The 56,094-nt window shown below is 68.4% G+C and carries 60 protein-coding genes and 2 tRNA genes (2 of these 62 cut by a window edge); 20 read left to right on the forward strand and 42 right to left on the reverse strand.

Translation table 11 applies throughout. The annotated features are described in order from the left end of the window. Positions 1–119, reverse strand: partial view of a DUF8185 domain-containing protein gene (locus tag KZC52_RS02835; protein ID WP_247622552.1) — the 5' end (the start) only. It extends 553 nt beyond the left edge of the window; 119 of the gene's 672 nt are visible here — the first part of the coding sequence; it begins with the start codon at positions 117–119; its stop codon lies off the left edge, out of view. Between the two features lie 49 nt (positions 120–168). Between KZC52_RS02835 and KZC52_RS02840 the strand changes: the two genes are divergently transcribed. Beyond that, on the forward strand, positions 169–1,056 hold the full coding sequence (locus tag KZC52_RS02840; protein WP_247622553.1) for an acyl-CoA thioesterase: 888 nt from the start codon (positions 169–171) through the stop codon (positions 1,054–1,056). Between the two features lie 24 nt (positions 1,057–1,080). Here the strand turns inward: KZC52_RS02840 and KZC52_RS02845 are convergent, their stop codons facing one another. From KZC52_RS02845 to KZC52_RS02860, 4 genes are all read right to left on the reverse strand, one after another. Continuing rightward, on the reverse strand, positions 1,081–1,575 hold the full coding sequence (locus KZC52_RS02845; RefSeq protein WP_247622554.1) for an acyl-CoA thioesterase: 495 nt from the start codon (positions 1,573–1,575) through the stop codon (positions 1,081–1,083). 6 nt (positions 1,576–1,581) lie between these two features. Continuing rightward, entirely contained in the window at positions 1,582–3,261 is a 1,680-nt protein-coding gene (gene ettA, locus KZC52_RS02850; protein ID WP_247622555.1) for an energy-dependent translational throttle protein EttA, read from the reverse strand. 61 nt (positions 3,262–3,322) lie between these two features. Beyond that, positions 3,323–3,814 (reverse strand): DUF6993 domain-containing protein, encoded by a 492-nt coding sequence (locus tag KZC52_RS02855; protein WP_247622556.1) that lies wholly within the window; start codon positions 3,812–3,814, stop codon positions 3,323–3,325. A gap of 72 nt (positions 3,815–3,886) precedes the next feature. Continuing rightward, entirely contained in the window at positions 3,887–4,399 is a 513-nt protein-coding gene (locus tag KZC52_RS02860; protein ID WP_247622557.1) for a single-stranded DNA-binding protein, read from the reverse strand. 191 nt (positions 4,400–4,590) lie between these two features. Here KZC52_RS02860 and KZC52_RS02865 point away from each other — a divergent pair, with 191 nt between their 5' ends. After that, entirely contained in the window at positions 4,591–4,863 is a 273-nt protein-coding gene (locus KZC52_RS02865; protein ID WP_247622558.1) for a hypothetical protein, read from the forward strand. Positions 4,864–4,879: 16 nt separating this feature from the next. On the opposite strand, the gene KZC52_RS02870 is transcribed toward KZC52_RS02865, so the two are convergent. After that, positions 4,880–4,951: transfer RNA gene (locus KZC52_RS02870), tRNA-Arg, on the reverse strand. A gap of 60 nt (positions 4,952–5,011) precedes the next feature. On the opposite strand from KZC52_RS02870, the gene orn reads away from it, so the two are divergent. From orn to KZC52_RS02900, 6 genes are all read left to right on the forward strand, one after another. Then, on the forward strand, positions 5,012–5,638 hold the full coding sequence (gene orn / locus KZC52_RS02875; RefSeq protein WP_247622559.1) for an oligoribonuclease: 627 nt from the start codon (positions 5,012–5,014) through the stop codon (positions 5,636–5,638). Between the two features lie 36 nt (positions 5,639–5,674). Continuing rightward, positions 5,675–5,750 (forward strand) — tRNA-His (locus KZC52_RS02880). A 79-nt stretch (positions 5,751–5,829) separates the two neighbouring features. Next, complete coding sequence (locus tag KZC52_RS02885) at positions 5,830–6,468, forward strand: LysE family transporter (RefSeq protein ID WP_247622560.1); 639 nt, start codon at positions 5,830–5,832, stop codon at positions 6,466–6,468. Positions 6,469–6,495: 27 nt separating this feature from the next. Next, on the forward strand, positions 6,496–6,843 hold the full coding sequence (locus KZC52_RS02890) for a metallopeptidase family protein (protein WP_247622561.1): 348 nt from the start codon (positions 6,496–6,498) through the stop codon (positions 6,841–6,843). After that, entirely contained in the window at positions 6,840–7,136 is a 297-nt protein-coding gene (clpS, locus tag KZC52_RS02895) for an ATP-dependent Clp protease adapter ClpS (RefSeq protein WP_247622562.1), read from the forward strand. Before KZC52_RS02890 ends, clpS begins: the two co-directional genes overlap by 4 nt. Continuing rightward, positions 7,133–7,618, forward strand: coding sequence for a DUF2017 family protein (locus KZC52_RS02900; protein ID WP_247622563.1), 486 nt, complete (start codon positions 7,133–7,135; stop codon positions 7,616–7,618). Before clpS ends, KZC52_RS02900 begins: the two co-directional genes overlap by 4 nt. A gap of 12 nt (positions 7,619–7,630) precedes the next feature. On the opposite strand, the gene KZC52_RS02905 is transcribed toward KZC52_RS02900, so the two are convergent. From KZC52_RS02905 to gatC, 6 genes are read right to left on the reverse strand one after another with little or no spacing between them, the layout of a single operon-like run. Beyond that, entirely contained in the window at positions 7,631–8,212 is a 582-nt protein-coding gene (locus KZC52_RS02905; RefSeq protein WP_247622564.1) for a nucleoside/nucleotide kinase family protein, read from the reverse strand. Then, positions 8,196–8,513, reverse strand: a complete 318-nt coding sequence (locus KZC52_RS02910) for a hypothetical protein (RefSeq protein WP_247622565.1) — start codon at positions 8,511–8,513, stop codon at positions 8,196–8,198. The genes KZC52_RS02905 and KZC52_RS02910 overlap by 17 nt, the downstream gene beginning before the upstream one ends. A gap of 37 nt (positions 8,514–8,550) precedes the next feature. Beyond that, positions 8,551–9,807: a DNA polymerase IV gene (gene dinB, locus KZC52_RS02915; protein WP_247622566.1), complete on the reverse strand. Its 1,257-nt coding sequence runs from the start codon at positions 9,805–9,807 to the stop codon at positions 8,551–8,553. 50 nt (positions 9,808–9,857) lie between these two features. Beyond that, the gene (gene gatB / locus KZC52_RS02920; protein WP_247622567.1) at positions 9,858–11,372 is read right to left on the reverse strand and encodes an Asp-tRNA(Asn)/Glu-tRNA(Gln) amidotransferase subunit GatB; all 1,515 of its coding nucleotides are present in this window, start codon (positions 11,370–11,372) and stop codon (positions 9,858–9,860) included. After that, positions 11,372–12,889 (reverse strand): Asp-tRNA(Asn)/Glu-tRNA(Gln) amidotransferase subunit GatA, encoded by a 1,518-nt coding sequence (gatA, locus tag KZC52_RS02925; RefSeq protein WP_247622568.1) that lies wholly within the window; start codon positions 12,887–12,889, stop codon positions 11,372–11,374. Before gatA ends, gatB begins: the two co-directional genes overlap by 1 nt. Continuing rightward, positions 12,886–13,185, reverse strand: a complete 300-nt coding sequence (gene gatC / locus KZC52_RS02930; RefSeq protein WP_029259178.1) for an Asp-tRNA(Asn)/Glu-tRNA(Gln) amidotransferase subunit GatC — start codon at positions 13,183–13,185, stop codon at positions 12,886–12,888. Before gatC ends, gatA begins: the two co-directional genes overlap by 4 nt. Before the next feature lie 62 nt (positions 13,186–13,247). On the opposite strand from gatC, the gene KZC52_RS02935 reads away from it, so the two are divergent. Both KZC52_RS02935 and KZC52_RS02940 read left to right on the forward strand, forming a co-directional pair. Next, positions 13,248–14,960 (forward strand): long-chain-fatty-acid--CoA ligase, encoded by a 1,713-nt coding sequence (locus KZC52_RS02935; RefSeq protein WP_247622569.1) that lies wholly within the window; start codon positions 13,248–13,250, stop codon positions 14,958–14,960. Between the two features lie 48 nt (positions 14,961–15,008). Further along, positions 15,009–16,856 carry a DEAD/DEAH box helicase gene (locus KZC52_RS02940; RefSeq protein WP_372491552.1) on the forward strand — a complete coding sequence of 616 codons (1,848 nt, stop codon included), beginning with the start codon at positions 15,009–15,011 and terminating at the stop codon, positions 16,854–16,856. A gap of 15 nt (positions 16,857–16,871) precedes the next feature. Here the strand turns inward: KZC52_RS02940 and KZC52_RS02945 are convergent, their stop codons facing one another. Genes KZC52_RS02945 through KZC52_RS02960 form a run of 4 tightly spaced genes read right to left on the reverse strand, consistent with a single transcriptional unit; the run spans position 16,872 to position 21,996 of the window. Then, on the reverse strand, positions 16,872–17,342 hold the full coding sequence (locus KZC52_RS02945) for a hypothetical protein (protein WP_247622570.1): 471 nt from the start codon (positions 17,340–17,342) through the stop codon (positions 16,872–16,874). Beyond that, positions 17,339–19,672: an NAD-dependent DNA ligase LigA gene (gene ligA / locus KZC52_RS02950; RefSeq protein WP_247622571.1), complete on the reverse strand. Its 2,334-nt coding sequence runs from the start codon at positions 19,670–19,672 to the stop codon at positions 17,339–17,341. Before ligA ends, KZC52_RS02945 begins: the two co-directional genes overlap by 4 nt. 44 nt (positions 19,673–19,716) lie before the next feature. Beyond that, positions 19,717–20,814 carry a tRNA 2-thiouridine(34) synthase MnmA gene (gene mnmA / locus KZC52_RS02955; protein WP_281731222.1) on the reverse strand — a complete coding sequence of 366 codons (1,098 nt, stop codon included), beginning with the start codon at positions 20,812–20,814 and terminating at the stop codon, positions 19,717–19,719. Positions 20,815–20,823: 9 nt separating this feature from the next. After that, positions 20,824–21,996, reverse strand: a complete 1,173-nt coding sequence (locus KZC52_RS02960; protein WP_247622572.1) for a cysteine desulfurase family protein — start codon at positions 21,994–21,996, stop codon at positions 20,824–20,826. A 92-nt stretch (positions 21,997–22,088) separates the two neighbouring features. Here KZC52_RS02960 and glgX point away from each other — a divergent pair, with 92 nt between their 5' ends. The 3 genes from glgX to glgB all read left to right on the forward strand — a co-directional run bounded on the left by glgX (position 22,089) and on the right by glgB (position 28,500). Continuing rightward, positions 22,089–24,161 (forward strand): glycogen debranching protein GlgX, encoded by a 2,073-nt coding sequence (gene glgX / locus KZC52_RS02965; RefSeq protein ID WP_247622573.1) that lies wholly within the window; start codon positions 22,089–22,091, stop codon positions 24,159–24,161. A 158-nt stretch (positions 24,162–24,319) separates the two neighbouring features. Next, positions 24,320–26,299 (forward strand): alpha-1,4-glucan--maltose-1-phosphate maltosyltransferase, encoded by a 1,980-nt coding sequence (locus KZC52_RS02970; protein ID WP_372491553.1) that lies wholly within the window; start codon positions 24,320–24,322, stop codon positions 26,297–26,299. Then, a complete protein-coding gene (gene glgB / locus KZC52_RS02975; protein ID WP_247622575.1) occupies positions 26,296–28,500 on the forward strand; it encodes a 1,4-alpha-glucan branching protein GlgB in 2,205 nt (734 codons plus the stop codon). The genes KZC52_RS02970 and glgB overlap by 4 nt, the downstream gene beginning before the upstream one ends. A 24-nt stretch (positions 28,501–28,524) precedes the next feature. On the opposite strand, the gene KZC52_RS02980 is transcribed toward glgB, so the two are convergent. Both KZC52_RS02980 and KZC52_RS02985 read right to left on the reverse strand, forming a co-directional pair. Further along, positions 28,525–29,469, reverse strand: a complete 945-nt coding sequence (locus KZC52_RS02980; RefSeq protein ID WP_247622576.1) for a tetratricopeptide repeat protein — start codon at positions 29,467–29,469, stop codon at positions 28,525–28,527. Continuing rightward, the gene (locus tag KZC52_RS02985) at positions 29,466–31,451 is read right to left on the reverse strand and encodes a DUF8094 domain-containing protein (protein ID WP_247622577.1); all 1,986 of its coding nucleotides are present in this window, start codon (positions 31,449–31,451) and stop codon (positions 29,466–29,468) included. The genes KZC52_RS02980 and KZC52_RS02985 overlap by 4 nt, the downstream gene beginning before the upstream one ends. A 179-nt stretch (positions 31,452–31,630) precedes the next feature. Between KZC52_RS02985 and KZC52_RS02990 the strand changes: the two genes are divergently transcribed. Further along, positions 31,631–32,686, forward strand: coding sequence for an AI-2E family transporter (locus KZC52_RS02990; RefSeq protein WP_247622578.1), 1,056 nt, complete (start codon positions 31,631–31,633; stop codon positions 32,684–32,686). A gap of 6 nt (positions 32,687–32,692) precedes the next feature. On the opposite strand, the gene KZC52_RS02995 is transcribed toward KZC52_RS02990, so the two are convergent. The 9 genes from KZC52_RS02995 to rpsB all read right to left on the reverse strand — a co-directional run bounded on the left by KZC52_RS02995 (position 32,693) and on the right by rpsB (position 39,411). Next, positions 32,693–33,409, reverse strand: a complete 717-nt coding sequence (locus KZC52_RS02995; RefSeq protein ID WP_247624696.1) for an alpha/beta hydrolase — start codon at positions 33,407–33,409, stop codon at positions 32,693–32,695. A gap of 2 nt (positions 33,410–33,411) precedes the next feature. Then, a complete protein-coding gene (locus tag KZC52_RS03000) occupies positions 33,412–33,699 on the reverse strand; it encodes an Rv1322 family protein (RefSeq protein WP_247622579.1) in 288 nt (95 codons plus the stop codon). Positions 33,700–33,708: 9 nt separating this feature from the next. Then, complete coding sequence (locus KZC52_RS03005; protein ID WP_247622580.1) at positions 33,709–34,284, reverse strand: aggregation-promoting factor C-terminal-like domain-containing protein; 576 nt, start codon at positions 34,282–34,284, stop codon at positions 33,709–33,711. Between the two features lie 158 nt (positions 34,285–34,442). After that, the gene (locus KZC52_RS03010) at positions 34,443–35,015 is read right to left on the reverse strand and encodes a DivIVA domain-containing protein (protein WP_247622581.1); all 573 of its coding nucleotides are present in this window, start codon (positions 35,013–35,015) and stop codon (positions 34,443–34,445) included. Continuing rightward, positions 35,012–36,151, reverse strand: a complete 1,140-nt coding sequence (locus KZC52_RS03015) for a phosphatidate cytidylyltransferase (RefSeq protein ID WP_247622582.1) — start codon at positions 36,149–36,151, stop codon at positions 35,012–35,014. The genes KZC52_RS03010 and KZC52_RS03015 overlap by 4 nt, the downstream gene beginning before the upstream one ends. A gap of 6 nt (positions 36,152–36,157) precedes the next feature. Next, positions 36,158–36,712 (reverse strand): ribosome recycling factor, encoded by a 555-nt coding sequence (gene frr, locus KZC52_RS03020; RefSeq protein ID WP_247622583.1) that lies wholly within the window; start codon positions 36,710–36,712, stop codon positions 36,158–36,160. Between the two features lie 68 nt (positions 36,713–36,780). After that, complete coding sequence (gene pyrH, locus KZC52_RS03025) at positions 36,781–37,497, reverse strand: UMP kinase (RefSeq protein WP_247622584.1); 717 nt, start codon at positions 37,495–37,497, stop codon at positions 36,781–36,783. Between the two features lie 91 nt (positions 37,498–37,588). Next, entirely contained in the window at positions 37,589–38,416 is an 828-nt protein-coding gene (gene tsf / locus KZC52_RS03030) for a translation elongation factor Ts (protein ID WP_247622585.1), read from the reverse strand. Between the two features lie 44 nt (positions 38,417–38,460). Further along, positions 38,461–39,411 carry a 30S ribosomal protein S2 gene (rpsB, locus tag KZC52_RS03035; protein ID WP_247622586.1) on the reverse strand — a complete coding sequence of 317 codons (951 nt, stop codon included), beginning with the start codon at positions 39,409–39,411 and terminating at the stop codon, positions 38,461–38,463. A gap of 300 nt (positions 39,412–39,711) precedes the next feature. Between rpsB and KZC52_RS03040 the strand changes: the two genes are divergently transcribed. Continuing rightward, positions 39,712–40,257, forward strand: a complete 546-nt coding sequence (locus tag KZC52_RS03040) for a murein hydrolase activator EnvC family protein (protein WP_247622587.1) — start codon at positions 39,712–39,714, stop codon at positions 40,255–40,257. A gap of 7 nt (positions 40,258–40,264) precedes the next feature. Here KZC52_RS03040 and KZC52_RS03045 read toward each other — a convergent pair whose 3' ends face one another. The 9 genes from KZC52_RS03045 to KZC52_RS03085 form a co-directional block, all read right to left on the reverse strand. Further along, on the reverse strand, positions 40,265–41,170 hold the full coding sequence (locus KZC52_RS03045) for a tyrosine recombinase XerC (protein WP_247622588.1): 906 nt from the start codon (positions 41,168–41,170) through the stop codon (positions 40,265–40,267). A 58-nt stretch (positions 41,171–41,228) separates the two neighbouring features. Next, entirely contained in the window at positions 41,229–42,419 is a 1,191-nt protein-coding gene (gene dprA, locus KZC52_RS03050; RefSeq protein WP_247622589.1) for a DNA-processing protein DprA, read from the reverse strand. Continuing rightward, positions 42,416–43,945: a YifB family Mg chelatase-like AAA ATPase gene (locus KZC52_RS03055; RefSeq protein ID WP_247622590.1), complete on the reverse strand. Its 1,530-nt coding sequence runs from the start codon at positions 43,943–43,945 to the stop codon at positions 42,416–42,418. Before KZC52_RS03055 ends, dprA begins: the two co-directional genes overlap by 4 nt. Beyond that, on the reverse strand, positions 43,942–44,304 hold the full coding sequence (locus KZC52_RS03060) for a YraN family protein (RefSeq protein WP_247622591.1): 363 nt from the start codon (positions 44,302–44,304) through the stop codon (positions 43,942–43,944). Before KZC52_RS03060 ends, KZC52_RS03055 begins: the two co-directional genes overlap by 4 nt. Before the next feature lie 116 nt (positions 44,305–44,420). After that, positions 44,421–44,747: a DUF2469 family protein gene (locus KZC52_RS03065; RefSeq protein ID WP_247622592.1), complete on the reverse strand. Its 327-nt coding sequence runs from the start codon at positions 44,745–44,747 to the stop codon at positions 44,421–44,423. A 53-nt stretch (positions 44,748–44,800) separates the two neighbouring features. Next, on the reverse strand, positions 44,801–45,460 hold the full coding sequence (gene rnhB / locus KZC52_RS03070) for a ribonuclease HII (protein WP_247622593.1): 660 nt from the start codon (positions 45,458–45,460) through the stop codon (positions 44,801–44,803). Continuing rightward, positions 45,457–46,191 carry a signal peptidase I gene (lepB, locus tag KZC52_RS03075; RefSeq protein WP_247622594.1) on the reverse strand — a complete coding sequence of 245 codons (735 nt, stop codon included), beginning with the start codon at positions 46,189–46,191 and terminating at the stop codon, positions 45,457–45,459. Before lepB ends, rnhB begins: the two co-directional genes overlap by 4 nt. A gap of 117 nt (positions 46,192–46,308) precedes the next feature. Further along, positions 46,309–46,656 carry a 50S ribosomal protein L19 gene (gene rplS / locus KZC52_RS03080; RefSeq protein WP_247622595.1) on the reverse strand — a complete coding sequence of 116 codons (348 nt, stop codon included), beginning with the start codon at positions 46,654–46,656 and terminating at the stop codon, positions 46,309–46,311. 167 nt (positions 46,657–46,823) lie between these two features. Continuing rightward, on the reverse strand, positions 46,824–47,312 hold the full coding sequence (locus KZC52_RS03085) for an MFS transporter permease (protein WP_247622596.1): 489 nt from the start codon (positions 47,310–47,312) through the stop codon (positions 46,824–46,826). A 113-nt stretch (positions 47,313–47,425) separates the two neighbouring features. Here KZC52_RS03085 and map point away from each other — a divergent pair, with 113 nt between their 5' ends. Then, positions 47,426–48,208, forward strand: coding sequence for a type I methionyl aminopeptidase (map, locus tag KZC52_RS03090; RefSeq protein WP_247622597.1), 783 nt, complete (start codon positions 47,426–47,428; stop codon positions 48,206–48,208). A 12-nt stretch (positions 48,209–48,220) separates the two neighbouring features. On the opposite strand, the gene KZC52_RS03095 is transcribed toward map, so the two are convergent. The 5 genes from KZC52_RS03095 to rpsP are packed head-to-tail and all read right to left on the reverse strand — an operon-like array spanning position 48,221 to position 51,011. Beyond that, positions 48,221–48,961, reverse strand: coding sequence for a class I SAM-dependent methyltransferase (locus KZC52_RS03095; protein ID WP_247622598.1), 741 nt, complete (start codon positions 48,959–48,961; stop codon positions 48,221–48,223). A 44-nt stretch (positions 48,962–49,005) separates the two neighbouring features. Then, on the reverse strand, positions 49,006–49,701 hold the full coding sequence (gene trmD / locus KZC52_RS03100) for a tRNA (guanosine(37)-N1)-methyltransferase TrmD (RefSeq protein WP_247622599.1): 696 nt from the start codon (positions 49,699–49,701) through the stop codon (positions 49,006–49,008). Between the two features lie 19 nt (positions 49,702–49,720). Continuing rightward, positions 49,721–50,353 carry a ribosome maturation factor RimM gene (gene rimM, locus KZC52_RS03105; protein WP_247622600.1) on the reverse strand — a complete coding sequence of 211 codons (633 nt, stop codon included), beginning with the start codon at positions 50,351–50,353 and terminating at the stop codon, positions 49,721–49,723. Continuing rightward, positions 50,337–50,567 carry an RNA-binding protein gene (locus KZC52_RS03110; protein WP_247622601.1) on the reverse strand — a complete coding sequence of 77 codons (231 nt, stop codon included), beginning with the start codon at positions 50,565–50,567 and terminating at the stop codon, positions 50,337–50,339. The genes rimM and KZC52_RS03110 overlap by 17 nt, the downstream gene beginning before the upstream one ends. Before the next feature lie 6 nt (positions 50,568–50,573). Continuing rightward, complete coding sequence (gene rpsP, locus KZC52_RS03115; RefSeq protein WP_247622602.1) at positions 50,574–51,011, reverse strand: 30S ribosomal protein S16; 438 nt, start codon at positions 51,009–51,011, stop codon at positions 50,574–50,576. Between the two features lie 208 nt (positions 51,012–51,219). On the opposite strand from rpsP, the gene KZC52_RS03120 reads away from it, so the two are divergent. Continuing rightward, on the forward strand, positions 51,220–52,371 hold the full coding sequence (locus KZC52_RS03120) for a glutamate--cysteine ligase (RefSeq protein ID WP_247622603.1): 1,152 nt from the start codon (positions 51,220–51,222) through the stop codon (positions 52,369–52,371). Between the two features lie 3 nt (positions 52,372–52,374). Here KZC52_RS03120 and KZC52_RS03125 read toward each other — a convergent pair whose 3' ends face one another. Next, positions 52,375–53,274 carry a sugar-binding transcriptional regulator gene (locus KZC52_RS03125; protein WP_247624697.1) on the reverse strand — a complete coding sequence of 300 codons (900 nt, stop codon included), beginning with the start codon at positions 53,272–53,274 and terminating at the stop codon, positions 52,375–52,377. Between the two features lie 174 nt (positions 53,275–53,448). Between KZC52_RS03125 and KZC52_RS03130 the strand changes: the two genes are divergently transcribed. From KZC52_RS03130 to glpK, 3 genes are all read left to right on the forward strand, one after another. Beyond that, a complete protein-coding gene (locus tag KZC52_RS03130) occupies positions 53,449–55,158 on the forward strand; it encodes a glycerol-3-phosphate dehydrogenase/oxidase (protein WP_247622604.1) in 1,710 nt (569 codons plus the stop codon). Between the two features lie 87 nt (positions 55,159–55,245). Continuing rightward, on the forward strand, positions 55,246–56,001 hold the full coding sequence (locus KZC52_RS03135) for an MIP/aquaporin family protein (protein WP_247622605.1): 756 nt from the start codon (positions 55,246–55,248) through the stop codon (positions 55,999–56,001). Between the two features lie 35 nt (positions 56,002–56,036). Further along, positions 56,037–56,094 carry the 5' portion of a glycerol kinase GlpK gene (gene glpK / locus KZC52_RS03140; RefSeq protein ID WP_247622606.1) on the forward strand. 1,457 nt of this gene lie beyond the right edge of the window, so the window shows 58 of its 1,515 coding nt (coding positions 1–58); it begins with the start codon at positions 56,037–56,039; its stop codon lies off the right edge, out of view.

Genomic DNA, 56,094 nt, shown 5'->3' on the forward strand with positions numbered 1-56,094 from the left:
AGAACTCCGTTCGCCGCCTGCAGACGCACCCCCTCGTCGGTGATCCGCGCCGCCCGTCCCAGGAAGGTGAGGACGTCTTTCGCGGTCTCGCGGTCGGCGAGCAGGAGGTCGTGGGGCACGGGTTCTAAACTATCAACGGAGCGGTGGTCCGGCCGCGGAGAGGGAGATATGAGCGCGGAGAGCCACGCCGTCCGCACCGTCGAGCAGTTGCTCGAGGTGCTCGATCTCGATTCGACGCAGGCGCGTACGACGGAGGACATCTTCACCGGCGCGTCGCACCCGATGCCCACCGGCCGTATCTACGGCGGCCAGGTGCTCGCCCAGAGCCTCATCGCCGCCGAGCGCACGCTCCCCGAAGACCGACCGGTGCATTCGATGCACGGCTACTTCCTGCGCCCGGGCGATTCCGCACAGGGGATAACGATCGCGGTCGATCGCATCCACGACGGGCGGTCGTTCTCCACCCGGCGGTCGCAGGCGTACCAGAACGGGGTGCCGATCTTCTCGATGATCGCCTCGTTCCAGGACGAGGATCCCGGCGTCGAGCATGCCGAGCCGCTACCCGAGGGAATCCCCGATCCGGAGACACTCGCCCCGGATGAGGCGACGGTCGAGGGCCTACCCGGCGGGACGGTGCGGATGCTGACCGACCGCGCTGCCGACATCCGTCACGTCGGCCACCCGCTCTACCTGCCGAGCCGTGACGAGCGGGCACCCCGTCAGGCGGTGTGGATGCGGATGCGCGCACCGCTTCCCGACGATCCGCGACTGCACCGCGCGGCTCTCGCGTACCTCAGCGACATGACGATCCAGGAGTCGATCCTGCGGGCGCACGGCGTCTACTGGGCGCTTCCCGGGCTGAAGGTGGCGAGTCTCGACCACGCCATGTGGTGGCATCGTCCGGCGCGGGTCGACGAGTGGTTGCTCTACGTGCAGGAGTCGCCGAATGCCCGCGGGGGTCGCGGACTCGCGACGGGACGCATCTACACGCGCGACGGAGCTCTGGTCGCGAGCGTCGCGCAGGAGATCATGATCCGCGTGCCCGAAGGCGCCTGAGCCACGATCCAGGGCTCGACCCGCTCAGCGGTGCGCGTACTCGATCGACGCGCCGACGTAGGGTTCCCACGCCTCGCGCATCTCTCCGGTGAGGCGGGTCGGCCGCCCGGTGCGGGCGTCGACGAGCACGATGATCGCGGTCGAGCGGGCGTAGATGGTGCGCGGCTCGGACGCGGGGTCGTTGTGCACCTCGTAGCAGACCTCGACGCTCGATCCGCCGAGCTTTCCGAACCACATCTGCACCTCGAGCGGCCGGCGCTGGTACGGCACCGGCGCGAGGTACTCGATCTCCTGGCGGGCGATGAGCGTGAGCACGCCCTCATCGATCCCCGAATCGAGCACAGCGGTCGAGGGGGCTTCCTCCCCCGGTCCCGCACGCCAGAACGCCCGCACGCGCGCCTCTTCGAGGAGCTTGAGCATAGAGGTGTTGTTGACGTGGTTGAATGCGTCCAGATCTCCCCACCGCAGGTGGATGGGAATGTGCAGACGGGGACCTGCCGCTGTGCTCGAATCGGACATCGGCGCTCAGTCGCGCGTGAGCTTGCGGTGCGTCGACCGGTGCGGCTTCGCCGCGTCCGGCCCGAGGCGCTCGATCTTGTTCTCCTCGTAGGCCTCGAAGTTGCCCTCGAACCAGTACCACTGGTCGGGCTTCTCGTCGGTGCCTTCGTACGCCAGGATGTGCGTGGCGATGCGGTCGAGGAACCACCGGTCGTGCGTGATGACCACGGCGCAGCCGGGGAACTCGAGCAGCGCGTTCTCGAGCGAGCTCAGCGTCTCGACGTCGAGGTCGTTGGTGGGCTCGTCGAGGAGGAGCAGGTTGCCGCCCTCCTTGAGCGTGAGGGCGAGGTTCAGACGGTTGCGCTCACCACCGGAGAGCACACCGGCCTTCTTCTGCTGGTCCGGCCCCTTGAAACCGAACTTCGACACATAGGCGCGCGACGGGATCTCGGTCTTGCCGACGGTGATGAAGTCGAGTCCGTCGGAGACGACCTCCCACAGCGTCTTGTCGGGGTCGATGTTCGCCCGAGACTGGTCGACGTAGCTGATCTTGACCGTCTCACCGATCTTCAGGGTGCCGCCGTCGAGCGGCTCCAGGCCCACGATCGTCTTGAACAGCGTCGTCTTTCCGACGCCGTTCGGGCCGATCACGCCGACGATGCCGTTGGGCGGCAGGTTGAAGCTGAGTCCATCGATGAGAGAGCGACCGTCGAAGCCCTTCTGCAGGTTCTTCGCGTCGATGACGATGCTGCCGAGTCGAGGACCGGCGGGGATCGTGATCTCCTCGAAGTCGAGCTTGCGGGTGCGCTCCGCCTCGGATGCCATCTCCTCGTAGCGGGCGAGACGCGCCTTCGACTTGGTCTGACGTCCCTTCGCGCTGGAGCGGACCCACTCGAGCTCCTCCTTGAGGCGCTTCGCGAGCTTGGCGTCCTTCTTGCCCTGGATCTCGAGGCGCTCGCCCTTCTTCTCGAGGTAGGTCGAGTAGTTGCCCTCGTAGCCGATCAGGCGACCACGGTCGACCTCTGCGATCCACTCGGCGACGTGGTCGAGGAAGTACCGGTCGTGGGTGATCGCGATGACCGCGCCCTTGTACGCCTGCAGGTGCTGCTCGAGCCAGAGCACACTCTCGGCATCGAGGTGGTTGGTGGGCTCGTCGAGCAGCAGCAGATCCGGCTTCTGCAGCAGCAGCTTGGCGAGAGCCACGCGGCGCTTCTCACCACCGGAGAGCGGAGCGATCGCCGCATCGGCCGGCGGGGTGCGGAGCGCATCCATCGCCTGGTCGAGCTGGGAGTCGAGGTCCCATCCGTCGGCTGCGTCGATCTCCTCCTGCAGGGTGCCCATCTCGGCGAGGAGGGCGTCGAAGTCGGCGTCGGGATCGGCCATCAGCGCCGAGATCTCGTTGAAACGGTCGACCTTCGCCTTGATGGCGATGCCGTCCTGGATGTTCTCGATCACCGTCTTGGATTCGTCGAGCTCCGGCTCCTGCATCAGGATGCCGACGCTGAACCCCGGCGAGAGCTTCGCCTCGCCGTTGGAGGGCGTGTCGAGGCCGGCCATGATCTTGAGGATCGTCGACTTACCGGCACCGTTCGGGCCGACCATGCCGATCTTCGCTCCGGGGAGGAAGGCCATCGTGACGTCATCGAGGATGAGCTTCTCGCCCACCGCCTTGCGCGCACGGACCATCGAGTAGATGTACTCTGCCACCGGGAATCGCTCCTTCTGTCGGCGTCTGATCGACACTCCAGCCTACCGGCTGGAGTGCGGGTCACCAGTCGATCGCGCGCGTGGTGCCGATGAGGCATCGCCCCTCGGCGAGTTGCGGCATCACCCGCGTCACCAGCTGGCCCGTCGACGGACCGACCTGGCCGATGAGGCACTCGGTGTCGCCCCAGCGCACCGAGAACTGCAGACTCTCGGCCGCGTTCCCCACGGTCGACTGGTCGTTGGTGACCTGCATCGCCGCTTTGTCGAAGCCGACGCCCACCAGCGCGTCGATGTACGCTCGCCCCTCGCCGCGCTGCTCGGAATCCCACACGCCCTGTGCGGTCTGAGTGAAGATCGGGAGGTTGTCGTCGGCGGAGCCGTCGGGCACGAAGGCGACCGCCACGGGGGCGTCGGTCGCCGAGGGCGACGGAGCCGAAGACGTGGGCGCGGGATCGGGGTCGCCCACGCAGCCCGCGAGCACGAGAACAGCGGCCGCAGCGACGGACGCACCGACGACCGCGCGTATGACGGGGAGGACCGATCGTCGAAGCACGCCCCGAGTCTACGGGGACGTGCCGACGATCGCCGTCACACGACACGGCGGGAGTCGCTGCCGCGCGCGGGCTCAGTAGAGTGCCGGCGCCGTCGCTTCCTCGTCCACCGCGGGGGTGTCCGTCTCGGCCCATGCCGTGTCGAGCGCGAGCGGCGCGGACTCCTCGTCGCCGCGATCCTCCCCGTCGGTGTCGCGAGCCGGGGTCGGCACCTCGGCGGCCGGCGTCGTGCGGCTCGAACGGAGGTAGGCCGTCGTCCCCCACCGGAGGTCGTGCCCGATCGCATCGGCGTCGATGTCGACGCTCGTGCCGCTCTTGCCGTTGCTCTCCCAATTGCGGATCCGCAGACGCCCGGTGACGATCACGCTGTCGCCGGAGCGCAGCGAGGCCTTCGCATGCTCGCCGAGCTGCCGATACGCGGCGACGGAGTACCAGTTCGTTCCGGAATCGACCCAGGCCTGGGCCGACTGATCGAATCGGCGATGGGTGCTCGCGAGACGGAAGTTCGTCACGGCGACGCCTCCGCCCGTCTGCGCCTGGTTGGGGTCGGTCGCCACCTTGCCGACGATCGTCACGGTATCCATCATCTCGTTCTCCTTCGCTCCCGAGTCTTCCGCTCGGCTCGCTCCAGACTGCGGCAGGCAAATGGCACTGCGGGACGAGTATCACGCGGTTGGTGGACGAACGGGAATCCCCGGTCAGCGTGCAGGAAGAGTGCCCCAGGCCGTCAATCCGAATGTCGGTGGTCGGTCATACGTTCGAGGTGAGAGGAGAACTCATGAACGACACACTGATCGCACCCACCACCGCACAGCCCTGGACGACGCCCCGCATCGCCTCGACGCGTGAACACCTGATCCGCGCCGCCGATCAGTTGTGGCGTGTGCAGGACAACGCGTCCGGCCGAGTCCTCGGCCACCTTCGCGTCGCCACCGATCCGCTCGGTCTGCGCTATCGCGCCGAGCGTCTCCACCTCGAGACCGGTGCGTTCCGACTGATCGGCGAGTTCTGGCGGGTCGACGACGCGGTATCCGCGCTGCGTTACTCGTGAACCGATGACGCAGTCGTGCCCCCGGCAGGATTCGAACCTGCGACCGGCGGATTAGAAGGCCGCTGCTCTTCCGCTGAGCTACGGAGGCGAATAGCACTACCGTACCGTGCTCGCGCTCCGATGTCGGAGCCGTCGATAGTATGACGGCATGGTATCTGCGTCGGAGAACGATCGTCTCGTATGGATCGACTGTGAGATGACGGGGCTCGATCTCTCGATCGATGAACTCGTCGAGATCGCCGTCGTCATCACGGACTTCGAACTCCAACCCGTCGATCCCGGATTCCAGATCGTGATCCGCCCGAGCGCCGCCTCGCTCGAGAACATGAACGACTTCGTGACCAAGATGCACGAGAAGTCGGGCCTGATCGAGGAGATCCCCCTCGGAGTGACGCTCGAAGAGGCCGAGGCGCAGACCCTCGCCTACATCCGTCGCTTCGTCCCCGTCGAGCGCAAGGCGCCCCTCGCCGGCAACACGATCGGCACCGATCGCATGTTCCTCGCGAAGTACATGCCGACAATCGATCAGTGGCTGCACTACCGCAACGTCGATGTATCCAGCATCAAGGAGCTCTCGCGCCGGTGGTACCCGCGAGTCTTCTTCCAGGCTCCGTCCAAAGACGGCGGGCACCGCGCGCTCGCAGACATCCTCGAGTCCATCCGTGAGCTCCGCTACTACCGGGAGGCGGTGTTCGTCGACGAGCCCGGCCCCTCGAGCGACGACGCGAAGACCATCGCTCAGCGCACCGTGTCGGAGTTCACCCCAAACATGTAATAGACTCGTCTGGTTGCCTGCTCCGGTAGGCACATGGTGGGTATAGCTCAGCTGGTAGAGCGCTGGCTTGTGGTGCCGGATGTCGCGGGTTCGAGTCCCGTTACTCACCCCATACGAAAGGCCCGAGTCCCCGGACTCGGGCCTTTCGCTTTGCGGGATCTCGCTCCGAGTCGCGCCCCTAGACTGACGAGGTGTCACTCGCGGTCTGGTTCTCGCTTCTGACGGCATCCGTGGTGATCAGCTTCACCCCGGGCGCCGGCGCCATCAATACGATGTCGAACGCCCTCTCCCAGGGCTGGCGTCGATCGATCTGGGGCATCATCGGGCAGCAGCTCGCCCTCGTGGTGCACGTGGTCGTGGTGGCGGCGGGAGTCGGGCTGCTGGTCTCGCGGTCCGAACTGCTGTTCAACGGCATCCGTTACGCGGGTGCTGCCTACCTCGTCTACCTCGGCCTGCGCCTGATCCTGGCGAAGCCCACGGCTCCCGTCGCCGTCGCCGACGACGCACTCGACCTGGTCGATGCGCACGAGGGCCACTGGTCCATGATCCGTCGGGGTTTCTGGGTCAACCTGCTCAACCCCAAGGCGATCGTGTTCTTCCTCGCCTTCATCCCCCAGTTCATCCGCCTCGACGAACCCCAACTGCCTCAATACCTGATCCTCCTGGCCACGGTCATCGTCGTGGACGTCCTCGTGATGTGGGGCTTCTTCGCCGCAGCCGCCCGGCCGTTCCGACGCTTCACGCGCACGGCGAAGGGCCAGCGCACCCTCAACACCGTCTTCGGCATCCTCTTCATCGCGGTCGCCGGGCTCCTCGTCTTCCTGCATTGATCCTGCGCGGCCCCTAGGCTGAACACGATGGAAATGGATGCCGCGACCTTCGAGACCCTCGTCGTCGACGAGCTCGATCGGCTGCCCGACGACATGGTCGACGGACTCGACAACGTCGTGTTCGTCGTCGAGGACCGCCCGGAGGACGGCAGCCTCGACCTCCTCGGCCTGTACGACGGTCTCGCCCTGACCGAGCGCACCCAGTACGGGATGGGCGAGCTCCCCGACCGGATCGTCGTCTACCGCGAACCCCACCTCGCCGTGTGCGAGGACGAGGAGGAGCTCCGCGACGAGCTCCACACCACGCTCGTGCACGAGATCGCGCATTTCTACGGCCTGGATGACGCCCAGCTCCACGATCTGGGGTGGGCATGAGCACGCCTGCGGTGGTCCCGGACGTCGTGGAGGACATCGATCTCCGCGCCGCGCCGCTCGAGCCCTGGCAGGTCGTCGTCTGGAACGATCCGGTCAACCTCATGAGCTACGTCGTACGGGTGTTCCGCACGTACTTCGGCTACTCGAACGATCGCGCGACGTCGCTGATGCTCGCCGTGCACCACGACGGGCACGCGATCGTCGCCACGGGGCCCCGCGAGACCATGGAGGTCCACGCTCAGGCCATGCACGAGTACGGCCTCTGGGCGACCGTGCGGAAGGCCCCGCAGTGAGCGCCGCTGCCGTCGAGATCACCCTCGTCACCCTCGAGGGCGTGCGACTGGACGAGGTCGTCGACGAGTACACGACGCTGCTGTCGTCCGCGGATGCGAACGACGAGGCCCTCGATCGTCTCGCACCGAACCCCTATCCCGACGATGAGCACGCGTCACGCGATTTCGCCGAGGCCACCCGAGACGATCTGCTCGAGCGCCGACTCGCAGATGCCGACGTGGTCCGCCGCGCACTCGCCCCGTTCCAGTCCTTCCGTGCGTCGATGACCGACGACGACATGCTCCGCTCCCACACCCTCGAGGTCCCGCGCGGCGCGGTCGATGCGTGGTTGCGCACCCTGAACGCGATCCGCCTGGTCCTCGCCACCCGCCTCGGGATCATCGAGGACGACGACCACGACCCCGAGGATCCGCGTTTCGGGATCTACGACTGGATCGGATACCGCCTCGAGCTCCTCATCGATGCGGAGATGGGCGACTGACGCGCCCGCGGGTCAGGGAATGTCGATGATCCGCGTCGCCAACGACCGGGGGTCGTCACGCGCGATGTGCGCGCGCTCCTGCGCCGCCCAACGATCCCAATGCGGACGGTAGGTCTCGCCGTCGCGCGTCAGCGCCCTGCGCTTGCGCACCGGCTCCGCAGCCTCGAGCCACACCCGCACATCGCCCAGGGCTGCCGTGGCCGGTGTCAACAGTCCGCTGCCCTCGACGATCACTCCGAGCGCAGGATCGACCGCATGCGTCTCCGCCTCGGTAGCGCGTTCCCAATCCCAACGCTGCCATGCACCGAGTTTCCCGCGCCCGTGCGGTCGGAGGATTCCCTCCAGCGCCCGCTCGACTCCCCCATCGAGGCCGTCCCATCCGGGATAGAGCGAATCGAGGGCGATGACCTGCACACGACCGACGAGCGGCCACTCCTCCGCGACCCGCGCCGCGAGAGTGGACTTCCCCGCGCCGCTGCAGCCGTCGATGAGGACGACCGGGTTCGACGCGGCCAACGCGCGGAGATCGTCGCAGATCAGCCCCGCCGCGCGGGCGAGCGCCGCAGCGACAGGATCATCACTTCTTGAGGGCACGGATGATGCGTGAGAGAGCTCGGCCGGCGACCCAGACGAACGGCACCGCCACGACCAGCAGCGTGACGATGTTGGGCTCGAAACGCAGCCCCTCCTCGCGACGCACGTAGACGCCGACGGGAACGGAGACTCCGCCGCCGCCACCGCCTTCCGCGCCGTCGCCGCTTCCCCCGCCGAAGCCCGAGTAGGTGAAGGCGACGGGAGTGATGCTGACGCCGTCGACGTCCTGCGGCTCTCCGTATGCGCTCTTGACCCCGATGGACGCGGCCTGCTTTCCGAGTTCCAGTGCAATGTTCGGCATGGGACCACGCTAGTCGACCGCAAGGGATTGCGGAGCGTCAATCCACGCCGTGCGCCCGAGGATGCTGTGCAGCACCGCGCCCTTCGCCGCGTCCAATGTGTCGCGCGCGCGTGATGGTCGCAGTCCCGAAGCGAGCCACGGCATCGTCGACCGCTCCCTCGACCCGCCTCCAGTCCTCGTCGTCGTCCCACAGCCCCATCCCACCGCCGCCCGCCGGCTGCAGCTTCTCGGCACGCACTCCGACGAGCCTGATCGGGTCACGACGGTCGATCTGCTCGAACAGCGCCTGGGCGGCCTCGCCGATGCGCTGCCCGACCGCGGTGGGTTCCGACAGCGTCTGAGAGCGGTTCACGGTGCGGAAGTCGTCGAAGCGGATCTTGATCGAGACCGTCGCCGCCTCCCACTGCGCACGACGAAGACGGGCGGCGACGCGGTCCGCGAGCCGCAACAGTTCCGCTCGCAGGAACGGACGATCGAGGATGTCGTGCTCGAACGTCTCCTCGTGTCCGATGCTCTTCTCCACACGCTCGGTGTCGACGGCTCGGGCGTCTTCTCCGCGGGCGAGCTGCGCCAGACGGGCGCTCAGCGCCGAGCCGACGGCGCGGTCGAGCATCTCCGGAGAGGACTCACGGATGTCGCCGATGGTCCGGATGCCGCGCGCCTCGAGTGCCTCCGCAGCCTTCGGGCCGACACCCCACATCGCGCGGACCGGCCGCGGCGAGAGGAACTCGAGCGTGCGTGCCGCCGGGACGACGAGCATTCCGTCGGGTTTCGCGATCGTCGATGCCATCTTCGCGACGTGCTTGGTCGCCGCGACGCCGACGCTGCACGTGATACCGACCTCGTCCGCCACGCGCTCGCGCACGAGCCGGGCGATAACCCCCGGGCTCCCCCACAACCGGCGCACGCCCTGCACATCGAGGAATGCCTCGTCGACGGACAGCGGCTCGACCAGCGGCGTGAACGACTCGAAGATCGCCATCACCTGTCGGGAGACCTCTTGATACCGGTGGAAGTGCGGCATCACGATCCGCGCCGAGGGGCAGAGCCTGATCGCCTGGGAGACCGGCATGGCCGAGCGCACCCCGTAGCGACGCGCCTCGTACGACGCGCTCGAGACGACCGACCGCCCATCGGGCGCTCCGATGATGATCGGGAGTCCACGAAGACCCGGATCGTCGAGCACCTCGACCGCCGCGTAGAAGGCATCCATGTCGACGTGCAGGATGCGCGTTCCAGCGTCGTCGGCTCCCGCCGACGACACCATGCGCCCTCTGCCGTCTCCGTGCCCCATGAGAACATTCTCCCTCGGACCACCGACACCGGCCCGAGGGAGAACAGGACCTACTGCGCGGCGCGCTCGAGGATCAGTTCGCGCACGCGCGCGGCGTCCGCCTGACCCTTCATCGCCTTCATGACCGCACCGATCACGGCACCGGCGGCCTGCACCTTGCCATCCTTGATCTTCGCCAGCACGTCCGGCTGTGCGGCGAACGCATCGTCGATCGCCGCGATCAGCGCGCCGTCGTCCGAGACGACCGCGAGTCCACGGGCGTCGACGACCTCCTGCGGCGTTCCCTCGCCGGCGATGACGCCCTCGAGCACCTGACGGGCGAGCTTGTCCGTCAGCGTTCCCGCGTCGACCAGCTTCTGCAGGGCGGCGACGTTCTGCGGGCTCACCAGGGCAGCGGCATCCTTCTCCTGGGCGTTGGCGAGACGGGCGATCTCGCCGGTCCACCACTTACGAGCGGCCGCGGGCGCGGCCCCGGCCGCGATCGTCGCCTCGACCTCATCGAGGATGCCGCCGTTGCGCACGTCCTGGAACTCGAGATCGGTGAAGCCCCACTCGGTCATCAGACGACGACGCCGCGCGACGGGCTGCTCGGGCAGTGCCGCCCGCAGCTCCTCGATCAGTGCAGCGGCCGGCTCGACGGGGAGGAGATCCGGCTCCGGGAAGTAGCGGTAGTCATCGGCATCCGACTTCGGACGACCCGGAGACGTGGTTCCGGTGTCCTCGTGCCAGTGGCGCGTCTCCTGCGTGATGGAGCCGCCGTCAGCGAGGATCTGCGCCTGGCGCTGGATCTCGTACCGCACCGCACGCTCGACCGAGCGCATGGAGTTGACGTTCTTGGTCTCCGTGCGGGTGCCGAGCTTCTCCTCGCCCCGGCGTCGCAGGGAGACGTTCGCGTCGCAGCGCAGGTTGCCCCGCTCGAGACGGGCCTCGGAGATGCCGAGTCCACGCACGATGTCGCGGATCGCAGCGACGTAGGCCTTGGCGACCTCGGGAGCGCGGTGCTCCGTGCCGGTGATGACCTTCGTCACGATCTCGACCAGCGGCACGCCCGCGCGGTTGTAGTCGACCAGCGAGTACTCCGCACCCTGGATACGACCGGTCGCGCCGCCCATGTGGGTCAGCTTGCCGGCGTCCTCCTCCATGTGCGCGCGCTCGATCGGGATCGTGATGAGCGTGCCGTCCTCGAGCTCGACCTCGACCGACCCCTCGTACGCGATCGGCTCGTCGTACTGCGAGATCTGATAGTTCTTCCCGAGGTCGGGGTAGAAGTAGTTCTTGCGCGCGAAACGGCTCGACTCCGCGATCGAGCAGCCCAGGGCGAGCCCGAGGCTGATCGACGACCGGATCGCCGTCTCGTTCACGACGGGCAGTGAGCCGGGGAGACCGAGGTCGACCGGCGCGATCAGCGTGTTCGGCTCCGCGGCGTGATACGCCTCGTTCGCCGGGTTCGGCGCGTCCGAGAACATCTTCGTGTTCGTGTTCAGCTCGACGTGCACCTCGAATCCGAGCACGGGCTCGAACAGTTCGAGGGCCTTGTCGAAGTCCATGAGCTTGGCGGCGGCCATCAGCGGTTCCCTCCTGCGAGCTGGGGTGCGCGGGTGAGCAGCGGGGCGCCCCACGAATCGACGAGGAGCGTCTCGAGTGCGGCTCCCACACGGTAGAGGCGGGCGTCCTCACGCGCCGGAGCGATGAACTGGATGCCGACGGGGAGACCGTCGTCGTCCGCCAGGCCGCTCGGGATCGAGATCCCCGGCACACCCGCGAGGTTCACGGGAATCGTCGTGATGTCGTTGAGATACATCTGCAGCGGGTCGTCGATCTTCTCGCCGAGTTTGAACGCGGTCGTCGGCGCCGACGGCGTCACGATCACGTCGACCTCCGCGAAGGCGGCGGCGAAGTCCTGCTGGATGAGCGTACGCACCTTCTGGGCACTGCCGTAGTACGCGTCGTAGTATCCCGCCGACAGCGCGTAGGTGCCGAGGATGATGCGGCGCTTGACCTCGTCGCCGAAACCGGCGTCGCGCGTCGCGGACATGACGTCTTCGACGGTCGGGTTCCCGTCCGGAGTGACCCGCAGGCCGAAGCGCACCGAGTCGAACTTCGCGAGGTTGCTCGACGCCTCCGCGGGGAGGATCAGGTAGTACGCCGCCACACCGTATTCGAAGTGCGGTGCGCCGATCTCGACGATCTCGGCTCCCTGCGCCTCCATGAGCGCGAGCGAGGCGCGGAAGGATGCCGCGACACCCGGCTGGAAGCCGCTGTCGGGCAGTTCGCGGATGACACCGACCTTGAGGCCCTTGAGCACGTCGCCGCGCGCGCCCTCGCGGGCGGCGTCGGCGAACGACGGCCAGGCGTCCTTCAGCGACGTCGAGTCCCTCGGGTCGTGACCGGCGATGACATCGTGCAGGAGTCCGGAGTCGAGGACGGTGCGCGAGACGGGACCGACCTGGTCGAGGCTGGACGCCAGAGCGATCGCCCCGTACCGGCTGACCCCGCCATAGGTCGGCTTCACGCCGACCGTGCCGGTCACGTGCGCGGGCTGGCGGATCGATCCGCCGGTGTCCGAGCCGAGGGCGATCGGGGCCTCGAAGGCGGCGACGGCTGCAGCCGACCCACCGCCGGAACCGCCCGGGATGCGCTCCAGGTCCCACGGGTTGTGGGTGGGTCCGTAAGCCGAGTGCTCGGTCGACGAGCCCATCGCGAACTCGTCCATGTTGGTCTTGCCGAGGGGCACGAGACCCGCGGCGCGCGAGCGCGCGACGACCGTCGCGTCGTACGGCGAGCGGTATCCCTCGAGGATGCGCGAGCCGCTGGTGGTGGGCTGATCGGTCGTGACCAGCACGTCCTTGATCGCGAGCGGTACACCGGCGAGCGGACCCAGTTCCTCCCCCGCGGCGCGGCGCGCGTCGATGGCCGCAGCGGCCTCGAGCGCCCCCGCGTTCACGTGCAGGAAGGCGTGGACGTCGCCGTCCACGGCGGCGATGCGGTCGAGGTGCGCCTGCGTCGCTTCGACGCTCGACACCTCCCCGGCGGCGAGCTTCGCCGCGAGGTCGGAGGCGTCCAGGCGGATGATGTCGCTCACTGCTCTTCTCCCAGGATCGCGGTGACGCGGAAGCGGCCGTCGGCGGCATCCGGAGCGTTCTGCAGCACCTGCTCGTGCGTCAGCGTCTGCCCGACGACGTCGGGACGGAAGACGTTGCTCAGCGGGATCGGGTGGCTCGTCGCGACGACGTCGGCGGTCGCGACCTCCGACACCTTCGCGATGTTGTCGACGATCGCGTCGAGCTGGCCCGTGAGCCGCGACACCTCGTCGTCGTTCAGCTGGATGCGTGCGAGCACACCGAGATGGCGCACGAGTTCGGGGGTGATTTCAGACACGCCTGCAAGTCTAGTCAGCGGCTTCCTCCACAGCCGCCTCCGCGCGTTCGATCCCTCCCCCTATGCTGGGGCGCGTGAGTACGTTCCAGCCTCCTCGCCCGTGGGTCGCCAGCTACGCAGACGGCGTCCCGGAAGACCTCGCTCCCGTCTCGGGATCCCTGATCGACATCGTCGCCGAGTCGGTGCGGGACTATCCCGATGCACCGGCTCTGCAGTTCTTCGGCCGCGAGACCTCGTACGCCGAGTTGCAGGACGCGATCGACCGTGTCGCCGGCGGACTCCGCGATCTCGGCGTGCGCGCGGGCGACCCCGTCGCGATCGTGCTGCCGAACTGCCCTCAGCACATCGTCGCGTTCTATGCCGTCCTGCGGCTCGGAGCGGTCGTCGTCGAGCACAATCCGCTGTACACGCCCCGCGAGCTGCGGAAGCAGTTCGAGGACCACGGCGCGAAGCATGCGATCGTCTGGAACAAGGTCGTCTCGACCGTGCAGGAGTTCCCGTCCGATCTCGCGGTGTCGACCCTCGTCTCGGTCGACGTGACCACGGCGATGCCGTTCCTCACCCGAGTCGCGCTTCGCCTTCCCGTGGCGAAGGCTCGGGAATCCCGCGCGGCGCTCACCACTCGCGTCCGTGGAACGGTGACCTGGGAGTCGCTCGTCTCCCACGACCCGATCCCCGAGTCGCATCCGCGCCCCTCGACGGACGACCTCGCCATCATCCAGTACACGTCGGGCACGACCGGCACCCCCAAGGGCGCCTCGCTGACCCATCGCAACCTCCTGGCCAATGCCGCGCAGGCCAAGGCGTGGGTCCCGTCGATCCAGCGCGGCAAGGGATGCGTCGTCTACGCCGTCCTCCCGATGTTCCACGCCTACGGCCTCACGCTGTGCCTCACGTTCGCGATGTCGATGGGTGCGCGCCTCGTGCTCTTCCCCAAGTTCGATCCCGATCTTGTGCTCGACGCGATGAAGAAACACCCCGCCACGTTCCTGCCCCTCGTGCCGCCGATCGCCGATCGCCTGCTCGCGGCGGCGAACCAGAAGGGCGTCTCGCTCGACGGCATCGAGGTCGCGATCTCCGGCGCCATGGCGCTGCCCCACGAACTCGTCGTACCCTTCGAGGCGGCGACGCACGGTTTCCTCGTCGAGGGATACGGACTCAGCGAGTGCTCCCCCGTGCTCATGGCCAACCCCGTCGCCGACAACCGCGTGCCCGGCACCGTCGGTCTCCCGCTGCCCGGTACCGAGTGCCGCGTGGTCGATCCCGAGAATCCGACGGTCGATGTCCCGGCCGGATCGGCGGGCGAGCTCGTCGTGCGCGGTCCGCAGGTCTTCTCGGGCTATTACGGCAAGCCGGAGGAGACGGATGCCGTCTTCGCCGACGGCTGGTATCGCACGGGTGACATCGTCACGATCGATGAGGCGGGCTTCGTGCGGATCGTCGACCGGATCAAGGAACTCATCATCACCGGCGGGTTCAACGTCGCCCCCACCGAGGTCGAGAACGCGCTGCGCCAGCATCCGCAGATCGTCGATGCCGCGGTCGTCGGCCTTCCGAGCGCGCACTCCGGCGAAGAGGTCGCCGCAGCGATCGTCGTCGACGGCGGTGTCGATGTCGACGTCGAAGCGATCCGCGAGTTCGTGCGGGGGATCCTCACCCCTTATAAGGTTCCGCGCCGGCTGTTCGTGGTCGACGAACTGCCGAAATCCCTCATCGGAAAGGTGCTCCGGCGGCAGGTCAAGGAGCGTCTTCTCGCACTCACCAGCGGTTCCTGAGGACGCCCTCACAGGCGCGCAGCACCCTCGGGGCGCTACCCTTGGGAAGTGACCCCTGAAGATGCAGTGCTGACCGACGCCCCCGAGGACTCCCCCGCGACCCCCGGATTCGAGGATCTCGGCATCACCGGGCCCGTCCTCAAAGCCATCCGTGACCTCGGCTACGAGACCCCGTCGCCCATCCAGGCGGCCACCATCCCGACGCTCCTCGCGGGTCGCGACGTCGTCGGCATGGCGCAGACCGGCACGGGAAAGACCGCGGCCTTCGCGCTGCCCGTCCTCGAGCGTCTCGACGTTTCGCAGAAGACGCCGCAGGCCCTCGTGCTCGCCCCGACCCGCGAACTCGCGCTCCAGGTGTGCGAGGCGTTCGAGTCGTACGCCTCGAAGATGAAGGGCGTCCACGTGCTGCCCGTCTACGGCGGCCAGGGCTACGGCGTCCAGTTGTCGGCTCTCCGCCGCGGCGTGCACGTGGTGGTCGGCACCCCCGGCCGCATCATGGACCACCTCGCCAAGGGCACGCTCGACCTCTCCGAGCTGCAGTACCTCGTGCTCGACGAGGCCGATGAGATGCTCAAGATGGGCTTCGCGGAAGACGTCGAGCAGATCCTCGCGCAGACGCCCGAGGAGAAGCAGGTCGCCCTCTTCTCCGCCACGATGCCGCCGCAGATCCGCCGTCTGGCGCAGAAGTACCTGCGCGATCCCGAAGAGATCAGCATCAAGTCGAAGACCGCGACCGGCACGAACATCACCCAGCGATACCTGGTGGTGTCCTATGCGCAGAAGGTCGATGCTTTGACCCGCATCCTCGAGGTCGAGAACTTCGACGGCATGATCGTCTTCGTCCGCACCAAGAACGAGACCGAGACGCTCGCCGAGAAGCTGCGTGCGCGCGGGTACTCGGCCGCGGCGATCAACGGCGACGTGCCGCAGGTGCAGCGCGAGCGCAGCGTCAACCAGCTCAAGGACGGCAAGCTCGACATCCTCGTCGCCACCGATGTCGCCGCCCGCGGCCTCGACGTCGAGCGCATCAGCCACGTCATCAACTTCGACATCCCGACCGACACGGAATCGTACGTGCACCGCATCGGTCGCACCGGCCGTGCCGGTCGCACCGGTGACGCGATCAGCTTCATCACTCCGCGTGAGCGCTACCTCCTCAAGCACATCGAGAAGGCGACGCGTCAGGAACCGACGCAGATGCAGCTCCCGACCACGGAAGACGTCAACACCACGCGCCTCACCCGGTTCGACGACGCGATCACCGCCGCTCTCGGAGACGCCGCCCGGATCGAGTCGTTCCGCGATGTGGTCGCCCACTACGTCCGCAACCACGACGTCCCCGAGGGCGATGTCGCCGCGGCCCTCGCGATCGTCGCCCAGGGGGACACTCCCCTGCTGCTCGACCCGGCGGACGACCCTCTCGCGAAGGCCGTCGCCGCCGACAACCGCCCGCCCCGCGAACGCAACGCGCGCGACACCCGCGAGCCCCGCACCGAGCGCCGCGGGCGTGGTGACTACGCCGCCTACCGCATCGAGGTCGGCCGGCGCCACCGTGTCGAGCCGCGACAGATCGTCGGCGCGCTGGCGAACGAGGGCGGCCTCGGACGCGACGACTTCGGGGCGATCAACATCCGCCCCGACTTCTCGATCGTCGAGCTTCCCGCGAACCTCGACCCGGCCGTTCTCGAGAAGCTGAGCAGCACACGCATCTCGGGCCAGCTCATCGAGATCAAGCCGGATCGTGGACCGGGTGCGCGACGCGGCGGGCCGCGTGAGGGCGGCGCTCGCTTCGACCGGCGCGACCGTGACGATCGTCCGCGCCGCAACGACGACAGCCGTCCGCCGCGTGGCGACCGCGAGGAGAAGCCGTTCCGCAAGCCGCGGCACAAGAACTGAGCGCTCGCGGCGGAGCTAGCCGGCCTCGCGCCGCGCGAGCTTCGCCGCGAGATCGACCAGCACCTCGGGTCGCGCCAGCAGAAGGCGCTGCTCAGGGTGACCGATCAACTGGTCGAGCAGCAGTTGAGCGCCGACGACCGTCGGGCGCCAGTACCCTCCGACGTGGTGGCGTCCGAGATCGAGGCGCTGCGCCTCTCCGCGGACGATGAGCTCCACCGAGCCGTCATCCGGTCCGATACCGACATCCTCCTGCGCCGCCGCAGCGAGAATTCCCAGCCCGATCGTGCTTGCCAGCCCCGGGTAACGGAATCCCGTCGTCGGAACGTCGAGCCGCACCGACGAGAGGTGCTCCCACGCGAACACCCGGCCTGCTCCGGCCCCGTGCCGGTGCACGACGACGTCTTCCGTGAGGCGGAGGTGGCCGCGCCCCGGGTCACCCACGACGAGCGCGCCCTCAGCGACGATGAGCGGACCGTAACGCCTCATTCCGCCGAAGACACCTCGCCGAGCGCCTCGGGTCCCTCCGTCACCAGCAGGTGGAACTGCGCGGCGTCGAGGATGCGGATGCCGAGTTCCTCGGCCTTGCCAAGCTTGGATCCGGCCCCCGGTCCTGCGGCGACGAAGTCGGTCTTCTTCGAGACGCTCGAGGCCGCTTTTCCGCCGGCCTGGATGATCGCCTCCTGGGCGCCTTCACGCGTGTACCCGTCGAGCGAACCCGTGGCCACGATCGTCAGCCCCTCGAGCACGCCTCCGGCCGAGACGGCGGCTCCGGGGCCGGGGTGTCCGGGAGTCGCCCATTGCACTCCCGCCGCCGCCCACTGATCAACGATCGCGACGTGCCAATCCACGTCGAACCATGCCAGAAGGGAGTCGGCGATGATCCCGCCCACTCCTTCGACGGCCGCCAGCTCCTCGCGAGACGCCCCACGGATCGCATCGAGCGAGCCGAACCACTGGGCCAGTGCGCGCGCCGCGACCGGTCCGACGTGACGGATGTTGAGCGAGACGAGCAGGCGCCAGAGTTCCTTGGTCTTCGCCTTCTCCAGCTCCGCCAGCAGCGTCACGGCTTGGGACGACGGTTGAGGACCTTCGACACCCGACTTCTTCTCGGCTGCCGTCGGGTTGCGACGGAACGGCGCACGGGTCTTGACGATGCCGTCGTCGTCCTGCTTGGGCAGGCCGGTCTCGGCGTCGCGCACGAACAGCTCGATCGGGACCAGCTGCTCCAACGACAGGTCGAACAGGCCGGCCTCGGTCACGAGCGGCGGCTCCGCCGGTGAGGTCGGCTGAGTGAGCGCGGCCGCCGTCACCTCACCGAGCGCCTCGACATCGAGCGCACCACGCGAACCGATGTGCTCGACACGACCGCGCACCTGGGCGGGGCACGAGCGGGCGTTGGGGCAACGCAGATCGATGTCGCCCTCCTTCATCGCCCGCAACTCCGTGCCGCACTCGGGGCAGACCTCCGGCATCACGAACTCGCGCTCCGACCCGTCGCGACGCTCGACGACCGGTCCCAGCACCTCGGGGATCACGTCGCCGGCCTTGCGGAGCACGACCGTGTCTCCAATCAGCACGCCCTTCGCCTTGACCACGTCCTTGTTGTGCAGCGTGGCCTGGCGCACGACGGAACCCGCCACCTGCGCCGGGGCCATCACCGCGAAGGGTGTGGCGCGCCCGGTACGCCCGACCGAGACGACGATGTCGAGCAGCTTCGTCTGCACCTCTTCGGGCGGGTACTTGTAGGCGATCGCCCACCGGGGCGCCCGGCTCGTCGCGCCGAGCTCGTCGTGGAGTTCGAGTTCGTCGACCTTGACCACGATGCCGTCGAGCTCGTGTTCGATGTCGTGACGATGCTCGCCGAAGTACTCCACGAAGCCGGTGACCTCGTCGATGCTCGCGCAGACCTTCGTGTGCGGGCTCGTCGGGAGGCCCCAGGTCGAGAGGAGCTCATACACCTCGCTCTGAGCCGCGACCGGCGGGTTCTGCCAGGCGCCGATGCCGTGCACGTAGAGAGCGAGGGATTCGATGCGCAGCAGTCCCGCCTCGAGCTCGAGGCCGTCCTTCTTGTCGATCTGCTGGCGCAGCCCGCCACTGGCGGCGTTGCGGGGGTTGGCGAACGACGGGAACCGACGAGCGGCCGCCGTACGCGCCTTCTCCTCGTCGAACGGGCGCTTCGCACCGGTGCGGGCCTCCCAGCGCGCGAGCGCATCGGAGTAGGCGCGTTCCCGGAAGGACGCCTGCGCCGCGTTGAGTCGCTCGAACGCGGCCACCGGGATGAAGACCTCGCCGCGCACCTCGACGATCGCGGGATGCCCTTCGCCGTCCAGGCGCTCGGGGATCTCCGGCAGCCGCAGCGCGTTCTCGGTCACGATCTCGCCGACCCGTCCGTCGCCGCGCGTGGCCGCGGAGGTGAGGACGCCGTTCTCGTAGCGGAGATTGATCGCAAGACCGTCGATCTTCAGCTCGGTGAGCCACGCGACGTCACGACCGGCGGAGGCGCGGGTCTTCGCCGCCCACTCCCGGAGCTCGTCGAGGGAGAAAACGTTGTCGAGGCTGAGCATGCGCTCGGCGTGCTCGATCGTCGCGAGCCCTGTCGTCTCGGCCGCGCCGACCATCTGCGTGGGCGAATCCTGACCCTGCAGCTCGGGATGCAGACGCTCGAGTTCTTCGAGCCGACGCATCCACCCGTCGTAGGTCGCGTCGTCGACCAGCGAGGTATCGCGACCGTAGTAGGCATCCTTCGCTTCGAGGATGCGAGTGGTCAGCTCCTCGGCCTCGGTGCGGGCGTCTTCGAGCGAGATGATGTCGGGCACCCGGCAAGTCTACGAGCGGGCACCGACATTCGGAGGGGCGCCGCTCAGGCGTCGACCGGAACCGCCGAGACCGTCCGGTCGATGGTGAACTGGCCGAGCACGCGCGTACCGACGTAGAGCACCGCGGTCTGTCCGGGGGCGACGCCGTCGAGCGGCACGACCGGCACCACCCGCACGCCGTCTGCATCGACGGAAGCGGTCGCCTCGACCGGCTCGGCATGGGCGCGGATCTGCACGTGGCAGTCGAAGTCGGATGCCGTCGGCGCTGCCCCCGCCCAGCTGAATCTCGCGCCCGAGATCTCGCGGATCGCGAGCGCCTCCTTGGGGCCGACGACGACCGTGTTCGACACGGGACGGACCTCGAGCACGAAGCGCGGCTTGCCGTCGGCGGCCGGGATGCCGAGCTTCAGGCCTCTGCGCTGTCCGACCGTGTAGCCGTGCGCCCCCTCGTGCGACCCGACGACGGCGCCGCTGCGGTCGACGATCTCGCCGGTCGCGGTGCCGACCTTCTCGGCCAGCCAGCCGCGCGTGTCGCCGTCGGGGATGAAGCAGATGTCATGGCTATCGGGCTTCTGCGCGACGCTCAGGCCGCGCTCCGCGGCCTCCGCGCGCACCAGAGCCTTGGACGGCGTCGTCCCCAGCGGGAAGTACGTGTGCGCGAGCTGCTCGGCCGTGAGCACTCCCAGCACATAGGACTGATCCTTCGCGTTGTCGGATGCGCGATGCAGCTCGAGCCCGCCCTCGCCGTCCACGAGTGTGGCGTAGTGCCCCGTGCAGACCGCATCGAAGCCCAGTTCGATCGCCCGCTCCAACAGTGCCGCGAACTTGATCTTCTCGTTGCAGCGCATGCACGGGTTGGGGGTGCGACCCGCCTGGTACTCCGAGATGAAGTCATCGATCACGTCGTCGCGGAACCGCTCCGAGAAGTCCCACACGTAGAAGGGGATGCCGAGCCGGTCCGCCGCGCGGCGCGCATCCATGGCGTCCTCGATCGTGCAACATCCGCGGCTGCCGGTGCGGAGAGTGCCACCGGCACGCGAGAGCGCGAGATGCACCCCCACGACCTCGTGGCCGGCCTCGACCGCGCGCGCCGCGGCAACGGCGGAGTCCACTCCGCCACTCATCGCCGCCAGGATTCGCATGGATCCAGTCTACGAGCGTGCGGCTGTGCCGGCGCCGGATGCGCGGAGATAGGCGTCTCCGATCACCTCCACGACGGCGGTGACGTCGTCGTCCGTCGACGTTCGTCCCAGGCTGAACCGCAGGACGCTCCGCGCATCCTGCTCGCTCCGCCCCATCGCCCGCACCACGTGCGAGGGCTCCGCGACCCCCGCCTGACACGCGGACCCGGTCGAGGCGGCGACGCCCGCGGTGTCGAGCAGGAAGAGCAGACTCTCCCCCACCGCCCCGGGAAAGAGGATGTGCGCGTTGCCCGGGAGCCGATCGACCGGGTCGCCGAGCAGCACGGCCTCGGGCACCCGCGCTCGGATGCCGGCGACCAACCGGTCCCGCAGCGCGCCGAGTCGGATCGCTTCGGCAGGACGCTCACGCTCGGCGAGCTCGAGAGCCGTGGCGAAGGCGGCGGCGCCCGGGACGTCCTGGGTACCGGCGCGGAGGCCGCGCTGCTGCGCCCCGCCCCGGAGCAACGGAGCCATGCGCGCGGTCCGGGCGACGATCAGAGCACCGACGCCGACCGGCGCTCCGATCTTGTGCCCGGCGAGGCTGAGGGCCACGAGCCCGACTCCCGTTCCGGCGTCACCGCGGAGTCGCCGGAACGACAGCGGCAGATGGCCGAGCGCGGCGACGGCATCCAGGTGCAGGGGCACGCCGGCCTCCGCCGCAGAGGAGGCCAGCTCTGCGGCGGGGTTCACCGTGCCCGCTTCGTTGTTCGCGACCAGCGCGGTGGCGAGGGCGGCTCCGGGGAGTGCCGCGGCGAAACGCCCCGGATCGATGAGCGCCGCCGAGGTCAGGGCGACGGGGCGCACGACCGCCCCCTCACTCTGGAGGGATTCCACGGTGTCCATGGTCGCGTGATGCTCACCGTCGGGCAGGACGATCGCGTCGCGTCCCTGAGCGCGGGCGCGCCAGCTCCCCTGGAGCGCGAGATTGATCGACTCGGTCCCGCCCGAGGTGAAGACGATCTCGATCGGGTCGGCGTCGAGCACCTCGGCCACCCGTTCACGCGACTCCTCGAGGAGCCGACGGGCATCCTGTCCGGCGCCGTGCGTCGACGATGCATTGCCGATCGTCTCGCTCGCGGCGAGCCAGGCATCGCGCGCCTCCGGGCGCAGCGGAGTCGTCGCGGCGTGGTCGAGATAGTGCATCTCTCCACTCTCCCCCATTCCGACGTGCATCGGCGCGCGGAACCCGGTTCCCACTGGTCCGACACCCGAGCACAGCACTCTAGGGTGTATTCATGCCCGAGACCCGAGTCTTCGCCGCGCCCGGCGGCACCACCCTCGACGATCTCGGCGTGCGTTTGCACGACGGGGTCGGCACGCTGCGCGTCTGGTCGCAGAATGCGTCCTCCGTCGAACTCGTGGTGTTCGACGCCACCGATCTCGACTGGGCGACCGACCAGGTCTCCCTCGAGCGCCTCCCGGGCGGTGTGTGGGAGGTCACGACACCGCTCCTCCAGCCCGGAACCCGGTACGCGATCCGCGTCGGTGGCCCGCACGGACCGGGCAATACGTTCAACCCCGAGACGCTGCTCCTCGATCCCTACTCCCGCGGCCTCGCCCAGGGCGGCGGGTACGAGGAGTGGCGGTCGGTCGTGATCGTCGACGGTTTCGACTGGGGGGACTCCCGCAAGCCGCGTGTCCCGCTCGACCGCACGATCATCTACGAGGGCCACCTCAAGGGCCTCACCAAGCGACAGCCCGATGTGCCGCCCGCCCTCCACGGCACCTACGCCGGGCTCGCCCACCCGGCGATGATCGAGTACTTCCACACGCTCGGGATCACCTCGATCGAACTCCTCCCCGTGCACGCGTTCGTCCCGGAGCCGCGCCTGCTCGAGCGCGGGCTCACGAACTACTGGGGCTACAACACGCTGAACTTCTTCACCCCGCACACCGCCTACGCCTCGGAGGATGCACGCAAGGAGGGACCCGAAGCGGTCCTCGCGGAGTTCAAGGGGATGGTGCGTCTGCTCCACGAAGCCGGGCTCGAAGTCATCCTCGACGTCGTCTACAACCACACCTCCGAGGAGGGCATCGGCGGGCCCCGCTCCAGCCTGCGCGGTCTCGACAACGCGAACTACTACCGCCAGGACGCGAGCGGCGCGTACATCGACACGACCGGTTGCGGCAACACCCTGAACACGTCGACGGATGCCGGTGCACGCCTCGTGCTCGACTCCCTGCGCTACTGGGCGCAGGAGATGCAGATCGACGGGTTCCGCTTCGACCTCGCGACGTCGATCGCCCGCGACGCGGACCACACCTACTCTCCCGAGCATCCGCTCCTGACGGCGATCGCGAACGATCCGGTGCTGCGCGACACCAAACTGATCGCCGAGCCGTGGGACGTGGGGCTCGGCGGATGGCAGACCGGCAACTTCCCGGCCGGGTGGCACGAGTGGAACGACCGCTACCGCGACCGCGTGCGCAACTTCTGGCTGAGCGACATCGACTACGCGCGTCGGGCGTCGGCGCCGGTCGGCATCGGCGGATTCGCGACGCGACTCGCCGGATCGTCGAACACGTTCGAGGAGAAGCGCGGGCCGCTCGCGAGCGTCAACTTCGTGACCGCCCACGACGGCTTCACCCTGCACGACCTCGTCTCGTACGACGTCAAGCACAACGAGGCCAACGGCGAGCACAATCGCGACGGCGCGGACACGAACCGCGCCTTCAACCACGGTGTCGAGGGACCGACCGACGACGCCGCGATCCTCTCCGCCCGCCGCAAGGCGATGCGCAATCTCCTCGGCACGCTGCTGCTCTCGGCCGGTATCCCCATGCTCACCGCGGGCGATGAGGTCGGTCGCACGCAGCGGGGCAACAACAATGCCTACGCACAGGACTCCGCACTCACGTGGCTGGCCTGGGACTACGAACCGTGGCAGCTCGACCTGCAGGCGCACGTCGCACGCCTGATCGAGCTGCGCTCGCAGAACCCCGCACTGCGCCCGAGCCGGTACGCGCGCCTCGGCGAGCACATCCCGAACGCCTCGGTGATGGACTGGTTCGACCAGAACGGCGAGACGATGGAGAGCGATCAATGGACGGATCCGGGCAACCGCACGCTCCAGTACGTCGCGGCATCCACTCCGGATGCCGAGGACGCGAATCGCATCCTCCTGATCGTGCACGGCACCGAGTCCCCGATCGACGTACGGCTGCCCGAGGAGATCGAGGGCGCCACCCGCTTCGTGTCGCTCTGGTCCAGCGCGGACGAGCGTCCGTCGGACGACCGTGAGGTGTTCGCGCCCGGTGACGTCCTCCCCGTCGCCGGCACGTCGATGCGACTTTTCCTGGTCGAATGATGTCGGGTCGCGACGCGCTTGTCCACCCGGTATCGGAGGTCTGACCGGAGCGGTACATTCGGGATGTGGCTGCACGCGTCGGAAGTTCTCCCTCGGCTCTTCGGAGCCCCGCCCAGATCCCCCTGCGTCCCCGCGCGGACGAACCGATCACCGAAGGGGTGACCACCGGCAGACTCCCGCTCACGAACGTGCAGCCCTCCGTTCCCGGTGGGTTCCCGCCCAAGGCGTTCGTCGGCGAGGTCGTCCCGTTCAGCGTGGTCTCGTTCCGTGAGGGTCACGACATCATCGGGGTCCATCTCCGGCTCACCGCACCGGACGGCGCCGAGAGCCTGCACCGACTCGCTCCCCGTGAGGACGGCACCGACACCTGGGCGGCGGAGATCGCGCTCGATGCCCAGGGATCGTGGACGTACCGTTTCGAGGCGTTCTCCGACGATTTCGCGACGTGGGCGCACGCCGCGGAGCTCAAGGTCGCCGCCGGGGTCGACGTCCCGGTGATGGCGGCGCTCGGAGCCGAGATACTCCAGCGCGCAGCGACGGAGCGCGATCGTCCGGCCGCAGAGCGCAAGCGGCTGACCGCCGCGGCGGCCTCCCTCGCCACCGGGGACGCCGCAACGACCTCGGCGCTGTCGACGGATGCCGACCTCGCGCGCGCGTTCGCCGATCGCCCCGTCACCGCCCTCCGTTCCGCGACGCCGGACCATCGGCTCGTGGTCGACCGCACCGCCGCCGGCGTCGCGTCCTGGTACGAGTTCTTCCCCCGCTCCGAAGGCGCCAAGCGCCTCAAGGACGGAACGGTGAAGAGCGGCACGTTCCGCAGCGCGACGAAGCGACTGCCCGGTGTCGCGGCCATGGGCTTCGATGTGCTCTACCTCGTGCCGATCCATCCCATCGGTACGACGAATCGCAAGGGACGCAACAACACGCTGACCACCGAGCCCGGCGACCCGGGGTCGCCCTACGCGATCGGCGCGGCCGAGGGAGGGCACGACGCCATCCACCCCGAGCTCGGCACCGCCGCCGACTTCCGTGCATTCGTCCGCGCGGCGAAGAAGGAGGGGCTCGAGGTCGCGCTCGATCTCGCCCTCCAGGCGTCTCCCGATCACCCGTGGGTCTCCGCGCACCCCGAATGGTTCACCACGCTGCCCGACGGCACGATCGCGTACGCCGAGAACCCGCCGAAGAAGTACCAGGACATCTACCCGCTGAACTTCGACAACGACCCGGCGGGCATCTACGCCGAGATGCTCCGGATCGTGCAGCACTGGGTCGCGCAGGGCGTGAAGATCTTCCGGGTCGACAATCCGCACACCAAGCCCCTGCAGTTCTGGGAGTGGCTCATCGCGACCGTGAACGCCCAGGACCCCGACGTCATCTTCTTGGCCGAGGCTTTCACCCGCCCCGCCGTCATGCGCGCGCTCGCCGCCGCGGGCTTCCAGCAGAGCTACAGCTACTTCACGTGGCGCAACACCAAGGCCGAGCTCGAGGAGTTCCTGACCTCGGTGTCGCACGAGACCAGCGACTACATGCGCCCCAACCTCTTCGTGAACACGCACGACATCCTCACCGAGTACCTGCAGTTCGGCGGGCGCGCGGCATACCGGGTACGAGCCTGCATCGCCGCGACCGCCGCACCGCTGTGGGGCGTGTACGCCGGTTACGAGCTCCTCGAGAACGTCGCCCGTCCCGGGTCCGAGGAGAACATCGACAACGAGAAGTACGAGTTCAAGTTCCGCGATTGGGAGGGCGCCGAGGCCCGCGGCGAGTCCCTGGCTCCGCTGTTGCGCCGACTGAACGAGATCCGCCGACAGCATCCCGCGCTGCGTCAGCTCCGCAACTTCGACGTGCACTGGAGCGACGACGACCACGTGCTGGTCTACAGCAAGCACCTGGATGCTGCTTTCACCGGAACCGGCTCCCCCGACACGCTGATCGTCGTCGCCAACGTCGACCCGCATTCCGTCCGCGAGACCACCGTGCACCTCGACACCTCGCGCTGGGGGGTCCCCCTCGGTGAGCAGTTCGAGGTCGAGGATCTGCTCACGGGAGCGGTGTGGACCTGGTCGGATCACAACTACGTGCGCCTCGACGCCTTCGCCGAGCCCGTGCACATCCTGAAGGTGAGGCACCGCCCATGACTTCCATCGACGACCTGACGGCATCCGCCGAGTGGCAGGCGGTGTCCTCGGGCACCCACCACGACCCGCACGCCGTCCTCGGCGCCCACCCGCACAAGGATGGCGCCGACCGCACCGTCACGGTGATCCGTGCGCGCCGACCGCTCGCCTCGTCGGTCGCCGCCGTCTTCGGCAACGGCCAGCGACTCGACCTCGCCCACGTCGCTCAGGGGATCTGGGAGGCGCAGCACGACGGCCCGCCCGTGCCCTACCGTCTCGCGACGGCCTATGGAGACGACGAGGAGACCGTCGTCGGCGACCCCTATCGCCATGCGCCCACCCTCGGCGACGTCGACATCCATCTGATCGCCGAGGGCCGGCACGAACGCCTCTGGCACGTGCTCGGGGCGCATCCCGGCGACGTCGACGGAGAGACGGGGGTCGCGTTCGCCGTGTGGGCGCCCAACGCCACGGCCGTGCGCGTGATCGGCGACCACAACGGATGGAGCGGAGAGTCCCACGTCATGCGCTCCATGGGCGCCAGCGGCGTCTGGGAGCTGTTCGTGCCCGATCTCGCGGTCGGCACCCGCTACAAGTATCAGATCCGTACGCGCTCCGGGGAGTGGATCCTCAAGGCCGACCCGATGGCGCAGTGGGCCGAGGTACCGCCGGACACGGCGTCGGTCGTCACGGCATCGTCGTATGTCTGGAGCGACGGTGCATGGATGACCCGACGCGCCGCCACGCATGCCGTCGCGCAGCCTCTCTCCGTCTACGAGGTCCACATCGGCTCCTGGCGGGGCGGTCTCGGGTATCGGGACCTCGCCGAGCCGTTGATCGAGCACGTGACGACGACGGGGTTCACCCACGTCGAGTTCATGCCGGTGGCCGAGCATCCGTTCGGCGGGTCCTGGGGCTATCAGGTGAGCGGCTACTACGCGCCCACCAGCCGGTTCGGGACGCCCGACGATCTGCGGTACCTCATCGATCGTCTGCACCAGGCGGGCATCGGCGTGATCATGGACTGGGTTCCGGGGCACTTCCCGAAGGACGCGTTCGCGCTGGCCCGCTTCGACGGCCAGCCCCTGTACGAGCACCCGGACCCGCGTCGTGGCGAGCACCAGGACTGGGGAACCCTCATCTTCGACTACGGCCGCCCCGAGGTGCGAGGATTCCTCGTGGCCAACGCGCTGTATTGGCTCGACGAGTTCCACGTAGACGGTCTCCGCGTCGACGCCGTCGCATCGATGCTCTACCTCGACTACTCGCGCAACGAGGGCGAGTGGGAGCCGAACATCCACGGAGGTCGCGAGAACCTCGAGGCCATCCGGTTCCTGCAGGAGGTCAACGCGACGTCGTACCGGCTGCACCCCGGGATCATGATGATCGCCGAGGAGTCGACGAGTTTCCCCGGAGTGACCGCACCGACCGACCATGCCGGTCTCGGATTCGGCTTCAAGTGGAACATGGGCTGGATGAACGACTCGCTCCAGTACATCGCCCGCGATCCGATGTACCGCGCGCACCACGAAGGCGAGATGACGTTCTCGTTCGTATACGCCTTCGGCGAGAACTACCTGCTGCCCATCAGCCATGACGAGGTCGTCCACGGCAAGGGCAGCCTCGTGACCAAGATGCCCGGCGACCACTGGCACAAGCTCGCCAACGTGCGCGCCTACCTCGGCTACATGTGGGGCCACCCCGGCAAGAAGCTGCTCTTCATGGGCCAGGAGTTCGGTCAGCTCGCCGAATGGTCGGAGTCACGTGAGTTGGACTGGTGGCTGCTCGACCAGCCGTCCCACGCCCAGCTGCAGGACTTCGTCGCGTCTCTCAACGCGGCGTATCGCGTGCAGGCGCCGCTGTGGGCCCGCGACAGCGATGCCTCGTCGTTCTCACGTCTGGGAGCACCGAGCTGGGATCCGACCGTGATCGCGTTCGAGCGCCGCGACGGTCACGGCGGACGCGTCGTCGTGATCAGCAACTTCTCCGGCATCGAGCACGTCGGCTACCGCCTCGAACTCCCCCGTGAAGGCGTGTGGGAGGAGATCCTCAACACGGATGCCTCGGCGTTCGGAGGCCGCGGATCGGGCAATCTCGGTGTCGTCGTCGCGCACGTGGAGGACGGCGGTCCGGCGACGGCGACGATCACCCTCCCGGCGCTGTCGACGCTGTGGCTCCGGTACCAGACCGACCCCCACGTTCCGAGCGTCACCCGCGGCTAGGGCGACCCGAGCCGGAAGCGGTGATCAGAAGAGGAGCGAGGTCAGGCGGTTCCGCGCCGAGACGACGCGAGGGTCGCCGGCACCGATGAGTCCGAACAGCTCGACGAGACGCTCGCGAACCGGTGTGCGCTCATCCGACGGGAGCTGTGCGAACAGATCGAGGAGACGTCCGAAGGCATCGTCGACGTGCCCACCCGCGAGATCGAGGTCGGCGACGTCGAACTGTGCCGCGATGTCGAGCGGTGCCGCCGCGGCGGCGGCACGAGCGGTCTGCAGATCGAGCGACTGCACGCGATCGAGCAACCGCACCTGTCCGAGCCCGGCGATAGCGTCCTCGTCGCGGGGGTTCTCCACGAGCGCCTTCTCGTACGCGACAATGGCGGCGGCGTAGTCGCCCGCCTCGATCGCAGCGAAGGCCTCGGCATGAAGCGGCGGCAGCGCGGGCTCCTCGGGAGCCGCAGCCTCCTCGCCGACCGGCGCGCCGTCGACCGCCAGCGAACCGGTCACGCCGTTCTGCGCGGCGAGCTGCAGCAGCTGCGCGAAGACCGCGCGCACCTGCTCCTCGGGAACGGCGCCGTTGAACATCGGCACGGGCTGTCCGGCGATCAGGGCGACGACCATCGGGATGGACTGCGCGCGGAAGCTCTGCGCCAGCTGCGGATTCGCATCGACGTCGACCTTCGCCAGCAGCACACGCCCGCCCAGCTCGCGGGTGACCTTCTCGATGATGGGGCTGAGCTGCTTGCACGGCCCGCACCACTCCGCCCAGAGGTCGACGACGACGGGCACCGTGCGCGACAGCTCGAGCACCTGCCCGAACGTCTCGTCGGTCGCATCGATCACGAGATCGGCGAAAGGTGTGCCCGCGGCGGGCGCCGCCGGGGCGCCGGGCGCGGGAGCGGCCGGCCGGTTGCGCAGGCTCGACAGGTCGACGGCACCACGCAGCGCCGCAGGAGACAACTCGGTCACTTGATCACCTCTACGGAGACGAGATCCTGACGCGATGCCAGGAGTTTGATCTGCTCGGTGGATCCCTGCGCGGGGACCGAGAAGAAGAGCTGGAACTCATAGGTCGTCACGACGCCCTTCGCGGACTCCGAGACGCCGGTGAGAGCATTGGCCTTCGCGTTGTCCCCGAAGCGGATGACGGCGTCGGCGGACGTCGGCTTCACGGTCTCGGCGTCGGTCAGCGTGATGCCGACGATCGCTCCGCTGTCGAGGGTCGTCATCGAGACGGCGGGGGTGTCGGTCGGCGCCATGTCGAAACTGACCTCGGACGTCTCGGCCGCACCGTTGTCGATGAGGTTCTGGACCACCGTCTGCCGACTGTCGCGGATCGAGGTCGCGAGCTTCTGCGAGAGATCGTCGAAGAGCCCGTTGGAGGCGCTCTTCTCCCCCGTGTCGACGACGTCCGCGAACGCGGCGGCGAGTTCGCCGGGAGCGATGCTGAGGAAGGCGGAGTCATCCGGGACCAGCGCGGTGCCGAGCCAGGCGGCGGCGACGTCCGGGAACACCGCGTCCGCCGACATCTCCGCGATGTTCGTCACCTTGTAGTTCGACCACGGATCCTGCTGCGTCATGGTGAGCAGCACGGGCGGGACGGTCTCGTCGTCCGCGCTCTTGGAGAGCAGGAGCGTCGTACGGGGCCAACGATCGGTCGCCTCGGGGAGCACGACCTCCACGTCGTCGGTGGGGATCGCGGCGGGAACGGGAGAATCGGCGATCGCGGTGCGCAGGGCGTAATCCGTCGTGCGAGCCGTCAGCGCCGGTCCGTCGAGCCGCGTCTTGGCGAGATCGAGATCGCGGTTCGTGTCGGCTTCGACGAGTGTGGTGGAGATCTCGCCGAGGATGCGTTCGGCCTGACCCTCGGTGACGGCCGGCGGCTTCTGGTTCTCGGGGGCGATCACCGTCGGAGTGGGCGACGGTGTCGCCTCGGGAGCGCCCAGTTGCGGCCACGAATCGGACGAGCAACCAGCCGCGAGCACCGCGGTGAGCCCGAGGATCGGTACGACGAGGAGACGGCGACGCCGGCGAGCGGGATCTGCGGCCTTCATCGTCGACTTCCCCTCGGTCTTCTCGTCCGTCTTCCCGCCGGTCTTCTCGTCTGCGGGCGCAGCGGGCTCGTCGACGATCTCGGCGTCCTGGACGTCGTCGTCGGTGGCCTGCGGCTTCGCCGGGGTCGCTCCGCTCTCTATCGCTGCGCGTTCGCCCGCGGGCAGGGAGGCGAGGTCGATGGGCTCGGTCACCGGGAGCGGACCCGGGCCCTTGCGACGCGGACCGCGACCGCGACGCTGATGACGGATGCCGAGCACGTAGAGGATCAGTCCCACCAGCAACAGCACACCCCCGCCTGCCATGAGCGGACCTGCGGCCGGGGTGGACGTGTCGAGCGGCCAGGACGCCACGATGTCGTCGGGCGCGTTCTCGGTCCCGTCGTAGGCGACGAGCACGCTGACTCCCTCGGGGAGACGGAGATTGTCGAGCGACAGCGAGTCGGTGTCGCTGAAGGAGTTCAGCCACAGGTCGGATCCGACGGGGTTGCGTCCGCTGTCTGCAGCGGGGTCGTCCTCGGCGGTCGGCTCCTCCGTCGCGGCGTCTCCCGAGTCGACTGCGTCATCCTCGGCCGCAGGCGCGGCGATGTGTTCGACCTGGAAGGATCCGTCGTCGTCGACGGTCACCTGGTTGTAGTCGGAGTCGGCGAGCCACGCCTCCATGTCGGCCGTGCGTCCGTAAGCGGAGAAGATGTCGCCGTCGCCGCTGATCAGCAGCGTCTGCGCGCCGGGGTGGGCACGCAGCACATCCCCGTCGAGCAGGATGAACGGCGCAGGCTCTTCGATCTGCACCTTCTCCTGCACCGAATCCGGCCCCATGAAGATGGTGCGCTGAGCGATGCCGGCACCGATCAGGGCCGCGGCCAGGACGAAGGCCACGACGGCCCATACGAAACGCACGAATAGTCTCCTCACGCATCCCGCACGATCGGCCGGGACGCAACACTCGACATTTCAGACTAGCGAAACCACCTGTGTGTTGCCCACAAGGGTGATTCCCCCGGTGTGGAACGGCACGTCGCGCGGGCTGCGCGTGGCACGATCGGTAGCCTGGCAGCACCCCGACACGAGGAGTCGAGATGAAGATCCACAACCCCTTCCGCACCGCCCTGGTGGCGACGCTCGGAGTGGGCCTCGGCATCCTCCTGATCGGAAGCCTGCAGAACCTCTCCACCGTCCTGCTGTACGTCGGCACCGCGCTGTTCCTCAGCCTCGGACTCGACCCGGTGGTCGCATTCCTCGAACGCCGCAAGCTCCCCCGCTGGCTCGCGGTGCTCGTCACCATCCTCGGAGTGCTGGGCGTCTTCGCGGGCATCGTCCTGATGGTGCTCCCCATCCTGGTCGATCAGATCAGCCAGCTCGTCCGGCGCATCACGCTGTTCCTGCAGAGCACCTACATCGGCGACGTGAAGGACTGGATCAGCGATGTCTTCCCGGGCCTGCAGCCCTCATTCATCGACGACACGTTCACGCGTGCGACCGACTGGCTGCTCGAGAACTGGGGAACGATAACCGAGAGCGTGATCGTGGTCGGCACCTCGATCATCACCGGCCTGTTCGGCGCTTTCATCGTGCTGATCCTCACGGTGTACCTCACGGCATCCACTCCCTCACTCAAGCGCGCCGTCTACCAGCTCGCGCCGGCCTCGAAGCGGGAGCGCTTCATCGACCTGGCCGACCAGATCACCGACTCGGTCGGGTACTACGTGATGGGCCAGGTCTCGCTCGGCGTGATCAACGGCGTGCTGAGCGCGATCTTCCTCTCAATCATCCAGGCGCCCTTCCCTGCCGTGCTCGCGGTCATCGCGTTCTTCTTCTCGCTCATCCCGCTCGTGGGCACGCTCACCGGCTCGACACTCATCGTGCTCATCTGCCTGATCCCGGGTCTCGGATCCCCCGCGACCGCGATCGCCGCCGGCATCTACTACCTGATCTACATGCAGATCGAGGCGTACGTGATCTCTCCGCGCATCATGAGCCGCGCCGTGTCGGTACCGGGTGCGGTCGTCGTGGTCGCCGCCCTCGCCGGCGGCAGCCTGCTCGGACTCCTCGGAGCGCTTATCGCGATCCCCGTCGCCGCGAGCATCCTGATCATCTACCGCCAGGTGCTCATCCCCCGCATGAACGAGCTCTGACGCCGCTCAGCGCGATGCCGGCCACTCTGTCGGCAGCGGGAGGGCCGCCGGGTGGACGGCGGCCACGATCTCGGTGAGCACACGGCGCGTCTGTGACTCCCCCACCCAGAGGTGCTTGCCGCCGTCGACGGCGATCAGCGTCGCATGCGGGATCGAGGCGAAGCGCTCACGCGCCTCCTCGGGCCGGAGGTAGTCGTCGAACTCGGGGACGAGGATCACGACCGGCCGATCGAACTGCGCCCACGCGGCGACCTCGGCGTCCGTGGCGCGATGCAGGGGCGGAGAGAGCAGGATGACGCCCGCGATCTCGTGATCCCGCCCGTATTTGAGGGCCAGCTCCGTGCCGAACGACCATCCGAGCAGCCAGGGGCGCGGCAGCTCGCGTTCGTGGACGAACTCCATCGCGGCGGCCACATCGAACTGCTCCGACGCTCCCCCGTCGAACGCCCCTTCGCTCGTGCCGCGGGGCGACGTCGTCCCCCGCGTGTTGAACCGCAGGACGGCGAGGTTCGCGAGGGCAGGGAGGCGCGCCGCGGCCTTGCGCAGGATGTGCGAGTCCATGAACCCTCCCGCGGTGGGGAGCGGGTGAAGAGTCACGAGGGTCGCGACGGGGTCGGCCCCTTCGGGGAGCGCGAGTTCACCGACGAGCGTGAGGCCGTCGGCCGTACGCAGCTCGATGTCCTCCCGCTGCGCGGGCAGTTCGAGCGGTCCGCGGATCTCGATGGTCACGATTGCCTCCAACAGTGTGTGTGCCAGTGCCTGCGTGCGGCGAGGTCGGCGGCATCGCCGAGGACTCCATCGGCGCGCCAGGCGACGAGATGAGCGGTGCCCGGTTCGATCGTGCGAGAGCACCCGGGGCACACGTAGGACTTCTGGGCCTGGATCGCCGAGACGGGCTGCACGGTCCACTCCGCACCGCGACGGGTCTCGGTACGCTTCCACCCCGCGAGGAGGCGTTCGAAGGACTCGTCGGCCTCAGCTCGCGAAGGAGGCCGCCTGCGGGAGCGGGGCATCGTGCCTGCTCACCACCAGTGGTTGTTGATCCAGAAGTTGTACGAGCCCGCCCAGCCGCCATACTTCCCGGCGTAACCGTTTGCCCAGCGCAGGTTGTCGACCGGGTCGTAGCCGTTGCCCGGCACCTTGCTGCAGGGCAGAGCCTGCACGAGGCCGCAGGCACCCGAACTGCTGTTCGTGGCGTTCGGGTTCCACCCGCTCTCGCGCGACACGATGTAGTCGACGTAGCCCCAGTCGGCTTCGGCGATTCCCGCCGCAGCCATCCAGTCCGCCGGCGCTCCGCCACCGGTGTAGAAGAGCGGGGCCGCGGGGGCCGTCCCTCCCGAATTCGAGTTAGAGGCCGTCGTCGGCGTGGGCGTGGGGGTCGGCTTCGGCGTCACGTAGACCTCGAAGGACCCGCGCTCGACCGGAGCGATCTCGGCACCTTCGACGGTCACCGTCAGGTTCTGGGTGTCTTCGAGTGCGACGGAATACGCGCTGTCCGGCGTCTCCTGCTCGGGCGGATCCGCGAGAGCGACGGCGGTCGGTGCGACCATCGCGGCCGCGAAACCGACGACCGCGAGCGATGCGAATGCCGCGACCACACCGCGGCGACGCGACCATCGACGAGTACCACGATGCGCGGAATTCGCCGTCGCCACAGGTACCGGCGAGGCGTCACGTCGTGCAGGTGTCATGTCGTTTCGGGAGTTCACGATGGTCGACAGTCTACGCAAGACTGCCTGGGACGGCCATGAGAAGGTCAGCGGACGGCGAGGATCACGTCGATCGCCGCGTCGAGCAGGGCGTCCACCTGCTCCTCGCGATAACCGCCGCGCTGCATCCGGAAGGCCGCCGAACGCAGCTGTTCCGCGCTCAACGCGTCGCCGTCGCGAAGGTAGCGCACGATGCGCGTCGCCACGTGGTCGACCTCGTCGACGCGGTATCCGAAGGTGAGTGCACCCGTGCGGGCGAAGCGGTGACGGCGCGGACGCGCGAGATGGTCGAGGATCACCTGAGCCTCGTCGCGCGCCTGCTCGACCCAGACGCCCGCGCCCTCGGAACGCACGGCACGATCGCGCTCGCGCGCGGCGAAAGCGTCCTCGACACGGCTCAGTGCGGCGTCGACGTCACCGACCACGTAGCCGCCCTTCACGAGCGGGAACGAGGCTGTGCGGACATCCGCCGCACCGAGATCTCCCCCGTGCTCGAAGGCGGCGCGCGCCGAGGCGAGGAAGGTGTCGACGGCCACAGGGTGATATCCCTTGGTGCGCCCCGTGGCGACGGCGAAGGCCGCACGGGAGGACTGCTGCTCTTCGGTCTTCTGGTCGTTCATGACAGCACCACCCAGGGAGAGAGGAGGAAGTAGAGGCAGAGGGCGGGGACCGTCGACGGCAGGATGCTGTCGAGCCGATCGAGCAGCCCGCCGTGGCCCGGAAGCCAGGAGCTCATGTCCTTGATCCCGAGATCGCGCTTGAGCATCGACTCACCCAGATCGCCCAGTGTCGCCGACAGCAGGATGGCGGCACCGAAGAGGAGCCCGCCCCACCACGGCAGTTCGAGAAGGTAGATCGCGAGCAGCACACCCGCGGTCAGCGAGGCGACGACCGCACCGGCGAAACCCTCCCAGGTCTTCTTGGGGCTGATCCGCGGAGCCATCGGATGCCGCCCGAAGGCGAGGCCGGCGGCGTACGCGCCGGTGTCGGCCGCGACCGCGATGGCGATGAAGCCGAGCACCCACCACTGTCCGCCCTCCTGCCCGAGCAGGATCAGTGCGATGGCTGCGAGGAAGGGAACGTAGACCTGCACGAAGCCGCCGATGACGGCATCCGCGAGTACATCACCGTAGGTGCGCCCGTCCTGAGCGAACATCTGCGCGATGAGCCTCCAGACGATGACGAATGCCACGGCGAGGAACAGCACGATCCAGCACAGCCAGATATCCGCGAAATAGCCGGAGAGCACGAGCGCGCCGGCAGCTACCAGCTGCGGGACGACATCGATCCGGCGGCCGGATGCCCGGAGAGCCCGCGCGAGTTCGTAGACCCCGAGCAGCGCAGCCGCCAGGGCGAACGGAACGAAGAGCACCTTGATGAACAGGAGGGAACCGAGAAGAGCCGCACCGAACGCGAGGCCGATGAGGATCGCGAGCACGAGGTCACGACCCGTGCGCTGCTTGATCCGCTCGTTCGCCTGGTCGATCTGGTCTCGGGCATGCGAGACGTGACTTCCGAACTCGTCGCGCTTCGCCCGCCACTGTTCACGGATGGCGTTGTGGTCCGCCGTGTCGATCATGTCGGGGATCACCACGGCCGGCTCGTCCGGGAGCGGAGGGCGGGGCGGGATGAGCGAGGCGTCGAAGGCGGGGAACGCCTCGTCCGCCAACGGGATGCCCGAGTCCGGCGTCGTCGCATCCCGCGCCTCGCGGCGGGTCAACGGCGCACCGTCCTCGGAATCTCGCGTGTCAGACATCCGTCCTCACACCTCGAGGAGTTCTGCCTCTTTGCGCTTGAGCGCGTCGTCGATGAGGTCGACGTGCTGGCGGGTGAGAGCATCGAGCTCCTTCTCGCCACGCGCGATCTCGTCTTCACCGACCTCGCTCTTGAGCGCATCGAGGTCGTCCTTCGCCTTGCGGCGGATGCCGCGGACGTGGACCTTCGCGTCCTCGCCCTTCGACTTGACGAGCTTGACGTACTCCTTGCGACGGTCGGCCGTCAGCTCCGGCATCGTCACCCGCACGAGATTGCCGTCGTTCGTCGGGTTCGCCCCGAGGTTCGGCATGTCGCGGATGGCCTGCTCGATCGCCTTGAGCGCCGACTTGTCGTACGGCGTGATGACGAGGGTGCGCGCCTCCTGGTTGACCATCGAGGCCAGCTGACCGATCGGGGTCGGCGTTCCGTAGTAGTCGACGAGGACCTTCTGGAAGAGCTGGGGGTTCGCGCGACCGGTGCGCACCGTGGAGAAGTCCTCCTTGGCAGCTTCGACCGCCCGGTCCATGCGGGTGGTGGTTTCAGCGAGGACGTCCGCGATCACGGTGACTCCTATCGTCGGGGTGTTCTGCAAATTCTATCGGGCGAAGCCTTCTCCGCCGCGTCACACACTCAGGTGGTGACCAGGGTGCCGATCGGCTCACCGAGAAGGGCGCGCGTCACGTTGCCCGCCGGCTCCATGCCGAAGACGCGCATGTTCATGTTGTTGTCCATGCACAGGCTGAAGGCGGTCGAATCGACGACCTTCAGTCCGCGCTGCAGCGCGTCGCTGTACGTGACCCGCTCGATGCGCTCGGCATCCGCGTGCTTGTTGGGGTCGGCCGTGTAGATGGCGTCGACGCCGTTCTTCGCGACGAGGACCTCCTCCGCGCCGATCTCGAGCGCGCGCTGAGCGGCGACCGTATCGGTGGAGAAGTACGGGAGGCCGGCACCGGCACCGAAGATGACGACGCGGCCCTTCTCGAGGTGACGCTCCGCCCGGCGCGGGATGTAGGGCTCGGCGACCTGGGTCATGGAGATCGCGGACTGCACACGCGTGGCCGCCCCGGCCTGTTCGAGGAAGTCCTGCAGCGCGAGCGCGTTCATCACGGTTCCGAGCATGCCCATGTAGTCGGCGCGCCCCCGGTCCATGCCACGCTGGCTCAGCTCGGCGCCGCGGAAGAAATTGCCCCCGCCCACGACGATGGCGACCTCGACGCGGTCGACGGCTGCGGCGATGTCGCGCGCGATCTGGCCGACGACATCCGGGTTGACACCCAGCTGACCGGCGCCGAATGCCTCTCCGGAGAGCTTGAGAAGGACGCGGCGGCGTCCGGTGCGTTCGGTCATGGGTGTTGTCCTCTCGTCCCGATTCAAGATAGTGCCTTCTGGGCATGAAGAAGGGGTTCGGATCTCACCGATCCGAACCCCTTCGACTCTGCTACGCGCCGACCTTGAAGCGCGCGAAGTCCGTCACGGTGATACCGGCGTCCTTCGCCACCTGGGCGACAGAGAGCTTGTTGTCCTTGGCGTAGTCCTGCTCCAGCAGGGCGACCTGCTTGATGAACGCGGAGACGCGGCCTTCGACGATCTTGGGGAGAGCCGCTTCGGGCTTTCCCTCGTTGCGCGAGATCTCGGTGACGATCTCCCGCTCCTTCTCAACGGCGTCAGCCGGAACGTCCTCGCGGGAGAGGTACGACGGGTTGGCGAACGAGATGTGCTGCGCGATGCTGCGAGCGGTGTCCGCGTCGTCGCCCGAGTAGGCGACGACGACACCGATCTGCGGCGGCAGGTCCTTGCTGGTGCGGTGCAGGTAGACCTCGACGTTGTCGCCGGCGATCGTACGCACACGACGCAGTTCGACCTTCTCGCCGATGATCGCAGCCTCTTCCGAGATCAGCTGCTCGACGGACTGACCCGCCGCGTCGGCGGCCAGGGCCGCCTCGACCGAGTCGGCCTTGACGGCTGCAGCGGCGTCGGCGACCTTGTCGGCCAGCGCGATGAAGCGGTCGTTCTTGGCGACGAAGTCGGTCTCGCACGCGAGCTCGATCAGCGTCACGGCACCGGCCTGCTCGCGAGCGACGACGAGTCCCTCGCTGGTCGAACGGTCAGCGCGCTTCGCGTTGCCCTTCGCACCCTTGAGACGCAGGATCTCGGTGGCCTTCTCGACGTCTCCGTCGGCCTCCTCGAGCGCCTTCTTGGTGTCGACCATTCCCGTACCGAGCTGCTCACGCAGCGCCTTGAGGTCAGCGATGGTGAAGTTGGCCATGTGTGGTGGCTCCTTGCTTCGTGATGTGTGTGGTGGTCGCGGGATTACTTGGCGTCTGCGGCCTCGGCGGCGGCGACCTCAGCGGTCTCCTCGCCGGAAGCGGCGGCGATCGCCTCGTCGTGAGCCTCTGCACCGGCCGCGTCGGCAGCGGTCTCGTCGGCGGCGGGCGTCTCGACGACGGCGGCCTCGTCAGCCGCGGTCTCGACGGCAGCGGCGTCAGCGGACTCCTGGACCTCCTGGGCGGGAGTCTCGAGGAGCTCCTTCTCCCAGTCGGCGAGAGGCTCGGCGTCGCCCGTCTCCGGGTTGTGCTTCTGCTGCAGGCCCTCGGCAGCGGCGTCGGCGATGATGCGCGTCAGCAGCGAGACCGAGCGGATCGCGTCGTCGTTGCCGGGGATCGGGTACTGGAAGTCGTCCGGGTCGGCGTTCGTGTCGAGGATGCCGATCACGGGGATGCCGAGCTTCTTGGCCTCGTCGATGGCGAGGTGCTCGCGCTTGGCGTCGACGACCCAGATGGCCGACGGCGTCTTGGTGAGGTTGCGGATTCCACCGAGCGACTTGTGCAGCTTGTCGAGCTCGCGCTTCTTGAGCAGGAGCTCCTTCTTCGTGAAGCCGCTGTTCGCCGGGGTCTCGTAGTCGAGCTCCTCGAGCTCCTTCATGCGCGCGAGGCGCTTAGAGATCGTCTGGAAGTTCGTGAGGAGTCCACCGAGCCAGCGCTGGTTGACGAAGGGCTGACCGACGCGCGTGGCCTGCTCGGCGAGGATCTCCTGCGCCTGCTTCTTGGTGCCGACGAAGAGGATCGTGCCACCGTGGGCGACGGTCTCCTTGACGAAGTCGTAGGCCTTGTCGATGTAGCCGAGCGACTGCTGCAGGTCGATGATGTGGATGCCGCTGCGCTCGGTGAGGATGAAGCGCTTCACCTTCGGGTTCCACCGACGGGTCTGGTGTCCGAAGTGCACGCCGCTGTCGAGCAGCTGGCGGATGGTGACCACAGCCATGGTCGTCTCCTTGTTCTGGCGCGGTGCGCCGTTGAGGTTTTCGCCGATCGTTCGATCGGACTTCCTGGTGCCCGGCGCACACCCGCCTTCCGAGGAAGGACCTGTGGGAGTGGATGCCACGACCGGAGTCGCTCTGGGCACGCGTAGTCACCCCGATTTCGAGGTGCCCCTCCAGCATACAGGACAACGACCGCCTGTCCTGCTCTCCACGGGCGGCGACATCGCGCACTTCTCCCCCGCCTCCGGGCCCGTCGCTCGGACTCACGTCTCGTCGGCCTGAACGACCCGCAGACTCTCGGCATGACCCCACCCGGACGTGTCTTCCTGATCGCCGCCCTCCTCATCGCGCTCGCACTCGGCGCGAACGATCCTGCGATCGCCGCCCTCGAGCCCGACCCCTCGGTCCGGTCCTACTCGTCGGAGAACGACGCCGCGTGGCGCTGGCCCCTCGACGGCCCGCGATCCGTGACGGCGCCGTACCGCGCTCCCGCTCACGCCTACGGGGCCGGCCACCGCGGGATCGACATCGCCGGCGTTCCGGGACAGGAGGTCCGTGCACCCGCGGACGGCGTCGTAGCCTTCCGCGGAACCGTCGTCGACCGTCCGCTGCTCACGATCGACCACGGCGCCGGATACGTCTCGACCTTCGAGCCGCTCGCCTCCTCCCTGAATCCCGGCGACACCGTGGTGGCGGGAGACATCGTGGGGGTCGTCGCGCAGGGTGGGCACAGCATGGTCGGCACCCTGCACGTGGGGGTGCGCCTCGACCGCGTCTACATCAATCCGCTCCTGCTCTTCGGCGCACCGGCCAGAGCGGTCCTTCTGCCGTGCTGCGACGGTTCGTGACGCCCGCTCAGGCGCGCGGGTGCGCGAGACGGTAGGTGGCGGTCAGTCGCTCGGCGGAGACGTGCGTGTAGATCTGCGTGGTACCCAGGCTGGCGTGGCCGAGGATCTCCTGCACGGCGCGCAGGTCGGCGCCGCCGTCGAGGAGGTGCGTCGCCGCCGTATGCCGGAGTGCATGTGGACCGACCGTCTCCGACCCCACGAGAGGGCCGAGCACTTCTGCCACCAGCGAGTACACCGCGCGCGGTCCGATTCGCCCGCCGCGGCTGCCGAGGAAGACGGCGGCACCGGGGGCATCGCTCCGGGCGACGAGCGCCGGGCGCGCGCGCCGCAGGTACGCGTTCAGCGCCTCACGGGCGGGCACCCCGAAGGGCACGACTCGTTCCTTGGCGCCTTTGCCGAGCACGCGCGCGGTACGGCGATCGACGTCGAGATCGTCGATGTCCAGTCCGCAGAGTTCGGAGACACGGATGCCGGAGCCGTAGAGCGTCTCGAGGATCGCATGGTCGCGGAGAGCGAGCGGGTCTCCGCCGGCGGTCGCGCGGATGCGGTGCTGCTCGAGAAGCGAAGTCATCGCGTCCTTCGAGGCCACGACCGGCAGGGTGCGACCGCGCTTCGGAGCGATCAGGCGGAGACTCGGATCGTGCGCGATGATCTCGTGCTCGGTCGCCCAGGTGAAGAACGATCGCGCCGCCGCCGCGCGGCGCGCCAACGTCGAGCGTGCATCTCCGCGCTGGGTCGCTTTCCACAGCCAGTCGCGGAGCACGTCGAGATCGACGTCCCCGATCGTGATGTCTCCGGCCGACGCTGTCAGGTCCCGCAGGTCGGAGCGATAGGCGCGCACCGTCGCCGCCGACAGCCGGCGCACCCGCTCGAGGTACTCCGTGAAGGCCTGGACGGCGGCGGCGAGCTGCATGGCTCCAGCATGCACCGGATGACGGTGCGAGAGATCGCACCTCGCCGCCGCGGCTCGATCAGCGGGTCGCCGCGCGCACCCACCCCGCATCCGATCGTGTCAGGATCCCCTCGAGGTCGAGCAGACCGAGCAGCGCGCGCACCCGGTCGGGGGCGAGACCGCTGCGTCGACAGATCTCCATGACGTCGAGCGGCGTCCGCGTTCCGAGAGCGTCGAGCAGACGGGTGCGATCCGGATCCTGGCGCCGCGAAGCCGACGCCTCCTGCGTGTCGTCGCCCCAGAGCTCGCGGACCTCTGCTGCGCAGGTCACACAGCGTGCGTCGTACTCACGGAGCAGGCGATGGCACCCCGCTGAGGCCGCCGAGGTCACCGGCCCCGGCACGGCTCCGAGGGGTCTCCCCAGCGCCGCCGCGTGACCCGCCGTGTTGAGGGAGCCGCTCCGCCAACCCGCCTCGACGACCACGGTCGCCTGGCCGAGTGCCGCGATCAGACGGTTTCGGGCCAGGAAGCGCCACTTCGTCGGTGCGGCTCCGCACGGCAACTCGCTGACGACCGCTCCGTGCCCGGCTATTCGGGTGAAGAGCTCCTGGTGTCCGGAGGGATACGCGCGGTCCACACCGCCGGCCAGGAACGCGATGGTCGCCCCTCGGACTCCGAGCGCCGCACGATGCGCGACGCCGTCGATGCCGTACGCCCCGCCCGAGACGACCGTCGCACCGCCCGCGGCGAGATCTCCGGCGATCTCGGCGGCGATGTGCTCGCCGTACCCGGTCGCCGCGCGAGCGCCGACGATGGCCACGCGCGGGGTCGCCCTCAGGAGTCGGGCGTCCCCGCGAACCCACAGCGCCGGTGGAGCGTGCTCCCCCAGGTCGTCCAGCGAATCCGGCCAGTCCGGGTCGCCGGGGATCACCAGGCGCGCACCGACCTGGCTCGCACCGTGCAAGGCGTCGACCAACGCACGGGTCTGCGCACGCGGCCGCCAGCGCGCTCTCCCTTCCGCCAACGCGCGATGCGCCCGTGCGGAGCCGTCCACACGACCATCCGCCGGACTCGGCGCATCGAGGGCAAGCTCGAGGGCACCGGCGGCACCGAGTTCCCGGATCAGCGAGCCCGCGACGCCGTCGCCCGGTTCCGCGAGCACCGACCACGCCGCGCGAGCGATCGCCTCCGTCGATACGCCCGCCTCACCTGCTCGGAGAGCGGACGCCGCACGCGCGACCTCCCGGTCGCCGATCATCTCGTGGGTCACGGCGTCATCCCCCTCTTGAGGAGCAGCGCTCGACCGATCTCATCCGGTCGAGGACGCGCGAGTCCGGCGAGGTCGGCCATCGTCCACGCCAACCGCAACACCCTGTCGTAGCCGCGCAGGGTCAGCGCTCCCCGCTCGAGTGCGCGATCGAGCGGCTGACGATCCGCGGAGTCCAGGCGGAACTCCCCCTGCCGGAGCCACGTCCCCGGGATGTCGGCGTTCCGCGACCACGGCGTCCCCGTCCACCTCGCGGCGGCACGACCCCGCGCATCGGCGACGCGTTGTCGAGCGGCGGCCGTCGAGAATTCGGAGCGGCCACCTGCGGTCGCGCGCGATGCAGCCACTCTCGCGACACGCAACTCGATGTCGATACGGTCGCGGAGGGGTCCCGAGAGCCGGGTCGCATATCGTCTGATCGCCTGCGCCGGGCAGGTGCATTCCGCGCCGCGCACGCCGTAATTGCCGCACGGACACGGATTCATCGCGAGCAGGAGTTGGAAGCGCGCGGGGAACCGTGCGGTGAACCCCGAACGGATCACCTCGATCGCGCCGGATTCGAGCGGCTGGCGAAGCGCGTCCAGAGCCACCCTCGAGAACTCGGCCGCCTCGTCGAGGAACAGCACGCCGCGATGGGCGCGCACGATCGCGCCGGGACGCGCCACCCGCGATCCGCCGCCGACCAGTGCGGCGACGGATGCGCTGTGATGCGGTGCCTCGATCGGTGGGGTCCGGTCGAGGCACGCCACTCGGTCACCCATCAGCGAGCGGATCGAGGCGACCTCGAGTGCTTCGCCTTCGGTGAGCGGTGGAAGGATTCCGGGGAGACGTCGCGCGAGCATCGTCTTGCCGGCGCCAGGGGGACCGCTGAGGAGCATGTGGTGCCCGCCCGCTGCGGCGACCACGAGCGCCTCGACCGCCGACTCCTGCCCCACGATGTCCGCGAGGTCGAGCGAGTCGCTCGGTTCCTCCTCCACGGCGGGCGGTTCTTCGATGGGCACCTCGGGGATCTCGACATCCGCCCCGTGCCAGACCGCCACCTCCGCGAGCGAGCGCGCCCCGCGGACCTCGATCCCGGTCACCAGTCGCGCTTCGGCGGCGTTGGCCTGGGGCACGATCACGCGCTCGAAGCCTGCCCTCGCGGCCGCGAACACCGCGGGGAGCACTCCGGCCACCGGTCGAACGCGACCGTCGAGACCGAGCTCGCCGACGTGCACGGTGTCCCGGATCGATCGCGGGGAGATCGCATCCCCCGCAGCGAGTGTCGCGACGGCGACCGCGAGGTCGAAGCCCGATCCGTGCTTCGGCAGGCTGGCCGGCGAGAGATTCACCGTCATCCTTCGCCGCGGGAGGTCGAGTCCGGAGTTCTTGCATGCGCTGTGCACGCGCTGCACCGCCTCTCCGAGCGACTTGTCGGGCAGCCCGATGATCTTGAACTCCGGCGTCTGGTTCGAGAGGTCCGCCTCGACCTCGACCATGTGCCCGTCCACCCCTGTGATGGCGACCGCCCAGGTGCGTGTGGTGCTCATACGAGGTCCGCCACGTGCTCGAGCGAACCGGATGACGGGTCGTGACCGACGATCCCCACCACATCGAGCCTGATCCGACGCCCACGAGCATGAAGCGGGTGCGCGACGGCCCATGCGTGGGCGAGCCCCCACATCCGCCGCTTCTTGCGCGCGTCGATCGCCTCGAACGGATGACCGTAGTCGATCGTCCGCCGCGTCTTCACCTCGACGAAGACGAGGTCCTCGCCCTGAAGAGCCACGATGTCGATCTCACCTTGCGCGCAACGCCAGTTGCGGTCCAGGAGTGTGTACCCGGCGCCGACGAGATGCCGCGCCGCCCGTTCTTCCCCGGCTCTACCGAGGTCATCCTTCGCTGCCATTCCGACAGCATGACGATCGTGGCACCCGTGCCGCGGGGCTGTCTCCGAGCGTCCACCGCACGGCGGAAACCCGGCCCTCAGGCGTCAGTGGTGCAGGAGAGGTGCGCTTCTCCGACTCACTCGCCGTCGAGCGACAGTTCCTGGGGAAGTTCGAACTCCCGGCGCTGCAGCTCCTCGACGTTGACGTCCTTGAAGGTCAGCACACGCACGGCCTTCACGAAGCGATCGGCGCGGTAGATGTCCCACACCCACACATCGCTCATCGAGATCTCGAAGTAGAAGTCGTGCTCCGTGTCGCGACGCACGACGTTCACATCGTTCGCCAGGTAGAACCGACGCTCGGTCTCGACGACGTACTGGAACTGCGAGACCACGTCTCGGTACTCGCGGAACAGCGCGAGCTCGAGCTCGCGGTCGTAGTCGTCGAAGGCTTCCTCATCCATGGTGGTTCCATCCTAGGGTCGCGAGAGCACGCGTGCGGCACCGCATCCGGCGCTCAGAATAGGGCGGGAGCATCGGCGATCGCCCACGACGCACGATGCAGCGGGGAGAGCCCGAGCGTGCGGATGGCCTCTCGATGCTCGGTGCTCGCATATCCCTTGTTGCGATCCCACTGGTACTGCGGGTAGTCGGCATGGAGGTCGGCCATGTGCGCGTCGCGCGCGACCTTCGCGATCACGGATGCGGCCGAGACGGAAGCGCAGTCCCGATCGCCTTTGATCACCGGACGCACGTCGAGTACGGAATGATGCACGGCAGAGAGATAGTCATGGTTCCCGTCGAGCAGCACGACCGCCCCCGCGGTCGACGTGCCCTGCGCGACGACCGCATCGACGGCACGGGAGGCGGCCAGACCCAGTGCCCGGATGATGCCGACCTCGTCGACCTCCGCGGCACTGGCCCATCCGACCGACGAGGCGCGTACCCATGCCGTCGCCCGCTCCGCGACGTCGGGTCGACGTCGCTCGGTGACGAGCTTGGAGTCGCGGAGCCCCTCGGGCACACGACGTCGCGCTCCGGCGGCATCCATCACCGCCGCGCCCACCGCGACCGGGCCCGCGAGCGCTCCGCGACCGACCTCGTCGAGCGAGATGATCAGAGCGCTGTCTCCGAGGATGCGCCGCTCGAGCGTGAGGGTCGGGGAAACGACCGTCATTCTTCGTCCGGAACGCTGTCGAAGGCTTGGTGGTGTCCGTCGATCGCCCCGATCCGCCCGAACGGCCAGGTCGTCAGGAAGGCCTTCCCCACGACATTCGACACCGGGACGAAGCCGCCGCTGGGAAGTTCCTGATGCGCTCGCGAGTCCCGCGACCGAGTGCGATTGTCGCCGAGCAGCCACAGCGAGTCCTCTGGCACGACGACGTCGAAAGGTTCGTTCGACGCCGCGGTGTTCCCTTCAGGCAGGTTCAGGTAGTCGAGCTCGTCGATCGGAGCGCCGTTGATCGTGATCTGTCCGAGTGCGTTGCAGCACACGACGTGATCGCCAGGGAGGCCGATGATGCGCTTGACGAGATGGTCCTGCGAATCGGAGGCGGAGATCCCGATGAAGGTCAGCACGCCGTCGATCGCCTGCACGAGCGGAGGGGATGCCGGCGGCTGCGGCTGGTCGCCGAGCCATCCGCCCGGGTCCTGGAACACCACCACGTCCCCGCGCTCGTACCCCGTCCATCGCGGCGTGAGCTCATCGACCAGGATGCGGTCGTTGACCATGAGCGTGCGCTCCATGGATGCCGAGGGGATGTAGAACGAGCGGACGATGAAGGTCTTGACCACGAACGAGACGAGCGCGGCGATCAGGATGATGATCAGCACATCGCGCAGGAAGACCAGCAGTCCACGGCGCCGCCTCGTGCCCGTGGCGGGCGCGGCGGAGGGTTCAGAGGTCATCGGCATCCTTCGTCAGTCGTGCGTGCCATCGAGCGGCAGTATCAAGGTTCGCATACCGGGGACGAAACAAAGCACCCCAGGACATCGTGTCCTGGGGTGCTGTGGAGATGCTGCGACTCAGCGGTCGCGCTTCTCCTTGATCTTCGCCTTCTTGCCACGCAGCTGGCGCAGGTAGTAGAGCTTCGCGCGACGGACGTCACCGCGGGTGACGACCTCGATGTGGTCGATCACCGGCGAGTGCACCGGGAAGGTACGCTCGACGCCGACCTGGAAGCTGATCTTGCGGACCGTGAAGGTCTCGCGCACGCCGTCGCCCGAGCGGCCGATGACGACGCCCTGGAAGACCTGGATACGCGAGCGGCTGCCCTCGGTAATGTTGACGTGCACCTTGACGGTGTCACCGGGGAAGAAGTCCGGAATGTCCGAACGGAGGGAAGCCGCGTCTACGGCGTCGAGGATCTGCATGATCGTCTCTCTCTGCACTCGCCTCAGGTCGCATGCATGGTGGAAGGAACAAGAATGGGTGTGCACCGTACGGGGCCGAAGCATCCGCGGGTTCCCCTGAGGCAGAACCGGTCACGGCACAAACGTCTATTCTGCCATGGATGACCGCAGCCGCCAAAACACGCGTCTCAGCCGAGCGGGTCCTTCTCCTGCACGATGATGACCTCGCGCGGGCGAGGCTCCGGTGATGCGTCATCGGATGCCGGGAACGAGGACCAGGCGATCGTCTCGCGGAACCGAGCCCCGCTGCCCTTGGCCTCGCTCCAGAGCTGCCACCCCTGCAACCAGACGAGTGCGAGGCCGACGATCACCGCGGCGGTCAGCAACCACGGGAAGACCCCGGGGATGAAGCATCCGACCGCGATCGTGAGACCGTGCCAGAGCGTGAACCCTGCCACGTCCCACCACGACACGGCACGGTCGGCGCGCACCGACGGTCGCGAACGAGTGAGGAGGGTGAGGAGGAGCTGGCCCAGGAACACCGACGGGATCGCGATGAACAGTACCCAGAGGATGGCCCATCCGCCCTGGAACACTCCCCATCCGACGAGGAGCCAAAGGGGCAGGAGGAAGGCCGCCGGCAGGAGCCAGCGGAAGAACGCCCGTCGCAACCACATGCTCCGATGGTATGCCGGTGCGCGGCGGCTCGCACGGCTGTTCGCTGTGAGCGCGGCGACGCCGCGTCCGCCCGGATCGGGGAGAATGGACGAGGACGAGAGGACTCCCCCGAATGATCGAACTGCGCACCCCTGCCGAGATCGACGAGATGCGCGCAGCCGGCCGCTTCGTCGCGGAGACGCTGGCCACACTGCGCTCCGACACGAAGGTCGGGACCAACCTCCTCTCCATCGACCGTCGCGCCCATGACCTGATCCGTCAGCGCGGTGCCGAGTCCTGCTACATCGACTACCACCCGTCCTTCGGTGCGAGCCCGTTCGGGAAGGTCATCTGCACATCCGTGAACGACGCAGTGCTTCACGGGCTCCCCCACGACTACACGTTGCGTGACGGCGACCTCGTCTCGCTCGACTTCGCCGTATCCGTCGACGGATGGGTGGCCGACTCCGCCGTGTCGTTCGTGGTCGGCACCCCGCGCGACGAGGACCTCCGGCTGATCGAGACGACGGAGCGCGCACTGGATGCTGCCATCGCCGCGGCCGTCGTCGGCAACCGGATCGGCGACATCTCGGCATCCGTCGCAGCCGTCGCCCATGGCGAGGGGTACTCGATCAACACGGACTTCGGCGGGCACGGAGTGGGCCGCACGATGCACGGCGACCCCCACGTCGCGAACGACGGTCGCGCCGGACGCGGATTCCCGCTCCGCGACGGACTCGTGCTCGCACTCGAGCCCTGGTTCCTCGCGACGACCGACGAGCTGGTCACCGACCCCGACGGCTGGACTCTGCGCAGCGTCGACGGTTCGCGCGGCGCGCACTCGGAGCACACCGTCGCGATCACCGCGGACGGACCCATCGTGCTGACCGACCGATCGTTCCTCGGGGTCGACTGAGCGTCCTCGCGGTCACGCCGTCCGGCGGTACCTGTACACCTCGGTGAGCTGCGGGAGAACCAGCTCCGCCCGCCCACTCGTCTCGGGGGCGTCGTCGAGGACCGTTTCGATCGCCGCGAGCATCTCGGTCTTCGATCGGCGGTCGGCGACGAGGACACTGCTGATCGTGCCCCACCGACGCAGGTAGTCATCACGTGAGATGTTCTCGGACCACGCGATCACCGCACGCGAGTCGAACTCGAAGCCGGGAAGATCCTCGACGGCACTCCCGGTCGTCTGATCGTCGGCGCCCACTGCCGGATGAGCGATGCGGTGAGCAGCACGGTCCCAGGTGCAGGCGGGATCGGAGTGGTTCCAGACCAGCCCGAGGACACCACCGGGCGCCAGAATGCGAACGATCTCGGCACACGCCGCCTCGCGCTCGAACCAGTGGAACGCCTGCGCCACCGTGACCGCGTCGACGGAGGCGTCGGAGAGGGGGATGCTCTCGGCCGTGCCGAGATGCGCCGTCACATCGACCAGCTTCGCCCGCAGCACGTCGAGCATCGGTTCGGACGGCTCGACTGCCTGGACGGAGGTCGCGCGACCGATCAGAAGCTCGGTGAACTTGCCGGTTCCGGCACCGAGGTCCAGCACCGCCCCGACCCGCACCGGCAGGATCAGGTCGGCGGCGGCATCCGGGAAGCCCGGTCGGTAGCGGTCGTAGTCCGCTCCGATGGTTTGGAAGGAATCCGCGAGCGCGCGATCGATCATCCTCGGACGCTATCACCGAGAAGGAGGAGGTCTATCCGCCCCCGTCAGTCGGCGTCGTCGGCGAGCAGGTCCGGTCGACGCGCTCGCGTGCGCTCGAACTGCTGATCACGGCGCCACTGCGCGATGCGCGCATGGTTCCCGCTGAGGAGCACCTCCGGAACGGCGCGCTCCCGCCAGACCGCCGGCTTCGTGTACGAGGGGTACTCCAGCAGGCCGTCCTCGTGCGATTCCTCGACCAGGCTCTCGGGATTGCCGACGACTCCCGGCACCAGGCGTCCGATGGCCTCGATCATCGCCATCGTCGCCACCTCGCCGCCGTTGAGCACGTAGTCGCCGAGACTGATCAGGCGGACTTCACCGAGCGCCGCGGCGTACTCGAAGACCCGCTCGTCGATGCCCTCGTACCGGCCGCAGCCGAAGACGAGGTGCTCGCGCGTCGCGAGATCGCGCGCGGTGGCCTGCGTGAAGACCTCACCGGCCGGCGAAGGGAAGATGATCGTCGGACGTTCGGTGGCCGCGGCGACCTCGTCGAGCGCGAGCCCCCAGGGCTCTGGCTTCATCACCATTCCGGCACCCCCGCCGTACGGGGTGTCGTCGACGGTGCGGTGACGATCCGACGTCCAGTCTCGGAGGTCGTGGACGTTCAGGTCGAGGATGCCCGCATCGCGCGCCTTGCCGAGCAGGGAGAGCGTGAGACCGTCGAAGTACGACGGAAAGATGGAGAGGACGTCGATGCGCACGGGAGTGACCTCTCAGCGGCTACTCGGCCGCTGGGGAATCCTCGGCTGCGAGCGGTTCCTCGGCCGCCGCCGAGTCGTCGTCGGCATCCGGAAGTTCCTCGAAGAGCCCGGGCGGCGGGGTGACGATCACTCGACCGGCAGCGACGTCGACGGTCGGAACGATCGCCGAGACGAACGGCACCATGATCTCCTTCTCACCGGACTTGACGATGAGGAGATCCTGCGCCGGGAAGTGCTCGATGCGCTGGACGCGTCCGACCACGTTGCCGTCACGGACGACATCGAGGCCCACGAGCTGGTGGTCGAACCACGCGTCGTCCTCGGTCTCGTCGACGTCCTGGTCGATCCAGAGGATGGCCCGCACGAGGCCTTCGGCGGCGGTGCGGTCGTCGACGTCGTCGAAGAAGGCGACCGGGTTGCCGTTCATCACCCGGTACTCGCGCACGGTGATCGTCTTGCCGTGCCACGGAGATGCCTCGGGCACCTGCAACGTGAACTCGGCTCCCGTGACGAAGCGACGCTCCGGGTTGTCGGTGTACAGCTCGAGCTTGAGCCCGCCCTTGAGGCCATGGGCCTTCACGAGGCGCCCCACCCGGAGCTGGTTCTTGCCCTGTGGGGTGTCCTGCGGCACCACGTCAGTCGTCCGCGACATCGACGCGCACGCGACGGCCGTCGGCCAGGGCGGCGACGAGCGTGCGGAGTGCCTTGGCGGTGCGGCCGCCGCGCCCGATCACGCGTCCACGATCATCGGGGTGCACGCGCACCTCGAGGAGATCGCCTCGCGGCGACGTGGATGCGGTGATGCGCACATCCTCCGGGTGATCGACGATCCCCTTGACGATGTGTTCGAGCGCGGCGGCGAGCACGACGGATTACTCTGCGTCGGCGGCGGGAGCCTCGGCGGCCTCCGCGTCGGCGTCGGCGGCGGGAGCCTCCTCAGCGGGAGCCTCCACCTTCTTCTCCGCCTTGGGCTTGACGACGGACTTCTTCGAGGAATCGACCTCGAAGGCGGCCTTCGGCTCGGCGACCTTGAGGGTCGACTTCGCGTCGGCGTCGCCCTTGAACTTGCCCCAGTCGCCCGTGATCTTGAGGATCGCGGCGACCTGCTCGGTCGGCTGCGCGCCGACGGAGAGCCAGTACTGCGCACGCTCGGAGTCGACCTCGATGAACGAGGGCTCCTCGGTGGGGTGGTACTTGCCGATCTCCTCGATCACGCGACCATCGCGCTTGGTGCGCGAGTCGGCGACGACGATGCGGTAGTACGGCGCACGGATCTTGCCCAGGCGCTTGAGACGAATCTTGACAGCCACGATTCTCCTGAATTGTGTGGAAGGAAACGAACTGGTCGCCTGGAGAGTGGGGTGCACATCCGGCGGAAGCTCAAAGAGGAGGACGGAAGCTGGATAGAGGGTCGAGCATGCCGTCCGACCTTCTATTCTGCCAGATGCCGAGCCCGGGCGCGAAACGTGAGGACTCCGGCTTTGCCGTGTCGCGTCGGCCGCGTGCCAGAATGTGCACGTGACGCTCGAGTTCGCCCCCTCAGCCCGCTCCACCGTCGGCCTGGAGTGGGAGATCATGCTCGCCGATCCGGCGTCCGGTGATCTGGCCGGACGAGCGCCCGAACTCCTCGCCGTTCTCGAGGAACAGAGCGCGAGCGAGCGCCACACCGTCACCGGTGAGCTCCTCACCAACACGATCGAGGTCACGAGCGGCGTCGGCGAGTCCGTCGCCCACGCCGTCGACGACATCGCCCGGGCGATCTCCGCGGTGCGCGGGGCCACCGACCCGATCGGGATCGAGTTGCTGTCGGCGGGCAGCCACCCGTTCGCGCAGTGGTACGACCAGCAGGTCACCGATAAGACGAGGTACCACACGCTGATCGAGCGCACGCAGTGGTGGGGCCGCAACATGATGATCTGGGGCATTCACGTGCACGTCGGCGTCGATGACCATCGCAAGGTGTTCCCGATCATCAACGCGCTCACCGCGTACCTCCCTCACCTGCAGGCACTCGCGGCATCGAGTCCGTTCTGGGCCGGGGAGCGCACCGGGTACGCCTCCAATCGCGCGCTGGTGTTCCAGCAGCTGCCGACCGCCGGGCTCCCCTGGCCTCTACACGATTGGGCGCAGTTCGAGTCGTACATGGACGACATGGTGCGCACCGGCGTGATGAAGGATGCCTCCGAGGTCCGCTGGGACATCCGCCCCGCACCCCGCTGGGGAACGATCGAGGTGCGCGCCTGCGACGGGATGTCGACGCTCCCCGAACTCGCCGCGGTCGCCTCGCTCGTGCAGGTCCTCGTCGAGCACTTCTCGCGAGAACTCGACGAGGGACGCCCGCTGTCCGCCCTGCCCTCCTGGTTCCACCGCGAGAACAAATGGCGCGCGGCCCGCTACGGACTCGACGCGCGGGTGATCGTCGACGACTCCGGCGCGCAGCGCGACGTGCGGGATCACCTCGCCGAGACCCTCGACGAACTCGCGCCCGTAGCACGAGCGCTCGGGTGCGAACGGGAGTTCGGCAGCGTCGGCACGATCCTGCGCGACGGAGCCAGTTATGCGCGGCAGGTGGCCGTGGCGGACGCCGCCGAGGGCGACCTCGGAGAGGTCGTGCAGCACCTCATCCGCGAGTTCCGCTCCGGCCCGGAGGCCTCGACCCACGAAACCTGACCGTCAGTCCTCCGCCAGGCGGCGCGCGAGTCCCTCGTCGAGGACCACATCGGTGATCAGATCCGCGGCGATCGCCGCACGGAGGCTGGCGAGCTTGGGGATGCCGGACACGACGCAGACCCGTCGGGGTACGCGTCGCAGGCGATCGAGTGTCGGGCCGGTCGCCCGCGCATTGAGACGGATGTCCTTCCAGGAGCCGTCGGCGCGGAAGAAGACGGTCGCGACGTCTCCGATCGCATGGTCCTCGCGCAGGCTCCGATAGTCGTCGCGCCCGAGGTATCCGCCGACGTACACCCGGCTCGGCACCTCGGCCGCGGGCGATCCGAGACTGAAGACCGCGATGTCCATTTTCGACTGCAGGTCGAGCACACGCCGTGTGCTCCGCTCCCGCCACATCGCCTCGCGCGTCGCCGGGTCGTCGAAGAACGCCGGCACCGGGAACTGCTGCACCTGCGCACCGAACGCGCTGCCGAAGCGCTGGAGGATGTCGCTCGAGTACTCGACACCGCTGGTCTGGGTGTTGCCCGCACCGTTCAACTGCACGAATGTCGTGTTGTGCGTCTCCTTCTGCGTGAGGCCGCGACTGACCGCACTGATGGTCGACCCCCACGCCACGCCGATGATCATGTTCGAGTCGACGAACTGTGACAGCAGTCGTCCCGCGGTCAACGCCACCCGTTCCAGGCGCTCGACCTCGCTGACGATCTCGGGCATGGGAACGACGTGCGCCACGATGCGATGGCGATCGCGGATCCGCTGCTCGAGCATGCCGAGCCGCTCGAGAGGCGAATTGATGCGGATGTCGACCAAACCGCTCTCCCGGGCGTAGCTCAGAAGACGAGATACCGATGAGCGGGAGGTGCCGAGCTCGCGCGCGATGACCTCCATCGTCTTGTCCTGCATGTAGTAGAGCTGGGCCGCGGTGAGCGCGGCGACCAGCTTCCCGTCACGCGGATGTGCACTGTGATCAGCCAAGACCGCCTCCTTGCCCTCGATCCTTGCACATATGTGCACTGGGCTTGCGCGCAGCGGACGAGAGGTCGATGCTGGTGGGCAAGCAAGGAAGCGAGCTCGAGAATGATCGAATCGACACACTCATCGGCCGAGCGCGACGACGTACGCGCGCTCCGCGAATCCGGACGTACGACGGTGCTGCTCATCGGCGGCGGCATCAACGGAATATCGACATTCCGTGACCTCGCCCTCCAGGGCGTCGACGTCGTCCTCGTCGAACGCGGCGATTTCGCCTCCGGGGCATCGTCGGCGTCCAGCCACATGATCCACGGCGGCATCCGCTATCTCGAGAACGGCGAGTTCCGTCTCGTTCGCGAGTCGGTCGAGGAGCGCAACGGCCTCCTGCGCATCGCTCCGCACTACGTGAAGCCGCTGCAGACGACGATCCCGATCTACTCGACGTTCTCGGGCATCCTCTCGGCGCCCCTGCGCTTTCTCACGCACAAGAGCGGCAAGCCGCAGGAGCGCGGTGCGTTCCTCATCAAGATCGGTCTGACGATCTACGACACGTTCTCCCGTGACGGCGGTAGCGTGCCGCGCCACCGCTTCCTCGGCCGCAAGCGTTCGCTGGCCGAACTGCCCGCGCTCGACCCGAACATCAAGTACACCGCCACGTACTACGACGCGTCCATGCACGACCCGGAGCGCTTGGCCCTCGACGTCCTGCAGGACGGCCGTTCCGCGCACCCGGGCGCGCACGCGCTCAACTACGTCGAGGCGATCGCCCGCGACGGCGAGAATATCGTCCTCCGTGACCGCGAGAGCGGCACGGAGTTCCCGGTGAAGGCCGACGTGGTCGTCAACACCTCCGGCCCCTGGACCGACCTGACGAACGACGCCCTCGGCACCGACACGCGATTCATGGGCGGCACCAAGGGGTCGCACATCGTGCTCGACCACCCGGAGCTGCTCGCCGCCACGCGTGGACGCGAGATCTTCTTCGAGCACTCCGACGGTCGTATCGTGCTGATCTACCCGCTCAAGGGCAAGGTGCTCGTCGGAACGACCGACATCGACGCGGATCCCCGCGAGGTCGCCGTCTGCACCGAGGAGGAGGTCGACTACTTCTTCGACCTGATCCACCACGTCTTCCCGCAGATCGCGGTCGACCGTGAGCAGATCGTGTACCGGTTCTCCGGCATCCGTCCGCTCCCCCGTCACGAGGACACCGCACCCGGTTTCGTCTCGCGCGACTACCGCATCGAGGTCGACGAGACGGGCGCCGTCCCGCTCGTGAGCCTGGTCGGCGGCAAGTGGACGACCTTCCGTGCGCTCGGCGAGTCGCTCTCCGACGTCGTGCTCGGCCTGCTGAACCGCACCCGCACGGTCTCGACCGCCGGCCGCGCCATCGGCGGCGGCCGCGACTTCCCGCGCACCGAGAAGGCGAAGCGCATCTGGATCCAGGAGAACCTCGCGGGCGCCGGAGACCGCGCCGAGAAACTCCTCGCCCGCTACGGCACCCGCGCCGCCCAGGTCTGGGAGTACGTCGAGCAGGGAGCGGACGCCCCGCTCGCCGGCGGCGACCTCTCGACCCGGGAGCTCGAGTGGATGGTGCAGAACGAGCTCGTCGCGCGCCTGCAGGACGTCATCCTGCGTCGCACGAGCATCGCGTTCACCGGTCATGCCGATGCCGAGGTCCTCGATGAGATCGCCGACGCGCTCGCTCCCCTACTGGACTGGGACCGTTCGAGGCACGATGCTGAACTCGAACAGACGCGCCAGCTGCTGAACGAGCGGCACGGCCTCGACATCTCGTCCCGCACCCGCGGCTGACGAGACGGAACCGCCGCCTCCCCGCGGCGTAACCCAAGAAGTGTCACGGCAGGGATGACGTGACACGTAAGAAAGGTCAAAGAAGACATGCCTGATGTCAATCTCGGTCTCTATTTCCTGTCGGAGTTCGTCGGCACGGCGATGCTGGTCCTTCTCGGATGCGGTGTCGTCGCCAACGTCGCCCTCGCGAAGAACAAGGGCTTCGGCGGCGGCTTCCTGATGGTCAACTGGGGATGGGGCCTCGCGGTGTTCGCGGGTGTCATCGTCTCGGCGTACTCGGGTGCGATCCTCAACCCGGCCGTGGGTATCGGCCTGGCGATCGCCGGCAAGATCACCTTCACGATGTTCCTCGTCGCCACCGCAGCAGAACTGCTCGGTGCGATCCTCGGTGCGATCGTCGTCTGGCTCGCCTACAAGCAGCACTTCGATGAGGAGCCGGAGGCCGCCAACAAGCTCGGTGTCTTCTCGACCGGCCCCGCGATCCGGTCCTACGGCTGGAACCTCGTCACGGAGATCATCGGTACGTTCGTCCTCGTGTTCGTGATCTTCGGATTCGCCGACTACGGCGACATCGAGGTCGGCGTGCCCGGAGGCCTCGGACCGCTCACCGCGCTGCCCGTCGCGCTGCTCGTGGTCGCCATCGGCGCCTCGCTCGGTGGACCGACCGGCTACGCGATCAACCCGGCCCGTGACCTCGGCCCCCGTATCGCCCACGCGATCCTCCCGATCAAGGGCAAGGGCTCGAGCGACTGGAGCTACTCGTGGGTGCCGGTCGTCGGACCGCTCATCGGTGGTGCGATCGCGGCCTTCGCCGCCCCTGCCCTGCTCGGCCTCGCAGCCTGACGCCACCCGAATCCCACTTCAAAGGAGAACACACCATGGCTGACTACATCCTCGCCATCGATCAGGGAACCACCTCCAGCCGCGCGATCATCT

This window comes from Microbacterium galbinum (genome assembly GCF_023091225.1).
Classification (GTDB): Bacteria; Actinomycetota; Actinomycetes; order Actinomycetales; family Microbacteriaceae; genus Microbacterium; species Microbacterium galbinum.

Coding starts and splice junctions, on each gene's coding strand:
- KZC52_RS02840 (WP_247622553.1), top strand. CDS start 169: ATGAGCGCGGAGAGCCACGCCGTCCGCACCGTCGAGCAGTTGCTCGAG.
- KZC52_RS02845 (WP_247622554.1), bottom strand. CDS start 1,575: ATGTCCGATTCGAGCACAGCGGCAGGTCCCCGTCTGCACATTCCCATC.
- KZC52_RS02860 (WP_247622557.1), bottom strand. CDS start 4,399: ATGATGGATACCGTGACGATCGTCGGCAAGGTGGCGACCGACCCCAAC.
- KZC52_RS02865 (WP_247622558.1), top strand. CDS start 4,591: ATGAACGACACACTGATCGCACCCACCACCGCACAGCCCTGGACGACG.
- orn (WP_247622559.1), top strand. CDS start 5,012: ATGGTATCTGCGTCGGAGAACGATCGTCTCGTATGGATCGACTGTGAG.
- KZC52_RS02890 (WP_247622561.1), top strand. CDS start 6,496: ATGGAAATGGATGCCGCGACCTTCGAGACCCTCGTCGTCGACGAGCTC.
- clpS (WP_247622562.1), top strand. CDS start 6,840: ATGAGCACGCCTGCGGTGGTCCCGGACGTCGTGGAGGACATCGATCTC.
- KZC52_RS02910 (WP_247622565.1), bottom strand. CDS start 8,513: ATGCCGAACATTGCACTGGAACTCGGAAAGCAGGCCGCGTCCATCGGG.
- dinB (WP_247622566.1), bottom strand. CDS start 9,807: ATGGGGCACGGAGACGGCAGAGGGCGCATGGTGTCGTCGGCGGGAGCC.
- gatB (WP_247622567.1), bottom strand. CDS start 11,372: ATGGCCGCCGCCAAGCTCATGGACTTCGACAAGGCCCTCGAACTGTTC.
- KZC52_RS02935 (WP_247622569.1), top strand. CDS start 13,248: ATGCTGGGGCGCGTGAGTACGTTCCAGCCTCCTCGCCCGTGGGTCGCC.
- KZC52_RS02945 (WP_247622570.1), bottom strand. CDS start 17,342: ATGAGGCGTTACGGTCCGCTCATCGTCGCTGAGGGCGCGCTCGTCGTG.
- mnmA (WP_281731222.1), bottom strand. CDS start 20,814: ATGCGAATCCTGGCGGCGATGAGTGGCGGAGTGGACTCCGCCGTTGCC.
- KZC52_RS02960 (WP_247622572.1), bottom strand. CDS start 21,996: ATGCACTATCTCGACCACGCCGCGACGACTCCGCTGCGCCCGGAGGCG.
- glgX (WP_247622573.1), top strand. CDS start 22,089: ATGCCCGAGACCCGAGTCTTCGCCGCGCCCGGCGGCACCACCCTCGAC.
- glgB (WP_247622575.1), top strand. CDS start 26,296: ATGACTTCCATCGACGACCTGACGGCATCCGCCGAGTGGCAGGCGGTG.
- KZC52_RS02990 (WP_247622578.1), top strand. CDS start 31,631: ATGAAGATCCACAACCCCTTCCGCACCGCCCTGGTGGCGACGCTCGGA.
- KZC52_RS03000 (WP_247622579.1), bottom strand. CDS start 33,699: ATGCCCCGCTCCCGCAGGCGGCCTCCTTCGCGAGCTGAGGCCGACGAG.
- KZC52_RS03010 (WP_247622581.1), bottom strand. CDS start 35,015: ATGAACGACCAGAAGACCGAAGAGCAGCAGTCCTCCCGTGCGGCCTTC.
- KZC52_RS03015 (WP_247622582.1), bottom strand. CDS start 36,151: ATGTCTGACACGCGAGATTCCGAGGACGGTGCGCCGTTGACCCGCCGC.
- pyrH (WP_247622584.1), bottom strand. CDS start 37,497: ATGACCGAACGCACCGGACGCCGCCGCGTCCTTCTCAAGCTCTCCGGA.
- tsf (WP_247622585.1), bottom strand. CDS start 38,416: ATGGCCAACTTCACCATCGCTGACCTCAAGGCGCTGCGTGAGCAGCTC.
- rpsB (WP_247622586.1), bottom strand. CDS start 39,411: ATGGCTGTGGTCACCATCCGCCAGCTGCTCGACAGCGGCGTGCACTTC.
- KZC52_RS03040 (WP_247622587.1), top strand. CDS start 39,712: ATGACCCCACCCGGACGTGTCTTCCTGATCGCCGCCCTCCTCATCGCG.
- KZC52_RS03045 (WP_247622588.1), bottom strand. CDS start 41,170: ATGCAGCTCGCCGCCGCCGTCCAGGCCTTCACGGAGTACCTCGAGCGG.
- KZC52_RS03055 (WP_247622590.1), bottom strand. CDS start 43,945: ATGAGCACCACACGCACCTGGGCGGTCGCCATCACAGGGGTGGACGGG.
- KZC52_RS03060 (WP_247622591.1), bottom strand. CDS start 44,304: ATGGCAGCGAAGGATGACCTCGGTAGAGCCGGGGAAGAACGGGCGGCG.
- KZC52_RS03065 (WP_247622592.1), bottom strand. CDS start 44,747: ATGGATGAGGAAGCCTTCGACGACTACGACCGCGAGCTCGAGCTCGCG.
- rnhB (WP_247622593.1), bottom strand. CDS start 45,460: ATGACGGTCGTTTCCCCGACCCTCACGCTCGAGCGGCGCATCCTCGGA.
- lepB (WP_247622594.1), bottom strand. CDS start 46,191: ATGACCTCTGAACCCTCCGCCGCGCCCGCCACGGGCACGAGGCGGCGC.
- rplS (WP_247622595.1), bottom strand. CDS start 46,656: ATGCAGATCCTCGACGCCGTAGACGCGGCTTCCCTCCGTTCGGACATT.
- KZC52_RS03085 (WP_247622596.1), bottom strand. CDS start 47,312: ATGTGGTTGCGACGGGCGTTCTTCCGCTGGCTCCTGCCGGCGGCCTTC.
- map (WP_247622597.1), top strand. CDS start 47,426: ATGATCGAACTGCGCACCCCTGCCGAGATCGACGAGATGCGCGCAGCC.
- KZC52_RS03095 (WP_247622598.1), bottom strand. CDS start 48,961: ATGATCGATCGCGCGCTCGCGGATTCCTTCCAAACCATCGGAGCGGAC.
- rimM (WP_247622600.1), bottom strand. CDS start 50,353: ATGTCGCGGACGACTGACGTGGTGCCGCAGGACACCCCACAGGGCAAG.
- KZC52_RS03125 (WP_247624697.1), bottom strand. CDS start 53,274: ATGCAGGACAAGACGATGGAGGTCATCGCGCGCGAGCTCGGCACCTCC.
- KZC52_RS03130 (WP_247622604.1), top strand. CDS start 53,449: ATGATCGAATCGACACACTCATCGGCCGAGCGCGACGACGTACGCGCG.
- KZC52_RS03135 (WP_247622605.1), top strand. CDS start 55,246: ATGCCTGATGTCAATCTCGGTCTCTATTTCCTGTCGGAGTTCGTCGGC.